Here is a 57,671-nt window from a genome sequence, read left to right as displayed (position 1 = left end):
GTAAGGAAGACGATAGGAATGAATGAATTTATCAATGCTTTTTCAGGATCTAATCCGGAAGATATTTCGACTAGTGTAAGATTGTTGCTGTTGTTGACCGTCTTCTCCCTTGCGCCCAGTATTTTAATATTGATGACATGCTTTACTAGGATAATAATCGTTTTGTCATTTGTACGAACATCGTTGGCAACTCAGCAAATGCCTCCTAATCAAGTTCTTATCGGCATTGCATTGTTTATGACATTTTTTATCATGGCACCAACATTCCAGGAAATTAATGAAGAAGCGTTATCCCCTTTGCTAAATGAAGAAATAGGGTTAGAAGAAGCCTATCAAAGTGCTAGCGAACCGATAAAGTCCTTTATGGCGGAGCATACAAGGCAAAAAGATCTTGCATTGTTTATGGATTATGCCCAAATGGAAGCACCTGAGTCAGTGCAGGATATCCCTTTGACGACATTGGTGCCTGCATTTGCCATAAGTGAATTGAAAACTGCATTCCAAATGGGGTTTATGATTTTCATTCCTTTTCTTGTTATCGATATGGCAGTCGCAAGTGTCCTCATGTCAATGGGAATGATGATGCTACCGCCAGTGATGATATCCTTACCATTTAAAATTTTGTTGTTTGTATTGGTTGATGGATGGTATTTAATAGCTCAGTCTTTGTTGAACGGTTTCTAATGGTGAAGGAGGTAATGTAACTTGAATGGTGAATTTGTAATAAGTCTTGCCCAGCAAGGTATATATACGGTCTTGATGATCACCGGTCCTTTGCTCTTGCTTGCATTGGTTGTAGGGCTTGTCGTCAGTATTTTCCAGGCTACTACTCAAATACAAGAACAAACGCTTGCTTTTATTCCGAAAATTGTAGCGGTTCTGGTCGGTTTGGTTTTTTTCGGACCATGGATGCTAACGAGAATGGTGGAATTCACGGCAAATATATTTCAAAATTTAAATCAGTTTGTGGGATAAGTGATGTTAGACTTAATTAATTTTTCAATTTTACCTGCTTTTTTATTGATTTTCGTAAGGATAACGTCTTTTTTCGTTACCCTGCCCATTTTTTCCTATCGAAACGTGCCCACCCATTTTAAAATCGGGTTCAGTTTCTTTCTGACTTGGATCATGGTTTATACCGTTGATATTCCTGAGTTGGCTTTTAATGAAATGTTTCCGCTATTGCTTATTAAAGAAGTGATTGTCGGACTTTCACTGGGTCTGATTGCATATATCATCCTGTCCGCTATTCAGATAGCGGGTGGTTTTATCGATTTTCAAATGGGTTTTGCTATAGCGAATGTCATCGATCCACAAACTGGTGCCCAAAGCCCTTTGATGGGGCAATATTTTTATACAATAGCCTTACTGTTTTTGTTGGCTGTGAACGGGCATCATCTAATGATAGACGGAATATTTTACAGTTATGAGACAATCCCCTTGGATAGATACTTGCCTTTTGAAGAAACGGCTATAGCAGATTTTGTTATTCATTCGTTTAACCGGATGTTTATCATCGCATTTCAAATTGCTGTTCCGGTTGTGGGATGTCTTTTTCTGGTCGACATCGCTCTTGGCATCATTGCCAGGACGGTACCTCAATTAAACGTCTTTGTAGTAGGCCTGCCATTGAAGATTTTAGTCAGTTTTATAGTGTTGTTTCCTTCTATGGCTATATATATGATACTGATACAGAACTTGTTTGAGGTCATGTTGGAGACAATGAGAAATTTGCTAGGATTACTCGGGGGTGCATAAATGGAGTTAAAACTGGATTTGCAATTTTTTTCCGGAGAGAAAACGGAAAAAGCGACCCCGAAAAAAAGGCTAGATTCCCGAAAAAAAGGGCAAGTAGCCAAAAGTCAGGACGTCAATACTGCCATTTTATTATTTTTTGTATTCATCCTATTCATAACTCTCGGCAGTTTCTTGAAAAACGTCATTACGGACTATTTCCACCATTCATTTACTGAATATATCAGCTGGGAAGTGACGGAATCTACAACGCACCGAGTGTTTCTGGAATCTACACTGGAAATTGCGAAAGTGGTAGCGCCGGTCATGCTAATTGCTGTGATTGCAGGTTTGGCTTCCAATTTTATGCAGATAGGTTTTTTGTTCACAGGGGAACCTTTAAAGATGAAGTTGAATAAAATTGATCCGATTCAAGGAGCAAAAAAAATATTTTCGGCAAGGGCATTAGTCGAATTAGTTAAGTCACTTCTAAAAATTGTCTTTATCGGTGCGATAACGTTTGCTGTTCTATGGATGCGGAAAGAAGATATGATGCTGCTTTCAAGTAAGAGTGTTCATGACTCTCTCGCTTTTTTTGGTGACACAACGGTAATGATGGGTATATCCGCATCGATAGCCCTATTGCTATTGTCAGTGATTGATTACGCTTATCAGAAATACGACTATGAGAAAAGCATAAAAATGTCAAAAAATGATATCAAAGATGAACATAAGAATATAGAAGGGGATCCATTGATCAAATCGAAGATCAAGGAGAAGCAGAGGCAGATGGCGATGAGGCGGATGATGAGTGAAATACCGCAGGCAGACGTGGTAATCACGAATCCGACTCATTTTGCGGTTGCTGTGAAATATGACGAGACTAAAGCTGCTGCTCCGTTTGTAGTGGCCAAGGGTGTCGATCATCTTGCGTTCAGGATCCGTGAAATCGCCAAGGCTAATCATGTCCCGATGGTGGAAAACAGACCGCTTGCCAGAGGGTTATATAATGATATCGAATTAGGTGAAGCGATAGGCGAGGAATTTTTTCAGGCAGTGGCAGAAGTCTTGGCATACGTTTATAAAATGGACAAGAAAACGGCGAAGAAGTAATTAAGGAGAGAAATACATGGCAATTAGAGATTTATCTGTGTTATTAGGAGTTATACTTATTATCGTTATGTTGGTCATTCCATTGCCGGGATGGTTATTAAGCATATTTATCCTTATAAATATTTCTTTGGCGTTAATTGTAATATTAGTTTCCATGAATACGACCGAGGCACTGCAATTTTCTATATTTCCGTCGTTATTGTTGTTAATGACACTGTTTCGGCTTGGTTTGAACGTTTCTACTACACGTTCAATCTTGTCTGAAGCAGACGCGGGCGGCGTAGTAGAGACATTCGGTACATTTGTTATTGGAGACAATCCATTAGTCGGATTTGTCGTATTCACAATATTGGTTATCATCCAATTTCTTGTTATTACAAAGGGAGCGGAACGGGTTTCGGAAGTTGCAGCCCGATTTACCCTTGATGCTATGCCGGGTAAACAAATGAGTATCGATGCAGATTTGAACGCTGGACTCATTTCCGAGCAACAGGCAAAAGAAAGAAGGGAAAAAACCGAACAGGAAGCAGACTTTTATGGAGCAATGGATGGTGCGAGTAAATTTGTAAAAGGAGATGCTATTGCCGGTATCATCATTGTATTGATCAACATCATTTTCGGTTTGATCATTGGAATGGTGCAAATGGGAATGACATTTCAAGAGGCTGTCAATACCTATATGCAACTGACGGTTGGTGATGGATTGGTAAGTCAGATTCCTGCATTGCTTATTGCCACAGCAACAGGTATTGTCGTAACAAGAGTTGCCTCCGAAGGGAACCTGGGCACAGATGTGACGACACAATTGTTAAGGTATCCAAAGCTTCTTTATATTGCAGCCGGAACCATTTTTTTCCTTGGTCTTACACCAATCAATTTTTTCCTGACCACGATGATTGCTCTGGTCCTTGGTGGCGGTGCATATTGGTTGTCAAGAACTGTGGAGCAAAAAGAAATACCAGAGGAAGTGGAAGAAGAGCAGGCAGAGAGTGAAAGCATGAAATCTCCTGAAAACGTCGTTAACCTGTTAAGTCTGGACCCAATCGAGTTCGAGTTTGGATATGCGCTGATTCCACTTGCCGACACAACTCAGGGCGGAGACTTGCTGGACAGGATTGTCATGATAAGAAGGCAACTTGCATTGGAGCTCGGTGTGGTGATCCCGGTAGTAAGGATCAGGGACAATATACAACTTAATCCGAACGAGTACCGACTCAAAATTAAAGGAAACGAAGTTGCATCTGGTGAAGTGTTGTTGGATCATTACCTGGCCATGAGTCCTGGAATGGACGAGGATGGAATCGATGGTATAGAGACAAAAGAGCCAGCATTTGGACTTCCGGCTAAGTGGATAAATGATGACTCGAAGGACGATGCAGAAATGAATGGATATACGGTGGTAGATCCGCCTTCCGTAGTATCCACACACATTACAGAAGTTATTAAACAACATGCCCATCGATTGTTGGGACGGCAAGAAACAAAGCAGTTGGTTGATCATTTAAGGGAAACATATCCTATCCTTGTCGAAGAGGTTACCCCAGAACCGTTGGCAGTTGGCGATATCCAAAAAGTGCTTGCAAAACTTCTCAGAGAAAATGTATCTATCCGGAATTTACCGCTGATTTTTGAGACACTGGCCGATTTTGGAAGAATGACATCGGATACCGACCTGCTTGCCGAATATTCCCGACAAGCCCTGGCTTCTCAATTAACTAAACAATATATGAATCAGGATGGGATGTTGAAAGTCATCACTATTTCCAGTGAAGTAGAACAAAAAATTGCCGAGAATATCCAACAAACAGAACATGGCAGCTATTTAACTCTGGATCCGGAGTCACAGCAGGCCATCGTCCGGTCCGTTTCTGAAAAAGTCGATCAATTGTCATTGCAGGAAGAAATACCTATTATTCTATGCGCACCTTCTATCAGGATGTATGTAAAACAACTTTTAGATCGTTTTTTGCCACAGGTTGTTGTCTTGTCATATAACGAATTAGAACCTAATCTTGAGGTGCAAAGTGTCGGGGTGGTGAACGTAGCATGAAGGTAAAAAAAATCGTAGCGCCAACAATGCCGGAAGTGATGAATAAGGTCCGGAAGGAATTAGGGACAGACGCTGTTATCTTAAACTCTAAAGTAGTCTACCTAGGAGGCTTCCTCGGTATGTTCAAAAAAAAGAATATTGAGGTAATAGCTGCTTTGGATCCACAGCCGGAATCCCAATTTAATAACAGAACAACCAAGAAGAAAGATACTGCTGTTTTGGAAGAATCGAAAAACTTGGGTCACCACGAAGAAACAAATAAAACAATTTTAGAAGAAATTAGAATGTTGAAATCGTGGATGGAAACGAACAGAGGCTCCCGACTCCCCTCTTATCCTATTCCGTTCCAACGATTCTATGAGCATTTACTCAACCAGCAGATAGCGGAAATGACGGCGAAACAAATTGTAGAGTCTATGTTGCTAAAGGAAATCGAAGGCGGTAATCAGATAAATAGTTCACAGTTGAAAAAAATGTTCTCTGATGAAGTTTCTACACGGATGGGCGATTTGGAATTCGGAGCTTCTCTTACCGATAAGAAATTCGTCCATTTAGTCGGGCCCACTGGGGTAGGTAAGACGACGACAATAGCAAAAATAGCTGCAGATGCTGTGTTAAAAGAAAACAAAAAAGTAGCATTGATCACTACGGATACATACCGGATAGCAGCAATTGATCAACTGAAGACATATGCAAAAATATTGAATCTTCCCATGGAAGTAGCATACAGCATGGAAGATTACAAGCAAGCTAGATTAAAGTTCGAGGAGTATGATTTGGTATTGATCGACACAGCAGGTAGAAATTACCGTGATGAACGTTATATTGATGAGCTGACGGAAATTATTTCTTTGGAAGGAAACACAGCCGTATATTTGGTTTTATCCCTGACTGCTAAATATCAAGACTTGGAAGAGATACTGGCCAGGTTCCAAAAACTTCCCATCCACCAGCTTATTTTCACTAAAAAGGATGAAACTTCCACATACGGTTCTATTCTGAATTTGTGTTTGCAAGGAAGGTTAGGCGTTGCTTATTTAACGAATGGGCAGGAAGTACCGGATGACATAGAAGCAGTTGATTTGGCTGATATATCCAGACTCATTGCAGGAGAATTCCGTGATGAATGAATATGAACGGGATCAAGCAGAAAAATTAAGACGCCGTTTGGCCGGCATAGCTGTCCGTCAAGCTAAAACAGTCGCTGTAGCAAGCGGGAAAGGCGGAGTCGGTAAATCTAATTTTGTTGTGAATTTTTCCCTTGCCCTTAGCAAGCAAAGGAAAAAAGTTTTAATTTTTGATCTCGATATTGGTATGGGGAATGTCGATGTCCTTCTTGGACAAACTTCTAAAAATTCTCTATTAGATATGTTTTATAAAAACAGAACGATAGATGATGTAATAGAAGACGGACCCGACTCTATTTCATATATTGCGGGTGGAACAGGACTATCTGATTTATTTGAAATGGATACCCATCAATTTGAATTCTTTTTGTCCCAATTGAATGATGTACTCTATAGATATGATTATATCCTTTTTGACATGGGGGCAGGAATTACAGAAGAAAGCAGCCGGTTCCTGTTTGCTGCTGATGAGTGCATAGTTATTGCCACCCCGGAACCTACTGCTTTGACTGATGCTTATTCGTTGATCAAGTATTTGGTAAGTCGCAAATATTCCATATCGATCAGAGTATTAGTCAATCGGGCTACCAGTCAGAAAATAGGCAGGCAAACATTGCAAAGGTTGGAAATGGTAGTTGAACGGTTCTTGAACAAAAAGGTGAAACCTTTTGGAATATTACCTGAAGACAAAGTTGTTTTCCAGTCCGTTATCGAACAATCACCTTATCTGATCCACAAGCCGAAATCATCCGTTTCCTCGGCACTTCAACAATTGGCTCAATCATATACGGTCGATAATATCTCAGAGGAGCCGGACGGCTCTGTATCGTTTATTTCAAAATTGAGAAAAATTTTCCGGGAGAGATAAAAAATGATGAAAAACATCCGTGTATTAATAGTAGATGATTCTGCTTTTATGAGGAAGGTGCTTAGTGATATCCTCCTTTCCCACGAAAATATAACGGCAGTGGATACAGCACGTAATGGAAAAGCGGCATTGGAAAAAGTGAAAGAATTTGATCCGGATGTTGTGACAATGGATATAGAAATGCCTGAAATGAATGGCCTGCAAGCCTTAAAAGAAATAATGAGTTTTTCTCCACGACCGGTGTTAATGCTCTCAAGCTTGACGAAAACAGGGGCGGAAAGCACCATCAAAGCGATGGAATTAGGTGCCGTGGACTTCATACCTAAACCCTCTGGGTCGATTTCGCTTGATATTCAAAAAATCAAGGATGAAATAATCGAAAAAGTGCTTGCGGCATCCCAAGTCCCTTTCAAAAATATGAAAAAGAAGAATAGTTTCGCGCCACCTACAACAACATCCTTTGAGGGCGGGAAAGAGAAATACATAGTAGCTATCGGAACTTCAACAGGTGGACCGAGGGCGCTGCAGATGGTTTTGAGGGGGTTGCCCAGGAACTTGCCGGCTCCCGTGGTGGTAGTACAGCATATGCCGCCTAATTTCACTAAATCATTGGCAAACCGTCTGGACATGATAGCTGAGATAAATGTCAAAGAAGCCGAAAATGGCGATATTCTACGTGACGGAACAGTTTATATTGCTCCAGGCGGATTCCACATGGAATTTGTCCAGAAAGGAAAAACTTTGGCAGTCAAATTGAGCCAGCGTGATCCGGTTAAAGGACATCGACCTTCTGTAGATGTAATGTTTGAATCCATAGCTGCTCAAACTACTTTTAAAACAATTGCAATTGTGATGACCGGGATGGGAAGTGATGGTGCAAAGGGAGTAATTAAACTGAAAGAGACAAGTATGGATACAATTGTAATGACAGAATCTGAGAACACGTCTGTTGTATACGGCATGCCGAAAGCTGTAAAGAGGACGGGATTAACTGATTACTCGGAAGATTTGGATGCAATCAGTTCGAAAATTATCGAACAACTGGAGAAATGATCAGAATGTTAGATTTCCATAGAGAGCGCGGGTCGATGTTATGTCTTTTTTAGAAAAACTCACAAATTACCAACTTGATACATTGAAAGAAATCGGTAATCTCGGGGCCGGACGGGCAGCCTCTGCCTTGTCGCAGATAGTTAATAAAAGGATATCGATGGAAGTACCTTCTGTACGCATCAGCAGTTTTGAGGAAGCCGCTGATATAATCGGTGGACCGGACAAGGTTATCGTGGCGGTTTACCTGAGAGTCGAGGGAGAAGCTCCCGGAAGTATGTTTTATCTCCTTACTCCTGAACAAGCAGTCAGATTTGTACAACATATAAACGGAAATAAAAAGTTGTCGGCTGAGAATCCTGTATTTTCCGATATGGAGTGGTCTCTTCTGCAAGAATTGGGGAACATTCTATCAGGTGCTTATTTGACTTCTTTGTCTGATTTTACAAATTTGCATATGTCGCAAACTGTTCCCTCTGTATCAGTAGACATGGCAGGGGCCATACTTCCGCAAGGATTGCTGGAGTTATCGAAAGAAAGCGACCATGCCATTATTGTCGATACGATCATACAAGAAGAAGGATTGGATAATGAGCATATCCAAGGGCATTTCTTTTTTCTACCCGACCCTTCTTCATTCGAAAAAATATTTGAAGCTTTAGGTATACAAGAATAATGAAGTTGATGAATGTAGTAAAAGTCGGGATAGCGGATATGAAGATTGCGAAAGCACCCGGGATTCTAAGGACTATCGGTCTCGGCTCGTGTGTTGGGGTCGTTATTTATGATGCAGGTCAGAAAGTGGCAGGATTGGCTCATATCATGCTGCCTGATTCGACGGTATCTAGAAACAAAGATTTCAATCCTTTCAAATATGCCGATACAGCAATAGATTTACTTGTCGAAGACTTAGTGACCTTGGGGGCAAGAAAATTTGCAATGAAAGCAAAAATAGCCGGTGGTGCTCAAATGTTTTCATTCCCTGGAACAGACGACATGCTCAGAATCGGAACCCGGAATGTAGAAGCAGTACTGGCTTCGTTGTCTTCTCACAGGATTCCGGTAACAGTAAAAGAAGTAGGCGGGAACAACGGCCGGACAATCGAATTTGATACCGAAACAACAATTTTGAAAATCAGAACAGTCAATGCCGGTGAATCCGAGATATAAATTCCATCAGATGGTAAGCGGTAAGGAGGATTATTTATGGCTGATCAATCTTTTCTTCAGGCGGAGCAATTATGGGACAAGTGGACAAAGGAGCAGGATGAAGATACTGCAGAAAGATTAATAAAAAAATATATGTATCTAGTAGATTTCCATGTCCATCGTATATCTGTCCATCTGCCGGGTAACGTCAACAAAGATGATATTAAAAGTCTGGGACTAATGGGTTTATATGATGCTTTGATAAAATTCGATCCGGACCGGAATTTGAAGTTTGATACATATGCTGCTTTTCGTATCCGCGGAGTGATTATAGACGGTCTCCGCAAAGAAGACTGGCTTCCAAGGTCGATTCGTGACAGGGCAAAAAAGTTGGAACAGGCATCACAGCTGTTGCAGCAAAAATATCAACGGCAGCCAAGCTCCGCTGAGTTGGCGGAGGAAGTTGGAATCTCAGTAGATGAAGTCGAAGAAGCAGTCAAAGATACATTGTTTGCTAACATGTTGTCCATGGAAGAGAAACCAAAGGATAGTTTGAATGAAGATAAAGAAGGGATCGGACATGTTATCCCGGATAATCCTGATTATTCTCCTGAATCGAACTTGCTGAGACAGGAAAGATATATGGAATTGGAACAGCGGATATTGCAATTGAATGAAAAAGAGCAATTGGTGATCAGTCTATTCTACAAAGAAGAGTTGACACTGACTGAAATAGGAGAAGTGCTTGGTTTGACAACTTCACGTATCTCTCAAATTCACAGAAAAGCAATCTTTAAACTAAAAGAAAGCTTATCAGCAATTATTTAAATCTTATAACAAGAGCCGGAAATTATTCGACGAGAAGGGGTCTTATGTTACTATTTTTAATTATGCTTAGCTTGTTGTTGCACCTGGTTACATTTAGTATAATCAGAAAGCTTCACACAAAGCTTGAGAACATGGCAAACGGAACAGATTCCAAAAGTGCTGCTGAGGAAACGGAACAGATGCTCAATCGTTTCCTGGACGATATCAAAGAAGAGAATAACAGATTGAAGAGCATGTTGGACGAGAGGGACAGTCGACATAGGAATGTCGAACCCGTACAAAAGGATATGGATGAATCTAAATCCGGAAAAGACGCCGAAAAGGGAGACATACCAGCCGGCTATTCCGCTCCATACACTCCACCGCTGCCATCACAATCGGGGGATAAGGTTGAACAATCGGAAGCTGGCATGGTCATTTCTTTATATGAGCAGGGCCATTCACTAGAAGAAATAGCCAGGAAAATTAACCGTGGAAAGACAGAAGTGGAACTTTTATTGAAATTTTATCGAAAAAACTAAGATTATTGCTTGATTGAAAAAAATTCATGTGGTATATTTACTTTTGGTGTTAATACACACGTTCCTGGATTTGGACGGAAGGTGCTGGCCACCAGGCTAGTTTCTGTTTGAAGATGACATGGACGGAGGAAAAAAACCATTATTAGGAGGAAAAAACTCATGGCAGTTATTTCAATGAAACAACTACTTGAAGCTGGTGTCCATTTTGGCCACCAAACACGCCGTTGGAACCCGAAAATGAAAAAATACATTTTCACTGAGCGTAACGGCATTTACATTATCGACCTGCAAAAGACTGTGAAAAAGGTCGACGAAGCATACCAATATGTGAAAGATATTGCTGCAGACGGCGGTACTATCCTTTTCGTTGGTACAAAAAAACAAGCACAGGAGTCTGTGCGTGACGAAGCGATCCGCTCTGGCATGTACTACGTGAACCAACGCTGGTTGGGTGGAACTTTAACAAACTTCCAGACTATCCGCAAACGTATCAATCGTTTGAAAGATATCGAGCGTATGGAAGAAGACGGTACTTTTGATGTCCTTCCGAAAAAAGAAGTAGTCGGACTTCTAAAAGAGAAAGAACGTCTTGTTAAATTCCTTGGCGGTATCAAAGAAATGAACAAGCTTCCTGATGCATTGTTCATCATCGATCCGCGTAAAGAGCGTATTGCAGTAGCAGAAGCTCATAAATTAAAAATCCCGATTGTGGGTATTGTTGATACAAACTGTGATCCAGATGAAATCGATTATGTAATTCCGGCGAATGATGACGCCATCCGAGCTGTTAAGCTTCTTACTTCAAAAATGGCTGATGCTGTTTTGGAAGCGAAACAAGGAGAAGTAACAGAAGAATCCGAGCAAGTCGAAGCTGATCAAGCAGAGACTGTAACAGAGTAAGAGAGTTGGAGGGTGATAAGGGGGGAACTCTTTATCACCTTTTTTTAAGAAAACATAACATTCATTGGCAAATGAATCATTATGCCTACCATAAGGAGGAATATATAATGGCAATTACTGCAAAAATGGTTAAAGAATTACGTGAAAAAACTGGTGCAGGTATGATGGACTGCAAAAAGGCACTTCAAGAAACTGATGGGGATATCGATCAAGCAGTCGACTTCCTTCGTGAAAAAGGCATTGCCAAGGCTGCCAAAAAAGCAGATCGTATTGCTGCAGAAGGATCTGCTCATATCGAAGTGCAAGGAAACAGTGCGGTACTATTGGAAGTCAACTGTGAAACAGACTTCGTAACCAAAAATGACCAGTTCAAAAATGTACTTTCCGAACTCGGAAAACACTTGATTGAGCAAAAACCTGAATCCGTAGAAGCAGCTCTAGAGCAAAAGTTGCATGGTGATGGAGAGACGGTTCAAGAATATATCAATTCCAACATTGCCAAAATCGGAGAAAAACTTTCTCTTCGCCGTTTCACTATCTTGGAAAAAACCGATAATGATGCTTTCGGTGCTTATATCCACATGGGTGGCAGTATCGGCGTATTGACCCTTTTGGCAGGTACTACTGATCAGGATGCAGCAAAGGATGTTGCGATGCATGCAGCCGCTGTAAACCCTCGTTACGTTTCACGTGATGAAGTATCTGAAGAAGAAGTCGAAAAAGAGCGTGAAGTACTAAAAACTCAAGCACTTAATGAAGGCAAGCCTGAACATATTGTAGAAAAAATGGTCGAAGGCCGTCTTGGCAAGTTCTTCGAAGAAATTTGCTTGTTGGAACAAAATTTCGTTAAAGATCCTGACCAAAAAGTCAAGAAATTTGTTGCCGACAAAGGTGCTGAAGTGAAAGGCTTCGTACGTTACGAAGTTGGCGAAGGCATGGAAAAAAGAGAAGACAATTTTGCTGAAGAAGTTATGAGTCAAGTGAAAAAATAATCACAGACCAGCTGAGGAGGGGGACACATAGTGTTCCCTTTTTCCGCATAAAACCAAAATACAGCCTGACAGGATTAATTAAGGTGAGGCTTGTGTTCCGTAATATTTCATTTTAAAATAACTACATATACTTTGGAGGTAATTATGACAACAGCTCGCTACCGTAGAATCGTTTTGAAATTAAGTGGGGAAGCCCTTAGCGGAGACCAGGGGTACGGAATAGAACCAAAAGTAATACAATCAGTTGCCCAACAGGTCAAGGAAGTAGCGGAACTTGGAGTGGAAGTAGCCGTAGTTGTTGGAGGCGGCAACATTTGGCGGGGCAAGGTCGGCAGTGAAATGGGAATGGACCGGGCCAATGCTGATTATATGGGAATGCTCGCTACAGTAATGAACTCGCTGGCGCTGCAGGACAGCCTTGAAAATTATGGTATCCCGACCAGGGTTCAGACATCCATTGAAATGCGTCAAGTTGCCGAACCATATATCAGAAGAAAAGCAATACGGCATTTAGAGAAGAAGCGGGTCGTCATTTTTGCGGCTGGCACCGGTAACCCGTATTTTTCTACTGATACTACAGCTGCACTTCGTGCTGCTGAAGTAGAAGCTGATGTCATCTTGATGGCTAAAAATAATGTCGATGGAGTCTATACAGATGATCCAAAGACTAACAAGGATGCCAAAAAGTACGAGCAGTTGTCTTATCTTGATATCCTGAACGAAGGCTTGGGAGTAATGGATTCCACCGCATCGACTTTGTGTATGGATAATGATATACCTTTACTGGTTTTCTCTATCATGGAAGAGGGTAACATCAAAAAAGCCGTGTTAGGCGAGCAAATCGGAACTATAATAAGGGGGAAGTAACAATGTCACAAGAAATAATTAATAACTCACAACAAAAAATGGCCAAAGCAGTCCAAGCTTTTTCAAGAAATCTTGCAACAGTAAGAGCAGGAAGAGCCAATCCTTCATTGCTTGACTCTGTTTTTGTGGATTATTACGGCGCATCTACACCACTTAATCAGTTAGCGACAGTCTCTGCTCCTGAAGCAAGATTGTTGGTGATTACTCCATTTGACAAATCGGCTACCGGAAATATTGAAAAAGCTATTCAAAAAGCGGATTTAGGGTTGTCGCCTTCAAGTGATGGCAATGTAATCCGTATCAATATTCCTGCCCTGACAGAAGAACGACGCAAAGAATTGGTGAAAGTTGTCGGGAAATATTCCGAGGAAGCTAAAGTCCAGATTCGCAATATTCGTCGTGACTCTAATGACAGCCTGAAAAAAGCTGAAAAGAATGGCGACCTCACAGAAGATGAATTAAAAGGTTATCAGGGTGATGTCCAAGCGGAAACAGATAAATATATTGCCGAAATCGATACGCTTGCAAAAGAAAAAGAAAAAGAAATCATGGAAGTTTGACCCATTTACATGTAAAATACAATTAATACCAGACCCTCTTGAATAAGGGGGTTTTTGTACGTAGAAGAGTATCAGTACTTTTCTGGATTCCAGAAAAGTACTATACTGTTTCTAGGGCAGAAATTCAGATAACCCCGATGCCGTTATGGAGGATCAAAATGCAAATTAAGCTTCCTTTTTTGAAAACGAATAAAAAAGCGACAAAAGAAAATATTACTCTGCACAGAGAAAACATTCCAGGCCATGTCGCCATCATCATGGATGGAAATGGCCGCTGGGCCAACAAACGTGGTCTCCCAAGGGTTGCCGGCCATAAAGAAGGTATGAGCAATGTGAAGAAAATAGTTTCAGCCGCGTCCAATCTCGGGGTCAAAGTGTTGACCTTATATGCTTTCTCTACAGAGAACTGGAGACGGCCTAAAACGGAAGTAGATTACCTGATGAAACTTCCGATGGAGTTTCTCAATACATATTTACCGGAGTTAATCGAAAAGAATGTCAAAGTACAAACTATTGGTGACTTTCTTGCCTTGCCTGAACACACCCGCAAAGCGGTTCAGCATGCGAAAGATAAAACGGCAGAAAACTCAGGTCTTGTGCTAAATATCGCTTTGAATTATGGTAGTAGGGACGAGATTATCCGGGCGATGAAGGCCATGACAGGTGAAATCGTGAACGGCCAATTGGAAGCAGACGATATTGACGAGGATCTTTTCTCGCGGTACTTGTTCACTGACGATATCGGCGACCCGGATTTGTTGATACGGACAAGCGGGGAACAGAGGCTGAGTAACTTCCTGCTTTGGCAGTCAGCATATACGGAATTTTGGTTTACAGATGTCCTCTGGCCTGATTTCAGTGAACAATTATTCGAAAAAGCACTAAGCGATTATCAACAGCGAAAACGTCGCTATGGTGGAATATAAGGTGTTGAACTTTTATGAAAACAAGAATTATTACAGCTGTAATTGCCATATTATTATTTTTTCCGATAGTTTTTTATGGTGAATGGCCTTTTCAATTATTAATTTATTTAATCGCGACAATTGGCTTGCTGGAGCTTATCAAAATGAGAATGAGGACCAATTATCCTATCCCATTCGCAATTACCATTGTTTTGTTATGGGGATTGCTTCTTCCATTTTCCGAGCAGGTAACGCTTCTTGATATCGGAATGACCAAGATAGAAATCACTCTGTCAGCAGTGCTGTTTCTCTTGTCGTACACAGTTTTGGTCAAAAATAAATTCACTTTTGAAGATGCGGGTTTTCTCGTTTTGTCGGCTGTTTACATCGGGCTTGGCTTTTATTATTTCATCGAAGCCAGAGAAGCAGGTTTGGAATATATCTTCTATGGGATATTGGTGATACTTGCAACAGATACCGGGGCTTATTTTTGCGGTCGGGCATTCGGGCGGAACAAGCTTTGGCCTGAAATCAGTCCGAATAAAACAATTGAAGGTGCTGTAGGCGGTATTGTTCTTTCCTGTATAATAGCAGTTATCTTTCAATTGTTATCTCCTGAACCGGTTCCTCATTCCATGACACTGGTGATTGTCGTAACAATCCTGGCTTCCGTTGTCGGACAAATTGGTGATTTGGTAGAATCCGCTTTTAAAAGGCATTATGATGTGAAAGATTCCGGCAAAATTCTACCCGGTCATGGAGGAATATTGGATCGTTTCGACAGTTGGCTGTTTATTTTTCCGGTATTGCATTTTATTCAGTTTATTTCATAGGATGAAATAGAAATAGGAGAGTGTCATATGAAAAAGATTTCCCTTTTGGGGGCAACCGGTTCTATAGGTTTGCAGACGCTGGATGTCATCAGGGAGCACCCTGATGAATTTTCTCTGCATGCCATGGCCTTCGGGAAAAATATGGACCGAGCTATTCCGATTATTAAAGAGTTTGGTCCGAAGAGAGTTGTCACCCAGGATGAAGCAACAAAAAAGATAGTAAAAGCCGAATTTCAAGATATAGAGGTTATCGCAGGAAAAGAAGGGCTTGAAGAAATAAGCGTTGATGCCGATACCGATTTAGTATTGAACGCTGTAATGGGGAGTGTAGGATTACAAGCTACTTTAAAAGCGATTGAATCTGAGAAGCAGGTTGCCATTGCCAATAAAGAGACTTTGGTAACCGCAGGCCATCTCGTCATGGAGAAAGCAGCAAAGCATAATGTCAACTTGCTTCCAGTCGATAGTGAGCATTCTGCTATCTATCAATGCCTTAATGGAGAAAATCAAACACAAATAAACAATCTCATTCTGACTGCATCTGGAGGAAGTTTCCGTGATTACACAAGGGCGGAATTAGCTGAAGTGACAGTGGAAGATGCGTTGAATCATCCCAACTGGAGCATGGGAGCAAAGATAACCATAGATTCCGCTACAATGATGAATAAAGGGTTGGAAGTTATCGAGGCACACTGGCTGTTCGGAGTGCCTTATGACCAAATCAAAGTTATCCAGCATAAAGAAAGTGTTATTCATTCTATGGTTGAGTTCATGGATAATAGTGTCATTGCCCAATTAGGTACTCCGGATATGAAAGTACCCATTCAATATGCATTGACATATCCTTCCCGACTTGAACTTCCTATGTCAAAAAGGTTAGACTTAGTTGAAATAGGAAAGTTACATTTCCAACAAATGGATATGGGCCGTTTTCCAACTTTGAAAATGGCTTTTGATGCCGGAAAAGAAGGCGGGACGATGACTACGGTTTTAAATGCTGCCAATGAGACAGCGGTAGAGTTGTTCCTGCAAAGGAAGATTTCTTTCCTTGCTATTGAAGATATGATCAAAAAGGCATTGAATGAGCATGTATCCATTAAAAAACCTGATTTGGAGACCATTTTGGAAGTGGATCAAGATACCCGCCGCCAGGTGTTATCCTATCTAGATTAAAAGGAAGGTGCATTATTTGAATACTGTCATAGCTTTCATTCTAATGTTTGGCCTGCTTGTATTCGTACACGAATTCGGCCATTTCATTTTCGCTAAACGTGCAGGAATGTTGGTCAGGGAGTTTGCAATAGGATTTGGGCCGAAAGTTTTTTCCCATAAAAAAAGTGAAACATTGTACACAATCAGACTGTTGCCGCTTGGAGGATATGTCCGTGTAGCAGGTGAAGATCCGGAAATTATAGAGTTGAAACCTGGACAACATATCGGGCTTGAATTCAATGAAACAGGATCTGTCAGTAAAATAATTGTCAACAACAAATCCAAACATCCAAAAGCAAGGGTTATCGAAGTGGAGCATGTGGACCTTGACCATAAGTTGGTGATAGAGGGATATGAAATCGATGAACAAGAAAAGCTGATCTTTAAAGTCGATCCGAAAGCTGATTTTGTGATGGATGAAACGGAAACACAGATCGCTCCATATGACAGACAGTTCGCATCCAAAACATTGCCCCAGCGAGCTATGCAATTATTTGCAGGGCCAATGATGAACTTTATCCTGGCTATTGTCATATTTCTGCTCTTGGGATTGCTCCAGGGAGTTCCGGCAGACCAGGCTATAATTGGAGACATCCAATCAGAAAGCCCGGCTTCCCAAGCAGGACTTCAAGAAGGCGACAAAGTAATTCAAATCGAGGATTCATCGATATCCACCTGGGAAGAGCTTAAGAGAATCGTGCAAGAACATCCTGAAGAGGAAATATCGATGATTGTTGAACGTGACAATCAGGAGATAGAAATGGATGTCACACCGAGAAGCCATATTGCACAGGATACAGAAATAGGCCAGATCGGCGCTGCTGTGAAACTGGAAAAGTCCATTATGAAGGCAGTTCCCTATAGTATTTCCGAAACATATGAATGGACGAAAGCTATTCTCGTAAACCTCAGTAAATTGGTCACAGGACAATTCTCAATCGACATGCTTTCCGGTCCGGTCGGTATTTACGATGCAACTGACCAAGTAGTACAAACCGGCATGATGAACTTGCTGATGTGGACATCTTTGCTTAGCATCAATCTAGGCATAATCAACTTGCTTCCATTGCCTGCTTTAGACGGAGGAAGATTGTTGTTTGTAGCTATTGAAGCTGTCAGAGGCAAACCTATAGACCCGCAAAAGGAAGGGATTGTCCATTTTGTCGGCTTCGCGCTTTTAATGTTATTGATGTTAGTTGTAACATGGAATGACATCCAACGGTTATTTTTATAAAAAGGCTAAGTCCTGCATGATGACGACATGTATCGTTCTTTTGCAGGACTGATTATTTTGAGTGAATAAAGAGGTGAAGGAAGAGTGAGACAAAGTCAAATGCTGTTACCTACTTTAAGAGAGGTACCGGCGGATGCAGAAATAAAAAGTCATCAATTGCTGGTCAGAGCAGGTTTTATCAGGCAGACAGCATCAGGTGTTTATAGTTTCCTGCCCTTGGGCAAGCGAGTTTTAAAAAAGGTTGAAGAAATAGTCAGGCAAGAGATGGACAAGATAGGTGCCAATGAAATGCTTATGCCGGCAATGCAGCCTGCTGAGTTGTGGAAGGAAACAGGGAGATGGGACAACTTCGGGCCGGAATTGATGAGATTCAATGACAGACACGACAGGGAATTCGCATTGGGAGCGACACATGAGGAAGTGATTACCAGCCTGGTCAAAGATGAAGTGAAAAGTTACAAGAAGCTTCCATTGACCTTGTACCAAATCCAAACGAAGTACCGAGATGAAAAAAGACCGAGGTTCGGATTGCTAAGAGGCAGAGAATTTGTCATGAAGGATGCCTATTCTTTCCATGATTCATTTGAAAGCCTTGATGAATCTTATAAAAAAATGTATCAGGCATATTCAAATATATTCAGAAGATGCGGATTGAATTTCAGAGCTGTCATCGCAGATTCAGGTTCCATGGGAGGCAAGGATACGCATGAATTCATGGTCTTATCTGAAGTCGGAGAAGATACAATTGCTTATTCAGATACTTCCGAGTATGCGGCCAATATTGAAATGGCACCGGCAGTTGATACGTATGAAAAGTCCGAAGAGTCTGCGAGAGAGTTGGAAGAAGTAGAAACTCCTGATAAAAAAACAATGCAGGAAGTTGCTGATTATCTTCGCCATCCTTTGGAAAAAGGTCTTAAAACCTTAATGTTCAAAATCGACGGTAAACTGGTTTTAGTAGTATGCCGGGGTGATCATGAAATCAACGACATCAAATTGAAAAATTTATATGATGCCGATGTGGTAGAATTAGCAACTGAGCAGGAAACCAGGGCGACGATCGGTGCAGGATTCGGATCGTTAGGACCGGTTGGCGTAACAGAGGATATTGAAGTTGTTGCCGACAATGCCGTCAAATACGCCGTGAATGTTTCTTGCGGGGCAAACAAGGATGGCGTACATTTGGTGAATGTGAATCCTGATCGGGATTTCAAAGTAAAAACCTATGCAGATCTTCGTTTTATTCAAGAAGGAGACGTGTCGCCGGATGGTGAAGGTATCATCAAATTCGCCAGGGGTATAGAAGTGGGACATGTATTCAAATTGGGGAGTTTCTACGCAGAGAAGTTGGGTGCTTCGTTCTTGAATGATCAAGGGAAGGCTCAGACGATGGTGATGGGTTGTTATGGAATAGGCGTATCCAGAACGCTTGCCGCCGTCGTTGAACAATATCATGATGAAAATGGTATTTCCTGGCCGTCAAACCTGGCTCCATATCAAGTGCATCTACTAGCACTGAACATGAAGAAAGAGGAGCAGAAAAGCCTTGCCGAATCCATTTATGACCGCCTTTTGAAGGCAGGAATTGAAGTGTTGTTCGATGACAGGAAAGAACGGGCCGGTGTGAAGTTTTCTGATAGTGACTTGATCGGGATTCCAGTCAGAATAACGGTTGGAAAACAAGCGGGCGAAGGAATAGTAGAAGTTAAACAGCGTGCAAATGGAGAACAGCAAGAATTGCATGAAGATGATTTGCTTCAAAAAATCAATAACATGATTTAATATATCATAATGGAAAGAAAACCCTTGTCTGATTTACTAATGACAAGGGTTTTAATAAGTAGTAAACTAAATAGATACATGTTTTAGGTGAAAATTGGACTAAAGGTCAATTTTGTTGCCTTCGGTAAATATCGTAAATTGGATTGTTTTAAAGGTACAGGGAGGAAGAATAATGGACATATCAGGCAAGGAAAAGATGGATTTGCTGCTAAAGCAGATAGATATGCCCGACGAAATAGTAGAACAACATTTTAACAATAGCTATATATCAAAATTGGAAGTGTACACACAGGATAAACTTTGGCATTTCCACGTCAATCTGCCGGGTGTATTGCCGCCTTCCGTATATAGGGTTTTCAGCCTGAAAATGAAGGAAGCATTTGCACAAATTGCAACGGTTAAATGGACATTACATACCGACAACAAACATCTTGAAAACGAAGATGTGTGCTTGTATTGGAGAGATTTTGTCCATTCCATGCCAAATCTTTCTCCGGCATATCGTGATTTAGTTTATGAGCAAAAGCCTACAGTTGACGGAAATAAGATTATGTTAACAGCCAGGAACGGAGCAGAAGCCAATGCACTCAAGAAGAGACTGGAACCGGGTTTTAAGTCCTTTTGCCAAGAGATAGGAGCTCTTGCCTTCACACTGACTGTTGATGTGAAAAATGAAATGGAAGAGATTGCGAAATTCCGTGAACAGAAAGCAATGGAAGATCAAAAGCTGGTCCAAAAAGCAGTGAAAGATAAAGAAGAACGAGAAAAGCAAAAAAATGAATCAGACCAACAGCAAGGCCCAGTCATGATCGGATACAAAATCCAGGATGATATCGTACTAATGGAGAACATTCTTGAAGAAGAACGAAGGATGGCTATCCAAGGATATGTATTTGATGTAGACGTCAGAGAACTCCGATCTGGAAGACATTTATTAATTGTAAAAGTGACGGATTATACGGATTCGTTTTCGGTTAAGATGTTCTCCAAAGGTGACGAAGACGCAGAAAAATTCAAGCTTTTGAAAAAAGGAATGTGGATTGTAGCCCGGGGCAGCATACAGACGGACAACTTTACCAACGAATTGACAATGATGGCCCAGGACATCAATGAAATCAAACCCGAGTTGCGGCAAGACGAGGCACCTGAAGGGGAAAAACGTGTGGAACTTCATGCACACACAACTATGAGTCAAATGGATGCTGTCATGTCGGCTGGTATGCTGGTTGAACAGGCTGCCAAGTGGGGACACCCTGCTGTAGCAATAACTGACCATGCTGTGGCTCAATCCTATCCAGAAGCATATGCGGCCGGACAGAAACACGGTATCAAGGTTTTATATGGACTTGAAGCGAATGTCGTGGATGATGGAGTGCCTATAGCCTATAACGAAAAAGATATTGATTTGGAATCTGGTACTTATGTAGTCTTTGACGTAGAAACAACCGGCCTATCAGCTGTATATGATACAATTATCGAACTGGCGGCGGTGAAAGTGGTAGACGGTGATATTACCGACCGTTTTGAATCATTCGCCAATCCACACCATGCATTGTCGCAAACCACCATAGATTTGACCGGGATAACGGATGACATGGTCAAAGATGCGCCGGAAATAGACCAGGTGTTAAAGGATTTCCATGCATGGATGGGTGATGCCGTTTTAGTTGCTCACAATGCCAGCTTTGATATGGGATTCCTGAATGAAGGTTTAAAGAAAATAGGGTATGACAAAGCGGAAAATGCAGTAATCGATACCCTTGAGCTTGCCAGATACCTATACCCTTCTTTAAAGAATCACCGTCTTAATACTTTGTGTAAGCATCTGGATATTGAGTTGACTCAACATCACCGTGCTATCTACGATGCGGAAGCAACAGGATATTTATTATGGAAGCTTGTAAAAGAAGCTATTAAGAACGATATCACTAACCATAAACAGTTAAATGAACACATGGGAGAAGGGAATGCCTATCAACGCTCGAGGCCGTTTCATTGCACTCTGCTGGCAGTGAATGAAGTAGGGCTTAAGAATATTTATAAACTTGTGTCGATGGCTCATGTCGATTATTTTTACAGAGTTCCTAGAATCCCAAGGTCTAAATTGCAAAAGATGAGGGAAGGTATCCTGATCGGTTCCGGTTGTGATAAAGGCGAAGTATTTGAAACAATGATGCAAAAGTCAAAAGAGGAAGCCGAAAAAGCCGCCGAATTTTATGACTTCATCGAAGTACAGCCGCCTTCTAACTACTACCATTTAATTGAAAAAGAGTTAGTGGGAAATGAAGCGCAAATTTATGACATTTTGAAAAATATAGTCGAAATGGCCGGTAGAATCGGAAAGAAAGCAGTTGCTACGGGCAATGCCCATTATCTGGAACCTCATGATAAATTGTACAGGCAAATATTGATATCTTCTCAAAATGGAAATCCACTAAGCAGGCAGACACTGCCCGATGTCTATTTCAGAACCACGGAAGAAATGAAACAATGTTTCCACTTCTTAGGGGAAGAAAAAGCGAAAGAAATTGTAGTCGACAACACGCAATTTATCGCTGACTCAATTGAAGATGTCAAACCTGTAAAAGAAGATCTATATACACCGAATATCGATGGTGCTGAAGAGGAAATTAGAGAAATGAGTTACAACCGCGCGAGAAGCATTTATGGCGAAGAGCTGCCAGAGCTTGTCGAGAAGCGGATAGAAAAAGAATTAGCCAGTATTATCGGCCACGGTTTCGCGGTTATTTACCTTATTTCCCACAAACTCGTGAAGAAATCGCTTGATGATGGTTATTTGGTCGGTTCGAGGGGTTCCGTCGGTTCTTCCTTGATAGCAACACTGACAGAAATCACAGAAGTGAATCCATTACCACCGCACTATGTTTGCACATCTTGTCAGTATAATGAATTTTTCAATGATGGTTCTGTCGGAAGCGGGTTTGACCTTCCGGAAAAAGATTGCCCGGAATGCGGCCAAAAGCTGAAAAAAGACGGCCAGGATATTCCGTTTGAAACATTCTTGGGATTCAAAGGAGATAAAGTACCGGATATTGATTTGAATTTCTCCGGTGAATACCAGCCACAAGCCCATAATTATACGAAAGTGTTGTTTGGTGAAGACAATGTTTACCGGGCAGGTACAATAGGTACCGTGGCTGAAAAAACGGCATATGGATATGTCAAAGGCTATGCAAGCGATCACCAGCTTCAATACAAAAATGCCGAAGTCGACCGTCTCGTCCAAGGATGCACAGGTGTGAAAAGGACTACCGGTCAGCATCCGGGTGGTATTATTGTTGTACCGGACGATAAGGAAATATATGATTTTACGCCTATCCAGTTCCCGGCCGATGACCGGAAATCTGAATGGAAAACGACCCATTTCGATTTCCATTCAATCCATGATAACCTGCTGAAACTGGATATTCTGGGACACGATGATCCCACGGTCATAAGGATGCTTCAGGATTTAAGCGGAATCGACCCTAAAACCATCCCTACTGATGATCCGGAAGTTATGAAAATATTTTCCGGACCAGAAGCATTGGGAGTCACTGCAGATCAAATAATGTGTAAAACTGGTACACTCGGTGTACCGGAATTCGGTACGAGATTTGTAAGACAAATGCTGGAGGATACGACACCGAAAACATTTGCAGAGTTGGTCATCATATCTGGCCTTTCCCACGGTACGGATGTATGGCTCGGCAATGCACAGGAACTGATCAATGACGGGATCTGTAAATTGCCTGAAGTAATCGGTTGTCGTGACGATATCATGGTTTATTTGATGCACAAAGGTTTGGATGCTTCACTAGCGTTTAAGATTATGGAATTCGTCCGCAAAGGGAAAGGGTTGCAGGACGAATGGATAGACGAAATGAAAAAACACAATGTGCCCGATTGGTATATAGATTCTTGTAAGAAAATTAAATATATGTTTCCAAAAGCCCACGCTGCGGCATATGTATTGATGGCTGTACGTATAGCCTATTTTAAAGTCCACTATCCAATCTATTTTTATTCTGCCTATTTTTCGGTCAGGGCTGGAGATTTTGATTTGGATACCATGATTAAAGGATCCGCTGCCATCAGGAAAAGAATCGAAGAAATATTGGCAAAAGGAAACGATGCTTCTCCCAAAGAGAAAAACTTGTTGACTGTACTTGAACTTGCATTGGAAATGAATGAGCGTGGATTTAGTTTCCAAAAGGTCGATTTGTATAAGTCCAGCGCCACCGATTTTATCGTCGAGGGAGATACACTAATTCCTCCATTCAATGCGGTAGATGGCTTGGGGACAAATGCTGCCCTTAACATAGTCAAAGCAAGGGAAGAGGGAGAATTCCTTTCCAAAGAGGATTTGAGAGAAAGAAGCAGGATCTCCAAGACGGTTCTTGAATATCTTGACAATCACGGTTGTTTGGAAGGTATGGCGGATGCCAACCAACTTTCTCTCTTTTAAGCCAATGCAGCAAAATTCAGTGCACCACTGGTAAAACGAAGGTATTCTTGCATTAATTTGCTAGTTATGATATATTTTTTATTGGTAAGCATTGATACGTACTTTAGAAAGAGTGGGTGAACCCCACTCTTTCTTCATACTTATTTTCGATTGTGGCTTGAAAAATACTTTCAAGCGTAATTTTCTGCACGAATTTGCAGCCAGGTGATCAATGAGCTTCTTACTCGGCAATAACATGGTAGCTGAAAAGTTCCCTTGTCAAATTATTATGGCAAGGGTTTTGTAATGAACCGCTCCCTAAGTATTGATCTACTTTAAATGAAAGAAAGACAATTGAGTATACTAAGTATTATTTCAACGTATCTTCATTTCATTTATTAAAGGAGGGAAAAGATTGAGCTCAAAAGTAACGGAAATCACAGAAGAATTAGTACAGCCAATATTGGCAGAAATGAATTTGGAATTAGTCGATGTAGAATTTGAAAAAGAAGGCAAGAATTGGTTTTTACGTGTCTTCGTCGATAAAGAAGGCGGAGTGGACATAGAAGAATGTGGACAGGTGTCAGAAAAATTAAGCGAGCAGTTGGACGAACAAGACCCAGTGACAGTTCCATACTTTTTAGAGGTCTCTTCTCCTGGAGCAGAAAGACCATTGAAAAAGCCGCAAGACTTTATTGATCATTTGAATAGTTCTATATATGTTAAATTATACGAACCAATTGAAGGCGATAAAGAGCATGAAGGTGTGTTGAAGGCATTTGAAAATAATGTTGTTACTATTGAAATAACAATAAAGACAAGAAAGAAAGAGATAGAAATACCATACGAAAAAATTGCAAAAGCTCGTTTGGCGGTAACATTCAATTAAAGGGGGATAAAAAAGTGAGCAGTGAGCTTTTTGATGCGATAGACTATTTAGAGAAAGAAAAAGGGATTGACAAAGATGTTTTAATGGAAGCATTAGAGGCCGCTTTAATCTCCGCATATAAAAAGAATTTCAAATCTGCCACTAATGTCAGGGTGGATATTAATGAAGAATTCGGCAGTATGCATGTTTTTGCCCGAAAGGATATTGTGGAAGAAGTCGAAGATCCTCAACAGCAGGTTTCCATAGAGGAAGCTAAGCAGAGAGATCCCAATTATGAACTCGGTGATGTAATCGAAGTTGAAGTGACTCCGAAAGACTTTGGAAGGATAGCGGCACAGGCAGCCAAACAGGTTGTTACACAACGCGTCCGCGAGGCGGAGCGCGGAGTGATTTTCAGTGAATATATCGATAGAGAAGAAGATGTTATGACTGGAATCATCCAAAGGAAAGATCCGCGGTTCATTTATGTTAACCTTGGAAAGATCGAAGCCCGGTTACCGGAAGGCGAGCAAATGCCTACAGAAAGCTATCAAGTACATGATCGACTGAAAGTGTTTGTTACCAAAGTGGAAAACACAAATAAAGGACCTCAAATTTTCGTTTCAAGGACCCATCCGGGATTATTGAAACGATTGTTTGAAATGGAAGTGCCGGAAATTTATGATGGAACTGTGGAAATACGATCTGTTGCAAGGGAAGCGGGAGATCGTTCCAAAATTTCTGTATATGCCCAGGATCCTGAAATAGATCCGGTCGGTTCTTGTGTCGGTCAAAGAGGGCAAAGGGTGCAGACAATCGTCAATGAATTGAAAGGTGAAAAGATCGATATCGTGGAATGGTCTGAAGATCCAGTAGTTTATGTATCGAACGCTCTTAGTCCTTCCAAAGTGGTGGAAGTATTAGTCAATGAGGAAGAAAAGGCCACTACTGTGATAGTTCCTGATTACCAGTTGTCGCTTGCAATTGGAAAAAGAGGTCAAAATGCTCGTTTGGCAGCAAAACTAACAGGTTGGAAGATCGATATCAAAAGCGAGAGCGAAGCCCGGGAAGAAGGCCTGCTGACTGAGAAATCCACAGAAGATTCATACGAAGAAACCTATTCGGAATTAGATGAAGATACGTTTGAATAAGGAAGGGGATAAAGATGGCTACTACCAGAAAAACTCCTCTTAGAAAATGTGTCGTTACACAGGAAATGAAACCGAAGAAAGAATTGATTCGAATAGTCAGGAACAAAGAAGGCGATGTATTCGTTGACGAGACCGGTAAAAAGAATGGCCGAGGAGCTTACGTTTCAAGAAGTCTTGACGTAATTGAATCAGCACAAAAAAGTGGTGTTTTGAAACGGCACTTGAATACGGAAATAGAACAAGATGTATATGAACAATTAAAAAGGATAATAGAGGGTAATAAAATTGAGTAAAGATTATCTGAATTTGTTAGGGCTTGCTTTTCGAGCAGGCAAATTGTCACTTGGAGAGGAAGCCATAATAAAAGATATTCAGAAGAAGAGGGCGAAATTAGTTCTTTTGGCAAGTGATATCGGGCCCCAAACAAGAAAGAAACTTATCGATAAGTGTACTTTCTATAATATACCTTTTCTTTTGGCAGACGACAGAGATACCATCTCACAAGCCATCGGAAAGTCAGGGAGGGTCGCTATCGCAGTTTTGGATGCGGGTTTTGCCGATAAACTTGCATCGTTACTCGATGAATCTATTCGGGGGTGAACATATGAGTAAAACACGAGTTTATGAATATGCAAAGACAAAAAATCTATCCAGTAAAGTGGTCATAGATAAGTTGAAGGAATTGAATATAGAAGTGACGAACCATATGTCAACAATTACTGAGGAGACTAAACAACAATTGGATCGTTCATTGGGAAATAACAACAAGAAAGAAGCAAAGCCTGTCAGCGGCGATAATTCCGGAAGCAGAGCAGGTTCTGGGAAACCTAAAGCAGACCATAATAAAAATGCTTCTAATAATTCAAATAAAAAAGGCAGAAACAACCCAAATAACAATAAAAACAAAAACAAAAAGAACAGAAACAACCGAAATGATAGAAACCAACAAAACAACAGTGGAAGAAAGCCTGAGCCAAAGGCTACCCCTGACACAATTAAATATACTGGCAGTTTAACGGTGAGTGAACTTGCAGTTAAATTGAACAAAGATACTTCTGAAATCATTAAAAAGTTGATGTTCCTCGGTGTTATGGCTACTAAAAACCAGGACCTTGATGAGGACACCATCGAGTTGATTTGCGAAGAGTATGGAGTGACAGCAGAACAGGAAGTAGAAATAGATGAAACTGATTTGGATATCTACAAAGAGGAAACCAATGACGAGGATTTGATCGAAAGACCTGCTGTAGTGACAATCATGGGACACGTTGACCATGGTAAAACGACCCTTCTCGACTCAATCAGGGACACAAAAGTTACAGAAGGTGAAGCTGGCGGTATTACCCAGCATATCGGTGCATATCAAGTTGAAGAAAATGGGAAGAAGGTAACTTTCCTGGACACCCCTGGTCACGCTGCCTTTACTAGTATGCGTTCCCGTGGAGCACAGGTAACAGATATCGCCATCCTGGTTGTTGCAGCAGACGATGGAGTTATGCCGCAAACTGTAGAAGCTATCAACCACGCGAAAGCAGCTGAGGTTCCAATTATCGTGGCAGTGAACAAAATGGATAAAGAGGGTGCCAATCCTGACCGTGTCATGCAGGAACTTACCGAACACCAGTTGATACCGGAAGATTGGGGCGGAGATACCATTTTCGTTCAACTTTCTGCTATCAAGCGTGAAGGCATTGACGATTTGCTGGAAATGATCTTGCTTGTTTCAGAAGTGGAAGAGTTAAAAGCAAATCCTGACAGCAATGCCAGTGGTACGGTGATTGAAGCCCAACTTGACAAAGGCCGTGGATCTGTCGCGACTCTGCTTGTCCAAAACGGAACTTTGAAAGTCGGTGATCCGATTGTTGTCGGGAACACGTTTGGAAGGGTACGTGCCATGGTGAACGACCTGGGAAGACGTGTTAAAACTGCTGGTCCGTCCACTCCTGTCGAAATAACTGGCCTGAACGATGTGCCGCAAGCCGGGGATCAATTTGTTGTATTCTCGGACGAGAAAAAAGCCCGTCAAGTCGGTGAAGCCAGACAGCAAAAGCAAATCGAGGAAAAACGGAGCGATAAAGCCAAAGTAAGTCTGGATGACTTGTTTGAACAAATCAAACAAGGGGAAGTGAAAGACATCAATCTTATTCTAAAGGCAGATGTCCAGGGTTCTGTTGAAGCATTGGCATCTTCTTTGGAGAAAATTGACGTGGAAGGCGTTAAAGTCAACATCATTCATACAGGTGTCGGGGCTATCGCTGAATCGGACATAATCCTTGCTTCAGCATCCAATGCCATTGTGATCGGTTTTAACGTGCGACCTGATAATAATGCGAAAAAAGCAGCTGAAACCGAGAATGTCGATGTTAGATTACACAGGATCATTTATAAGGTCATAGAAGAAATCGAATCGGCGATGAAAGGCATGCTTGACCCTGAATTCGAAGAAAAAGTCATCGGTCAGGCAGAAGTTCGTGAAATTTTCAAAGTATCCCGTATTGGTACAATTGCAGGAAGTTATGTTACAGAAGGAAAACTCACCCGTGATGCAGGTGTGCGTGTCATTCGGGATGGTGTTGTACTTTACGAAGGCGAAATCGATACTTTGAAACGGTTCAAAGATGATGTGAAAGAGGTTGCCCAAAATTACGAATGTGGAATTACCGTTAAAAATTTCAACGACATTAAAGAAGGCGACGTCTTTGAAGCCTTTGTAATGGAAGAAATTAAACGAGTATGATCCTATTCGCTGAAGTAGATTGTTTTATTTATGATGCCCATTCGTTAAAACAAAAACGCTCAGTGATAAAAAGAATAATAACCAGGATTAAAAATGATTATAATATCTCTATAAGTGAGATTGGTCATCAGGATTTATGGCAAAGAGCCAAGTTTGGACTTGTTACTGTTTCCAATGACAACGTGCAGGCTGAGAAAGTGATCAATCAAGCTTTGAAGTTTATCGATTCTTTTCCGGAAATCGAACGGGCGACGACGAACTTCGAATGGTTATGAGATAAGGATTCATACTTTCCCTCCACAATTATAAGAGGTGATAGAGAATGAGTGATTTGCGAGCAAATCGTGTAGGGGAACAAATGAAAAAAGAATTAGGCGATATAATCGGCCGAAAGATAAAAGACCCGCGTGTAGGATTTGTTACGGTTACGGATGTGGAAGTAACAGGTGATCTTCAGCAGGCAAAGGTCTTTATATCTGTCCTCGGGGAAGATAAACAAAAACAGGACACGCTTGTCGGCTTGGCCAAAGCGAAAGGCTTCATACGTTCTGAAATCGGCAAACGAATCCGTTTAAGAAAAACACCTGAACTCATCTTTGAATTCGATGAAGCGATCGAACAAGGAAACAGGATAGAACACATTCTTCGCGAATTGAACGAAGGCGATCAGTGATTTTTCCCTTAACGGAAATGATAGATGTTTCAAAGACAAAACCCTTGTATCCTTGACACAAGGGTTTTATCTTTGTATATCCTGCAAGCTGCTTTTCTACATAAAAGAATGTTTCAAACCTGATTGTAAATTGGATTTTTGTAATCGGAGGTGAAAGGAATGAATGGGATATTGCCGTTATGGAAACCCAGAGGGCTTACTTCGCATGATTGTGTTATCAAGGTGAGACGCCTATATAAAACAAAAAAAGTTGGCCACACCGGAACCTTGGATCCTGAGGTGGAAGGAGTGCTCCCGATTTGTATCGGACAAGCTACCAAAATTGTTCCTTATTTAACAGAAACAAAAAAGACATATATAGCCGAAATGACCTTGGGAGCTGCAACGGAAACAGAGGACAGCCACGGAAGTGTGGTGGAAACAAAGCAGGTCATCAGGCAAGTATCCGAACAGGATATCAAGAAAGTATTCAAAGAATTCACAGGTCGAATAGAACAGATTCCACCCATGTTTTCAGCCGTTAAGGTGAATGGCAGAAAATTATATGAATATGCCCGGGCAGGCGAAACGGTTGAACGTCCTTCGCGGTACGTGACTATACATGACATTGAATTGCTTGGCATAAAAGGGATCGAACAAAACTGCCAAAAAATCAAATTCAAGGTGGAGTGTTCGAAAGGAACCTATATCCGTACCCTATGTGTGGATTTAGGCAAGGCAATGGGCTATCCTGCTCACATGTCAGATTTGACAAGGATAAAAACCGGCTCATTTGATCAGTCGACCACATATACATTTGACCAACTAGAATCCATGAATGAGGACGAACTGTACCGGTCCGTCTTATTGCCAATTGATAAAGGATTGGAGCATCTGGACATCGTTCATGTTGATCAATCGACTGCTGAAAAGGTTTTTAATGGTCAAAAGCTTCCTGGCCCTGCAGTAAAACCGAATACAGACCCCTTTCAAGTGCAATATGAAAATCGACTGTTGGCATTATACCAGTATCATAAAACCGAACAGGATGTAATAAAACCAATAAGGGTATTTCATTACGATTGAAGAAGGTGAGACTAGTGAAAACGATACATTTGACTTATCCGATTCCCGACAAAAATGATGATTTTCCAGAAACAGTCGCAGCAATCGGTTTCTTTGACGGCATTCATCAAGGACATCAAAAAGTGATTAATACTGCATTGGACTTAGCAAGTAAACAAAATCGCGAATCTGCAGTGATCACGTTTCACCCCCATCCAAGTGTGGTGTTAAGAAGGGGACAACAACAGGTCAATTATTTAACTCCTTTGTCAGAAAAACAAGAAATTCTTAAGGGAATGGGCATCGAAAGAATGTATGTCATTACATTCAATGAAGAATTGTCCAGGCTTGAACCGCAAGACTTCGCCGATCATTTTTTGATTGGATTGAATATTAAACATCTTGTCTCAGGTTTCGATTTTAGTTATGGATATAAAGGAAAGGGTTCTGTCGATACGATTGAAGAGCACTCAAGAGGTTCGTTCTCCTTCACAGCGGTGGAAAAAGTGGAAATGGATCACCACAAGGTAAGCTCGACATTGATTAGAGACTGTTTAAGAAACGGTGATATCGAAAAGGCGAATGAATTGCTCGGACGGCCTTTTGCTGCTCATGGAGTTGTAATCGAAGGGGAAAAAAGAGGAAGAACAATTGGATTTCCGACCGCCAATCTCGAGCTTCCAGAAGAATTGCTAATGCCAAAAATCGGGGTTTATGCTGTGACAATCAGATATGAGGGCCAAACATTAAAGGGAATGGCCAACATTGGATACAAACCGACTTTTCACGAGGATGTTTCCAAACCTTCTGTGGAAGTACATATTTTCGATTATAAAAAACAACTTTATGGTCAAGAATTAGTTATGGAGTGGCATGCATTTGTAAGAGAAGAAAAAAAATTCAACGGTATCGAGGAACTAATCGCACAACTTCAGGAAGATGAACAGGAAATAAGATCAATTCTGAAGGAGATTTAGTCCAATCCCTTGCAATTTTCCATAAAAAGAGTTAATCTAAAATACGGAAACCATCGCTTGGCAATGCGAATCTCCGGCGCTTGCTAGGGGAATGGGGATTTTTAAATTATTTAGGAGGAATAAAAATGGCTATTACACAAGAACGCAAAAATGAAATCATCAATGATTTCAAAACACACGAAAATGACACAGGTTCACCAGAGGTGCAAATTGCTGTACTTACTGAGGAAATCACAAACTTGAACGAGCATCTTCGTGTCCATAAAAAAGACCATCATTCACGTCGCGGTCTGTTAAAAATGGTAGGTAAACGCCGTAATCTTTTGAATTACTTACGTGCAAAAGACGTAACTCGCTATCGCGAACTAATTCAAAGACTTGGTTTACGTCGTTAATTTTGTTTAAAAAAGCGGGAGTATTCCCGCTTTTTCTGTACGTAAAAAGAGTACATAGAGGTATCTTTATAGAGGACCATGCATAATTCTGGAGATTTATCGGAATAGAATAACCATAATATTTTTTGTGCATTGGAACAACCTCATATACAAGGGCACTCTTTCTTATACTAAACACAGAGAGGAGCACTACTTACAATGGCAGAGAAGAAAGTATTTACTACAGAAGTCTCCGGTCATCCTTTTACAGTGGAAGTCGGAGAACTCGCCAAACAAGCTAATGGTGCCTGTATGATTCAATACGGAGATACATCCGTTTTAACTGCTGCAACAGCATCAAAAGAACCGAAGGATTTACCTTTTTTCCCATTGACTGTCAACTATGAAGAACGACTATACGCCGTGGGGAAAATTCCTGGAGGGTTCATCAAACGGGAAGGACGTCCGAGTGAAAAAGCAGTGCTGACTTCACGGCTAATCGACCGCCCGATCCGTCCGTTGTTTCCAGATGGATTCCGGAACGAAGTCCAAGTTATCAGCACAGTAATGAGTGTTGATCAAAACTGCTCGAGTGAAGTTGCAGCGATGATCGGCTCTTCATTGGCACTTGGTATTTCAGATATTCCTTTTGACGGTCCTATTGCCGGTGCTATCGTTGGGCGCGTTGATGGAGAGTTTGTCATTAATCCATCAATTGAACAACAGGAAAAAAGCGAATTGAACCTTACTGTTGCCGGTACAAAGGATGCGATCAACATGGTGGAAGCAGGCGCTAACGAAGTACCTGAAGAAGTGATGTTGGAAGCAATCATGTTCGGCCATGAGGAAATCAAGCGATTAGTGGCATTTCAAGAGGAAATCATCGCTGAAGTCGGCAAAGAAAAAGCAGAGGTAACACTCTTTCAATTGGATCCTTCGCTCACAGAACAAGTGGAAGCAAAAGCCAACCCTGATTTAATCGAAGCTATTCAAGTACAGGAAAAACATGCCCGCGAATTAGCTATTGATGAGGTTAAGAAACGGATCATTGCTTCTTATGAAGAGGAAGAAGCTGAAGAAGAAACAATCAAAAATGTTAAAGGAATCCTTGATAAACTGGTGAAAGAAGAGGTACGACGTTTGATCACCAAGGAAAAAGTGAGACCTGATGGACGTAAGATTGATGAGATCCGTCCGCTGTCTTCACGTATCGGTGTTTTACCTCGTACTCATGGATCTGGATTATTTACACGTGGACAAACCCAAGCATTAAGCGTGTGTACACTCGGTGCTTTGGGCGATGTGCAAATTTTGGATGGCTTGGATCTAGAAGAATCGAAACGATTTATGCATCATTATAATTTCCCTCAATACAGTGTGGGAGAAACAGGTCCAATCAGAGGTCCAGGACGCCGGGAAATCGGTCATGGTGCGCTAGGTGAAAGAGCATTGGAGGTAGTGGTGCCTTCTGAAAAGGAATTTCCATACACCATTCGTCTTGTATCAGAGGTACTCGAGTCCAATGGTTCGACTTCCCAGGCAAGCATTTGCGCCAGTACTTTAGCAATGATGGATGCAGGTGTACCAATTAAAGCACCTGTTGCCGGTATAGCGATGGGACTTGTAAAACAGGGAGAAGATTACACAATCCTTACTGACATTCAAGGAATGGAAGACTTCCTGGGCGATATGGACTTTAAAGTGGCCGGAACTGCAAAAGGTGTAACAGCATTGCAAATGGATATCAAAATAGAAGGATTGTCACGAGAAATCCTTGAAGAAGCTCTTACACAGGCTAAAAAAGGCAGAATGGACATTCTTGGCCATATGCTTGAAACCATCGGGGAACCGAAGGAGCAACTTTCCCAATATGCGCCTAAGATCCTTACAATGCAAATAAACCCTGACAAGATTAGGGATGTAATCGGTCCAAGCGGGAAACAAATCAATAAAATTATTGAAGAAACCGGTGTGAAAATCGATATTGAACAAGACGGCAGAGTGTTTATTTCTTCAACAGAAGCGGATATGAACCAAAAGGCCAAGAAAATTATCGAGGACCTTGTCCGTGAAGTGGAAGTTGGAGAGATTTATCTAGGGACAGTTCGCCGTATTGAAAAATTCGGTGCTTTCGTTGAATTATTCAAAGGAAAAGATGGCCTTGTCCATATTTCTGAATTGGCCGAAGAACGGATCGGCAAGGTTGAGGATGTAGTAGCCATTGGTGATGAGATAATGGTCAAAGTTAAAGAAATTGATAACCAAGGTAGGGTCAACCTTTCACGAAAAGCAGTGTTAATCGAACAAAAAAAACAGGAAAACAGCTAGATATTCCAAATCGCTGAAATCTTTTTTAAAAAACAAGAAGCTGGATTGCCAGTTTCTTTTTTTATGGAAAAAGTCCTGAAGATTGTTGCAAGTGGGTTGATCGAATAACTACTTGACCAGGAATGTTCTACCTTGTCCCCCTTTAACATAACTTGTTAGAAAAGGGGGGATCAAGGTGGTCAGATGGGTCATTCATTTGCTCAGTTTTTTAATAATTGTCCGATTAGCGATGCCATTTTCTATTAATCCTTTCGAGTACGATTATCTTGAAAAGACCAACCCTTTATCGATGGAAGTTGCTTCCAGTAATGAAAGTCTCCGATCTAAAATACAAGCAGCAGCATCAGAATTCGAGATTGCTCCGCAAAATGCGAAAATAGATAGGGTATGGAAGAAAATGCCTGGCAGAAACGGACTTACTATCAACATGGAGAAGTCATTGGAAAAAATGGAGCAAAACGGCAAGTTTGATAAAAAGCTATTAGTATTCGATCAAAAGAAGCCTGAAATTACATTGAAAGACTTACCTCCCGCTCCCATTTATCGCGGTCATCCGGAAAAAAACATGGTTTCCTTATTAATCAATGTAGCGTGGGGAACTGAAAATATACCACCCATGTTGAAGGTCCTTAAACAGCACAATGTGAAAGCAAATTTTTTCATCGAAGGTAAATGGGCAAGCCAAAATAGGGATATAGTAGTAATGATTCAAGAAGAAGGACATTTGATCGGGAACCATGCATATAACCACCCTGATATGCGACGTTTATCTGAACAGGAAAACAGGGAACAAATAGTACAAACGAATGATATTTTGAAGGCTATCACAGGAGAGACTCCAATCTGGTTCGCTCCTCCGAGCGGGAGTTATAATGACACTGTCGTCCGACTGGCATCCGACTTGAATATGCAGACAGTACTCTGGTCTGTCGATACAATTGATTGGAGGAAACCGACTGTTGATGTCATGTTGAACAGGGTCTCGGAAAAATTACATCCGGGGGCAATGATTTTGATGCACCCTACAGATGTCATAAGGGATGGATTAGACGACCTGGTAAAAGACATAAAAGGTAAGAATTATAAAATAGGGACAGTAGAGAAACTTCTTAGTGAAGAAAGATAGCCATTAAAACCGTATCTTGCGCAACAACCAGAAATTCATTAGTCAATTAGGAGGAACGGCTTTGTTAAGAAAACATACCTGCACAAACGGACTTAGAATTGTAATGGAAGATATACCAGCTGTCAGATCCGTGACAATCGGAATCTGGATAAGAACAGGATCAAGAAATGAGACACATTCAAACAATGGAATTTCTCATTTCTTGGAGCATATGTTATTCAAAGGCACAGCCAATAGAACTGCTAAGGACATTGCCGAAGCATTTGATGCAATCGGTGGTCAGGTCAACGCCTTTACTTCAAAAGAATATACATGTTTTTATGCGAAAGTCTTAGACAGTCATAAGGAGCTTGCTTTGGAAATATTGGCTGATATGTTTTTCCATTCCGCTTTCGATGAAGAGGAGATGGAAAAAGAAAAAAAAGTAGTATTAGAAGAAATAAAAATGGCTGAAGACACGCCTGACGATATCGTGCATGATTTGTTATCACATGCTTCTTACGGAAAACATCCGTTAGGATTTCCGATATTGGGAACCGAAAAAACGCTTGCTTCTTTTACGAAAGAAACATTGCAAAATTATATGGATAAGCAATATACACCAAAAAATGTGGTGGTATCGATTGCCGGAAACGTACAAGAAGACTTCTTCAACGAGGTGGAAAAACACTTTGGAAGCTATCAAGCTTCGGACAGCAATGACAAATTTGAAAAACCGGACTTTTTAGCTGAGCATATCGAGAGGCGCAAAGAAACAGAACAAGCCCATCTTTGTCTCGGATACAACGGCCTGTCAGTAGAAGACGACGACATCTACAGTTTAATTGTAATGAATAATATTTTCGGGGGAAGCATGAGTTCACGCTTATTCCAGGAAGTAAGGGAGGAAAGAGGGCTTGCTTATTCGGTGTTTTCCTATCACAGCTCTTTTTTGGATAATGGTTTGTTGACCATTTATGCAGGCACAGGTAAAGACCAGCTGCCTCTTTTAAGGGAAACCATAGATAAAACCATTAACGAACTGATTGAAAACGGTCTTACTGATAAAGAATTGAAAAATAGCAAAGAACAACTTAAAGGTAACTTAATGTTAAGCTTGGAAAGTACAAACAGCAGGATGAGCAGAAACGGTAAAAATGAACTGATATTAAACAGGCATCGGACTTTGGATGAAATGATAAAAGAGATAGATGCGGTAACCCATGACTCCACCGATCGCATTATCCAATCTTTATTCAATGATAGGTATGCAAGTGCTTTGATCTCTCCTTAATGTTTGTAACAGATGGGAATATCCTAGCATGTTACCTCTTCCCACAGAATATATTTCTATTAATCCATAATAGGAGGGGACTTCTGTGGTAAGGTACAAAGATTTGAGCGGAAAAGAAATAGTCGACGTAAGCACTGGGTCCAGATTGGGGATACTGGGTCACACTGATTTAGAATTCAATGAAAAAACAGGTCAAATCGAGTCATTCATCGTGCCGAACTATAAGTGGTTTGGTATGAAGAAGGAAGGCGAAAGCATCCGTATCAATTGGAAAGATATTAAGAAAATCGGGGAAGACATGATTATCATCAATTCCTGAACCAAAAGCCTCTGCGAAAGTGCAGAGGCTTTTTTCTGTTTTTTTAAGCCTTTATCGGCGATTACTCGCCTCATCTATCACCTGCGCTGTTCCTGAAGGAGTTATTATGAACGAAACTAGCCCCTTAATCGTAACAACGTAGGTTAATTTGGTCATAGTGGGTATAGTAAAGCAAGCCCAAAACCCATAGCCAAATCAGAGCTATAATTACGAAAGGAGCTAGTACTATGGATGATACCACAAAATACGTTGGTCTAGACGTATCAAAGGACAAAATTGCAGTCGCAGTTGCTGATGAGGGACGTTCCAAGCCAAGATATGTTGGTATGATTGACTATACGGTAGAAGCGATTAGAAAATTAATGAAAAAACTAGGTGAACCAGAACTTCTGCAAGTGTGTTATGAAGCAGGCCCAACCGGTTACGGGCTCTATCGCCTTCTGAAGAGTATGGATATTGAATGTGAGGTAATCGCACCGTCGTTAATCCCACAAAAACCAGGTGAGCGCGTAAAAACAGATAAACGGGATGCAATAAAATTGGCAACCCTTTATCGTGCCGGGGAACTGACGCCAATCTACGTCCCGACAGAAAATGATGAAGCACTCCGTGATTTAGTTAGAGCACGTGAGGATGTAAAGGAAGATGAATTAAGGGCTAAACATAGACTAACCAAATTTCTTCTCAGAAATGAAATCCATCCTCCTAAGGGTACCAGGACATGGACGGCTAAATATTGGGATTGGCTGGACAGTCTAAAATTTGAACGTTCCGCTTCCCGTGTAACCTTCCAAGAATATTTACAACAATTGAAGGAGTATCAGCAGCGACTGAAGATACTGGAAAGTGAAATGGAGGAACAAGCCAAAGAAAGCGTCCATGCACCCATGATTCAGACGCTTATGACCTTAAGAGGCATTGCCCTAATTACAGCTACCAGTCTGGTAGCTGAGGTAGGATCGTTCAGTCGATTTCAAACCCCTAAGCAATTCATGGCATACACCGGGCTTGTGCCAAGCGAAAGTTCCAGTGGGTTGACACGCAATTTAGGAGAAATCACCAAAACAGGGAATCGCCATGTTCGGAGGCTTTTAATCGAAGCAGCATGGAGTTATAGATACCAGCCTGCAGTCAAAGGGGAACTGAAGAAAAGACAAAAAGGACACCCGACTAATGTCCTGGGGGTCTCGTGGAAAGCTCAGAACCGCTTGCATAAAAAGTATTTCCGGCTACTGGGCCGAGGAAAAGAGAGTGGAAAAGCCATTGCGGCAGTCGCCAGAGAATTAGCAGGGTTTATTTGGGCGATATCGCGTGAAGCCGATGGTGACGTTCAGACGACTTAGTTGGAATTAAAATATGCATCCTTTGAGGCAAGGGTTAATCCAAAGGAAATAAGTATAGGGCTCGAAGGCAAAGAAGAAAACCGTATAGGATAACGCACGACGTAGACTTGTGCTAGCCTTAAGAGGTGAACGCACGCCAGGAGTTCGTGACAGATCCTTTAACGGAAAGATAAAATGTGAAAACCCACGGATATCAGTATGCTTATCGAAGCAGAGATTTTTGCCTTCGTGCCGTGTAATTATCTCCTTCGTGTAAAAAAAGGAGGTACATAATTCCATCATTCTTAGCTTTTAGCAGGGTTTCAGTCATCTGAAAAGTAGTTGGCAAGCTAAGAAGAAGGAATAGCGCTAGCAAGAATATGGATGGAAACGTAAGAATCAAAAGATCAAAAGAGCCTAAAAAGACTCTTTATTTGAAGCTGGCCAAAAGTATATTTATCTGAACGGGGCTTGACAGTTTCGTTCATATCAGTCTACTTGTTTTGCCTACGCTGGTAGAAGTTTTGATTGGAAATATCATATTAAACATATTTTATTCCAAAATGCGGCACTCCTTGAAAATAGCTTTTTTATTTTCAAGGAACCTGAGGAGCTGCTCCCGGAAAGGGAGTGTTTTTCCGCAGTGTCGGGTTAGCATTCAACTAAAATCAGAACAAGGAGAAGCCACGCAAAATGAATTTTCACTAGTTCGCAATTTCCCTCTATAGTGAACCTTTAATGGCTTTAAATGTACATAAGAAGAGCGATGCCATCAATGTGAAATAGGTATTAGCCATGGGCGGATATCCATTAATTTCAGTCACTAACAATGTAGTTTTTCATACTATAACAAAGAGATGCAATAACCCCAATGCGAGGTGAAATAATGGATCCAAAAGTGAACGTTGCCGTAATTGGCGGTGATGCAAGATATTTAGAAATGATACGACAGTTAACAAGAAACCCAGATGTAGAACTTTTACTAACAGGCTTCGAACAGTTAAACCAAGGATTTACAGGCGCAAAACAGGTTGAATTCGAAGATCTAAAATTAAATGAACTCCATGCTATCATTCTTCCTGTCCCCGGGATGGACAGTGAAGGGTATATCGAGACAGTTTTTTCAAACAAAAAGATCCAGTTGAAGGAGAAGTGGTTTCAACAACTGCCTGAAAACTGTTTAGTCTTCAGCGGAATAGCCACGCCTGCTTTGACCTCATATACAGATAAAGCAGGTATAAAGTTGATTCCATTATTCAATAGGGATGATGTAGCTATCTATAACTCCATACCAACCGTCGAAGGAACGATAATGATGGCCATCCAGCACACCGATTTCACCATCCACTCTTCCAAGGTAATCGTTCTCGGTTTCGGAAGAGTCGGTATGACTCTGGCCAGCAAATTTGCTGCAATAGGGGCAGATGTTTGGGTCGGTACCAGATATAAAGAAGAAATGGCGCGCATCACTGAAATGGGGTTGACACCTTTTCATATTGATGAACTAAGTGAAATCTCTCCTGAATGCGATATACTTCTAAACACTGTTCCAGCACTAGTAGTTACCAAAGAAGTTATCAGGCCGATGAAATCCCACTCCGTCATTATCGACTTGGCATCGAAGCCGGGTGGTACAGATTTCAAGTTTGCCGAACAGCGAGGTATCAAAGCACTTCCTGCTCCAGGCCTTCCAGGCATAGTCGCACCCAAAACGGCAGGAGAAATTCTGGGGAATGTTGTTTCGCAAATCTTGAAAGAGCATCAACAAGAAGGGAGTAAATAAAATGTCTCTTAAAGGTAAAAGAATTGGCTTTGGCTTAACTGGTTCGCATTGTACCTATGACGCTGTTTTTCCACAAATGGAAAAGCTGGTAGATGCAGGAGCGGATGTGGTGCCGGTAGTTTCTTATACAGTACAGAAGACAGATACACACTTTGGCGAAGCCGCGGAACATTTGGAGAGAATCAAAAAAATAACCGGCAAAGAGTTAATATCAACCATTCCAGAAGCTGAACCATTGGGTCCGAAAAAACCGTTGGACTGCATGGTTATCGCTCCGCTCACAGGGAACTCAATGAGCAAGCTGGCTAATGCTTTGACGGATTCTCCAGTATTAATGGCTGCTAAAGCCACCATAAGGAATGGCAATCCGGTAGTACTAGGAATATCCACTAACGACGCACTAGGTCTCAATGGAGTCAATTTGATGAGGCTTATGGCGACGAAATTAATGTATTTTATTCCATATGGTCAGGATGATCCAGTTAAGAAACCGAATTCGATGGTAGCGGATATGGATCAGCTTCTCCCAACAGTAGAAAATGCCCTGCAATATAAACAAATACAGCCAGTGATCATCCAGCGAAAATGATGTGAATCACCCTGTTACAGTACATTCTGCTGTTTTAGTATGTTAAAATATAAACTATTATGAAAAAAACTTATTTCAACTAGGATAAAAACAGGGAGGAATGACTTAGATGGAGAATCAACAAGGATATAAAGTAGCAGTAGTGGGGGCAACAGGGGCCGTCGGTGAAAAAATGCTGGAAACCCTGGAGAAGAAACAATTTCCGATTGACAGCTTGAGGTTACTATCTTCTAAGAGATCGGCGGGGAAGAAGATTTACTTCAGTGGGGAAGAACATACTGTAGAAGAGGCGACGCCGGAAAGCTTTGAAGGAATCCAAATCGCCCTGTTTTCAGCAGGAGGTTCCGTATCTAAAAATCTGGCCCATGAAGCTGTAAAGCGTGGAGCTGTTGTTGTCGACAATACAAGCGCGTTCCGAATGGATAAAGATGTACCATTGGTCGTACCGGAAGTAAATGAGGCCGATTTGGCAAATCATAACGGAATTATAGCAAATCCTAACTGTTCAACTATTCAAATGGTAGCAGCATTGAAACCGATAGCTGACTCATTTGGATTATCAAGGGTAATCGTTTCGACATATCAAGCAGTTTCAGGAGCAGGGACATCTGCAGCAGAAGAATTGCGTGAGCAGTCTAAACAATTTTTAAATGGAGAGGAACTGCAGGCAGAACTTCTTCCAGTAAAAGGTGATGAAAAGCATTATCCGATTGCTTTTAACGCCCTTCCTCAAATTGATGTATTCCAAGAGAATGGCTATACGTTTGAAGAAATGAAAATGATCAATGAAACAAAAAAGATACTGCATTCTCCCGATTTACACGTTGCAGCAACTTGTGTGAGACTACCTTTCTTCACATCTCATGCCGAAAGTGTATATATTGAATTAGAAAAAGAAGGATTGGAAGTGTCAGATATCCATCGCGTTTTAGAAAAAGCTGAAGGAATCGCACTTGAAGACGATCCGGCAAGCCAATCCTATCCAACTCCGTTAAGTGCGGCAGGAAAGAGTGAAGTTTTTGTCGGCCGTGTACGGAAGGACCCGGATAATCCGAAAGGTTTCCACATATGGGTAGTTTCCGATAATTTGTTAAAAGGTGCAGCGTGGAATTCTGTGCAGATTGCAGAGAGTCTGGTTAAAAATAACTTGCTGTAACTTAGAGGTGGATTTATGTGAAAATCATAGTACAGAAATTTGGCGGTACCTCTGTACGAGATAAAGAATCAAGGGAATGTGCTGCCGGGCATATCAAAGATGCAATGAGTCAAGGGTATAAAGTGGTGGTGGTTATCTCTGCCATGGGCAGGAAACCTGATCCATATTCCACAGATTCGTTGTTGAATTTGGTTGGTCATCCTAATTCGAAAATATCTAGACGAGAAACCGATCTGTTGTTGTCATGCGGCGAAACGATATCATCGGTCGTTTTTTCGAATGAATTAAGGCTTAATGGAATCAACTCCATTTCTTTGACTGGAGCCCAGGCAGGATTTGAAACAAACAGCGAATTTACAGAAGCAAAGATAAAATTCGTCAACACGGAACGAGTGATAAGAGAACTGGAGACTCATGATGTGGTAGTGGTTGCCGGTTTTCAAGGTAAGACGGCTGATGGAGAGATAACGACAATCGGAAGAGGTGGCAGCGATACTTCGGCAGCTGCTTTGGGAGCTGCGCTCAACGCAGAATTTGTAGATGTTTTCACTGATGTAGAGGGGATAATGACCGCTGATCCCCGTGTCGTTAAATCGGCAAGAATCCTCGATGTTATCACTTATACCGAAACATGTAACCTTGCTTATCAGGGAGCAAAAGTCATCCACCCGCGCGCGGTGGAAATTGCCATGCAGGCAAAAGTCCCGATAAGAGTACGATCTACAAAATCAAGAAATACTGGGACTTTGGTAACTTTGGCAAAAGATAAAACAAAAGGGCGGGATATTACTGAAAGGGTTGTAACTGGTATCGCCCATATGTCCGAGATAACCCAAGTGAGAGTTACCGATACCGAAGAACCATACCGGCTTCATTCACAAGTATTCAAAGCTATGGCTGCCGCCGGTATTTCGGTTGATTTCATCAACATTTCTCCTACAGGTGTGGTATATACGATTCCTGATCAATATACCGAAAAAGCAGCCGGAATCTTGGAGGAATTGAATTATGAACCGATCATAACCAGAAACTGTGCCAAAGTTTCCCTCGTGGGAGCTGGGATGACCGGCGTTCCCGGAGTGACAGCCAAAGTAGTCGAAACCCTGACCGATGCAGATGTTAATATCCTGCAATCAGCAGACAGCCACACAACAATATGGGTACTGATAAAACAGAAAGACCTTGAATCGGCAGTAAATGCCCTCCACAAGTCTTTTGAACTGGATATATCAGCAAGCAAAGCCAGTATTTCCGCCACTGTTTAACACCGTTTTGTTTCTCCTGCATAAACAAGGAAGACTTTTGGCAACTATATAGTGAAGTGAAAGGAGAACATGTGATCCATGGATTTTGGCAGAGTCTTGACAGCGATGGTCACTCCCTTTGATCAAAATGGGGAAATCGACTTGGAAAAAACAACTGAATTGGTGGATTATTTGATTGAAAATGGCTCTGACGGTTTAGTGGTGGCCGGGACTACAGGTGAATCACCTACTCTTAGTACGGAGGAAAAACTGCTTTTGTTTAACCATGTAGTGAAAGTGGTGAATAAAAGGGTTCCCGTCATAGCAGGAACAGGCAGTAATAATACGTTGGCATCTGCTGAGTTTACCAAAAAAGCCGAAAAAACAGGAATAGATGCAGTTCTTTTGGTCACACCTTACTATAACAAACCGGATCAAGCCGGCTTGGTTGAACATTTTAAGTCAATTGCCTCGTGTACGGATTTACCAGTAATGCTCTATAACATTCCTGGCAGATCAGTTATTAACATGGAACCGGAGACAATCATAGAACTGTCCAAACTGCCGAATATTGTTTCCGTCAAGGAATCTTCCGGCAACTTGGAAAACATATCCAGAATACTTGAAAATACAAATTCATTTTCCGTATATAGCGGCGACGACAGTCTGACACTGCCCATCAAAGCAATCGGAGGGACCGGTGTTGTATCGGTAGCCTCTCATATCATCGGAAACGATATACAAAAAATGCTGGCTGCTTACGAAAAAGGCGATGTGAGATCTTCTGCAGCAATGCATCGAAAATTACTGCCTGTGATGGAGGCTTTGTTCATGGCCCCGTCGCCGGTTCCAGTTAAAACTGCTCTGCGACATATCGGTTTAGAGGTAGGGAGCGTACGGTTGCCTTTGGTGGAGTTGACGGAAAACCAAAAGGAAAAATTAATAGAGCGATTACAAATAGGATAGTGTCAATATAGAAAAAGACGTTGGAAATAGAACTTCCAACGTCTTTTTTTATTCATCGATATTACCATTCCTTTTCTTGTATGTATATGAAACAGCCGTTCATACTACTAACATGCGTAAAGAAAAGGAGCGTGCTTTATAGATGAACAAAGATAAAAATGACCAAGACCAAAATAATAATCAACAATCCTCTTTGGTACAAAAGATTCAACAGTTGGGCCAATCAACAGTGCCCCAGGCGCCAGACTCTAATATTCATGTGCTGCCGATCATCGGTCAAATTGAAGGGCATGTTCAACTGCCACCACAAAATAAGACAACTAAGTATGAGCATTTAATCCCCCAAATAATAGCTATAGAACAAAATCCGAAAATCGAGGGTATGATCGTGATGCTTAATACTGTGGGCGGGGATGTAGAAGCAGGGCTGGCTCTTTCCGAAATGATCGCTTCATTATCTAAACCGACTGTTTCTATTGTCTTAGGTGGAGGCCATTCGATCGGGGTACCAATAGCAGTATCGACGAATTATTCCTTTATAGCTCCGACCGCCACCATGACAATCCATCCAATCAGGCTGACTGGCCTGGTGATAGGAGTTCCCCAAACATTCGAATATTTAGATAAGATGCAGGAAAGAGTAATAAAATTTGTGACAAACCATTCTAATATAGATGAGGATACTTTTAAGGATTTGATGTTTGCAAAAGGCAATCTAACCAGGGACATCGGCACGAATGTCGTCGGTACCGACGCAGTGGATTCTGGATTGATCGACGATATAGGCGGGGTGAAAGAAGCTATGAAGAAATTGAATGAATTAATCGATGAAAATAAAAAAGATGGGAAGATGGTTCAATGATTTTATATACTCCACTTCGAATCGAGGATATTTTCACACCTAATCCATCCGACTATACAAATCGCCAGTTAATCTCGGTAAATGGAAAAATGGTTGAAGCGGAGAAGGCAGAAGATGGATCTTACCGGATCATTCAATTGCTATCTACCGATCCTCAAGATTTTCTGAATAGCTCACTAATGCCTGGTACTATTATTTCCCGTTAGTTCCCCGCGCAAAAGTGGAAGGCGATATGATATAATAAGAAGTGCAAAGCTTGTGGGTTTTTTTGCTAAATAGACCAACACTTATAACCCTTGTCAGTTGCTGGCAAGGGTTTGCCTATCTTAGACATATCATATGGTAGAAAGCCAGAGGTGAATAAAACAATGGCAAAAAGAAAAAAACGTAAACAACAATCAAAATTGAAAAACCAATTGAAATATGAATTGATAGGATTGCTATTCATATTTCTTGCAGTTTTGGGCAGCGGAGCGAGTGCTATCAGTGATGGGGCAGTCCCCTCAGGTCTTGAAAACATATTCCGTTTTTTTCTGGGATTGTGGTATTTTGCTGCTTCAATCTTGCTGCTTGTGGTCGGGATTTATTTAATGGTCAAAAGAAAGCCGCCATATTTTATAAATAAACGCCTTGTCGGATTATATATTATTTTTAGCGGAATTCTATTAATCACACATATCCAGACGTTCGAAAGCATCTTGTCCAACTCTGCCGAACCATCGATCATCAAGACAACATGGAATAATATATTTGCCTATATTAGTGGCGATGTTCCTTCTACTAATTTGGGTGGAGGAATGTTTGGCGCATTTTTATTTGCTTTCAGTTATTATTTATTTTCTGCTGCTGGTGCCAAAATAGTAGCTGTATTTGCCATTTTAATCGGAGCAGTGTTTTTAACCGAAATATCGTTGGGAAGTATGCTCGAAAAAACCTGGAACTCGATTAAAGGATTTTGTATTGATCAGATTTCTGCTCTCAAACAGCAAAAACCGATGTCTGCTCCTGAAAAAAAATCGAAACGTAGAAAAAAACAGAGTGAAAAACCGGAAGAGGAGGAACCGTCATCTACCCTGCAGCACAATGAAGAGGAACCCGTGATCGAAGATTTTGCAGACATAGCCTATTCGCTTGACAAGTCTTCTGCTGGTAATAAAACTTCCAATTCAGATGCCAAAACGACAACAGAGGAACCCGTACAAACAGATTCCGAATCAGAAGATGCAGCATTAACTGCCTCACTGCCGATGGCGGAAACAGAAAATTTCGATTATCGATTGCCTGCTATGGACCTTTTAATTGAACCGGAATATAACACCCAACAACAGGAAAGATCGCATATCCAGGCAATTGTCAGAAAGCTCGAAAAAACCTTTCAAAGCTTCGGAGTGAAAGCGAAAGTGACTAAAGTGCATGTCGGTCCAGCTGTGACTAAGTATGAAGTATACCCGGATGTAGGGGTGAAAGTGAGTAAAATTGTAAATCTTCATGATGACCTTGCTTTGGCACTGGCGGCAAAAGATATACGTATCGAAGCACCGATCCCTGGCAAATCGGCCGTCGGAATCGAAGTGCCTAACACAGAAATATCTACCGTTTCGTTACGTGAAGTGCTCGAAACCAACCAAGCACAACAAGGGTCCAAATTATCTTTTGTGCTTGGGAGAGATATTTCAGGCGATGCAGTTATGGCTGAACTTAACAAAATGCCCCATTTATTAGTGGCTGGAGCTACCGGTAGCGGAAAAAGTGTTTGTATCAACGGCATTATTACAAGTATCCTTATGAGAGCAAAGCCTCATGAAGTGAAAATGATGATGATTGATCCTAAAAAAGTGGAATTGAACGTTTATAACGGCATTCCTCACTTGCTGGCTCCCGTTGTGACGGATCCTAAAAAGGCTTCCAGGGCTCTAAAGAAAGTAGTATCGGAAATGGAACGTCGTTATGAACTGTTTTCGGATACAGGAACGAGGAATATCGAAGGATATAATGAATATATAAAAAAACAAAACCAGTTAGCAGAAGATAATCAGCCACAACTTCCATATATCGTCGTATTGGTTGATGAACTTGCCGATCTCATGATGGTCGCTTCCAATGATGTAGAGGATGCCATAACAAGGCTCGCCCAAATGGCCCGTGCCGCCGGAATCCACCTGATCATCGCCACACAACGTCCATCTGTCGACGTAATTACAGGTGTGATCAAGGCGAACATACCTTCGAGGATTGCTTTCAGTGTGTCGTCTGCGACCGACTCAAGAACAATCCTGGACTCTGGTGGTGCGGAAAAACTACTGGGTAGAGGAGACATGCTGTTTATTCCAGTTGGTTCTTCCAAACCAACCAGGATCCAAGGAGCCTTTTTGTCGGATGAAGAAGTTGAAAGGATTGTCGACCACTGTATCGAACAACAAAAAGCCCAGTATCAGGATGAGATGATTCCAGAAGAAGAGACCGAAGTCAAAGAGGAAGTGGATGACGAATTGTTCGATGAAGCAGTGCAGATGATATTGGAAATGCAAAGTGCCAGTGTCTCCATGCTGCAGAGACGGTTTAGGATCGGTTATACACGAGCCGCCCGCCTCATTGATGCCATGGAGGCAAGGGGGATTGTAGGTCCTTACGAAGGAAGTAAGCCGAGAACTGTCCTTATTTCAGAACCGCAAGAGGAAAAATCATCTTAAACAAATAAAGATTGTTGATTTAGACTCGAAGTAGAAAAGGGAAAGATTTTGAAGTAGAGGGGGTTTTCTTTAAGAGACCTCCTCTTTTTATGTGAAAATGAATATCTCAAACTCAAAGTAATTTATTCGTTTTATTAGAATTCTATTTATTAAATGTAACAAAAGTGTTATATTTACTCTATTAATCATGGATATTTAAAACTCATTCACTTCTCTTGAACATCGCTAGTACCGGAGGGAATTTCATGACAATTAGATCAGATACACGTCAATTGTATTTACAAGTCATCGATCGATTAAAAAAAGATATAGAAAATGGTCTGTATAAAGAAAAGGAAAAGCTTCCGTCTGAATTTGAACTATCGAAGCGACTCGGTGTCTCGAGGACCACTTTAAGGGAGGCATTGCGGCTCCTGGAAGAAGAAAATGTGCTGACAAGAAGGCATGGAGTCGGTACTTTTGTTAATACCAAGCCGCTCTTTTCTTCTGGAATAGAAAATTTGAACAGTGTTACGGATATGATCATTTCTTCAGGTAAGACTCCTGGTGCGCAGTATATCTCTACTGAAATCATCGAAGCAAGTATAGAAGATAAAAATAGGTTTATGCCAAAAGAAATTGATTCTTTGGCGAAAATCGAAAGGGTTAGAACGGCAGATGGAGAACCAGTAGTATATTGTGTCGATAAAATCGTTAAAGAGCTTATTCCAATTGAGAAAGTTCACAACCAGGACAGCATTTTCCACGTTTTGGAGGACTATGGCAGCAAACATGTCAGTTATGCCGTGACACATATTGAGCCCGTCGGGTTTCATGCGGATATTTCTCCTTTGTTAAATTCCCAACCAGATCAATCCCTTTTATTGTTGAAACAAATGCACTACACAGATACTGATGAGCCGGTACTCTATTCTGCCAACTACTTCCGATCTGATGTCTTCAGTTTTTACGTTGTAAGAAAAAGAATTTAACGTGTATCAAACTGTTTGGTTTTTCATGCATGGAAGTAACCATAAACATAAAGACGAGTATTTGTATAATTTTTCAAGACCCGGTATTTGTTACCGGGTCTGTTTTTCGTTAAAATTGAATGTAGCGATAAAAAGGTTGTTGACAGGATATATTAAAAGAAATTTCAAATGCTATACATATAATGAACAAATGGGAGGAAATGTTATGAAATCCGTGGATGAAACGAAAATAAGTGGAAATGGGTACAATCTGCATGTCATACAGACAAAAAAATATAAAACAGTGAACTTAATTGTGAAGTTGAAGGCCCCTCTAATTAGAAATACTATTACAAAAAGGGCCCTTCTGCCGTATGTCCTGCAGCAGGGGACGAATAATCTGCCTAATGCAAGACAATTGAGAACCAGGCTGGATGATTTGTATGGGGCTGTTTTAGGCATAGATGGTGCCAAAAAAGGGGAGAACCACATCATCACCCTGCGGATTGAGACTGCCAACGAAGCTTATCTTTCAACAGAGGAAGAAATTCTGGAAAAAGCCATGCAGCTGTTAAGTGAGATTTTATATGACCCAAAATCTGATCAGGGCAGTTTCGATGCTGATATCATAAATCGGGAAAAGCAAACACTTAAACAGAAAATGGATACGATTATCGATGACAAAATGAGTTATGCCAACATGAGGCTGATGGATGAAATGTGTAAAGATGAAGCGTACCGATTGCACGTTCATGGATATGAAGAAGATTTGGAAGAAATCACACCTGCGTCACTATATGAGTATTATCAGCAAATGTTATCAGAAGATGATATAGATATTTACGTATTGGGTGACATGGATGGCAGGAATGTAGAACAACTTATCGCGAAATATTTTTCGAAAAATCGCGAGGCTGTTGAGAGCGAACATAAAACAATCGTGGAACATCCGGTCGATAAGGTGAAGACGGTTATAGACGAGCAGGATGTCCAGCAAGGGAAATTGCATCTTGGATACAGAACGAATATTACATTCAATGATTCCGAGTATTATGCACTGCAAGTATTTAACGGTATTTTCGGAGGTTTCCCAAGTTCCAAATTGTTCATGAATGTCAGGGAGAAACACAGTCTTGCGTATTACGCAGCTTCCAGATTTGAGAGCCATAAAGGTTTGTTGTTGGTTTTCAGCGGAATAGCCCCGAAAGATTATGAAAAAGCAAAAGAAATCATTGATGAACAAATGAATCTGATGAAACAAGGCGACTTTACCGATGAGCAATTGAATGAAACCAAAGATCTGGTCGTAAATCAATTGCTGGAAACAATGGATCATCCTCAAGGATTAGTCGAATTGTTGTATCACCAGGTTATTTCCAGAAGAGAGATTACAACAAGCGAGATGATTGAAAGTGTTAAAAACGTGACAAGGGATGATCTGATGAAAGTAGGAGCGAACATTACACTTGATACTGTCTATTTTCTAACGCAGAGGGGGCAAAAATAATGGATAAAACTACTTATGGTCAGTTAAAAGAGACTTTATATACAGAACAGTTGGATAATGGGTTGAAAGTTTTCCTGTTACCAAAACCTGAAATGGCCAAGACATTCGGTATTTTTTCAACAGATTATGGTTCCATTGATCAGACTTTCGTACCGATCGGGAAAGAAGAATTTGTTACAGTACCTGACGGAATAGCCCATTTCCTGGAACACAAACTCTTTGAAAAAGAAGATAGGGACGTCTTTCAGGATTTTACCAAACAGGGAGCATCTGCGAATGCTTTTACTTCCTTCACGAAAACAGCTTATCTTTTCTCCGCAACAAGCAATCTGAAAGAGAATGTTCGGACTTTGCTTGATTTTGTGCAAGATCCGTTCTTTTCTGAACAATCAGTAGAAAAAGAAAAAGGCATCATTGGACAGGAAATCCAAATGTACAACGACCAGCCTGACTGGAGATCGTTCTTCGGGACTATTCAAAGTTTATACGAAAACCATCCTGTCCAAATAGACATAGCAGGAACCGTGGAATCCATCCAAGAAATATCGAAGGAAGATTTATACACTTGTTACCACACATTTTATCATCCATCGAATATGACTTTCTTTCTTGCTGGCAACTTTGATGCTGAAGAGATGATGAAACTGATAAAAGACAATCAGGATTCAAAGGAATTTGCTCAGTTATCGGAAATAAAGAGGCAATTTCCTGAAGAGCCTGTGCAAGTTGCCAAGAAAAAGCATGTCTTGGAAATGCCTGTGTCGATATCCCGGTGCATGATCGGGATTAAAGAAAAAGTACAGAATCAATCAAAAGAAAGCTTTCTGAAAACGGAACTGCTTACGGAAATGATGCTCGATTATTATTTTTCCAAGAGCGGGGAATTTTACGAAGAATTATATCAACAAGATTTAATCGACAACAGTTTTCAATTTGAAACAAATATCGAGAAAGATTTTGGTTTTTCTATTATCGGGGGGAATTCAGGCAAGCCGGATGAATTAGAAGAGAAAGTGAAAGCAATGCTTTTATCCCTGCGTGACAAGCGGCTTGCAAAAGAAGAATTCGAAACAATAAAACGGAAGAAAATCGGCCAGTTTTTGCGCGCGATGAACTCACTGGAGTTTGTAGCGAACCAATTCACTCATTATCATCTTCTCGGCATCGACTTATTCGACATTTTACCGCAAATTGAGTCATTAACTGAAGAGGATGCAAATGACTTTTTGAGCAATTGGATAGAAGAAGATCGAATCTCCGTCTGTCAAGTCGTCCCGGCTAAAGGGTAGTCACCATGAACAAAACATGCCTTGTAATGGGGGCCAGCGGGGATATTGGAAAAGCAGTGGCCATAGAGCTTGTCAATGAAGGGTACAGCTTGTATCTTCACTACAATAACAACCGTGAGGCTATAGAGGATATTGCGGACAAAGAATCAATTCTGGGAATTATCAGGGGTGACTTGAGCAACAACGAGGGAATAAAGGGATTCTTGGAGAAAGTGCAGAGCCCGGTTGATGCGGTCGTATTTGCGAATGGCAAAAGTCATTTCGGTCTTTTTCAGGATGTTACCGATACTAATATGGATGAAATGTGGTCGATCCATGTCAAAGCGTTATGGATGGTTACTAGACACTGTCTGCCTTCCATGATTTCACGACGCCGTGGAAAAATTGTTGTTGTTTCTTCGATATGGGGAGATATCGGAGCAAGCTGTGAGGTTGTTTATTCATCTGTGAAAGGTGCTCAAAACAGTTTCGTTAAAGCATTGGCAAAAGAGCTGGCACCGAGTGGGGTTAGTGTCAATGGAGTCAGTCCTGGGTTCATTGATACAAAAATGAATGCACATTTTTCACAGGAAGATAGAGAATCCATTATCGAACAAATTCCCGCAAACAGAGCGGGACGTCCTGAGGAAGTCGCCCATATTGTTTCGTTCCTTCTGGACGACAGGTCGGAGTATATTCAAGGCCAGTTGCTTAATATAAATGGAGCCTGGTAAATTATGTTTTCTTCCTTTTATCATGAATAAAGTTGATGGAAAATCAAATCCTATTTATGAAAGACGTTAGAATGAAGGAGGATTTAATATGTCAGTACTCGAAAACTTCGAATCCTGGAAAGACTTCCTTGGTGACCGTTTACACCAGGCTCAAGGACAGGGTATGAGCCAAAACGCCATAAACGATCTTGCATTTGAGATTGGCGGTTACTTATCAAAACAGGTGAATGCTCAAAACGATCAAGAGGCTGTATTGCGGGATATGTGGAATGCAGCGTCAAAAGAAGAACAGCATGCCATTGCGAACATTATGGTGAAGCTGGTACAAAATGAAGGAACAGCTAAATAAGTTCCTTGGGAGCCCTTGCTTATGTGAAGCAAGGGTTTTTATTTTGGAAATTTGTGGTATCAATTGGTAAAATGAATTTATATGTGGAATTTCTTCTACCGAAAAAGAACAATGTCCTTTTCTAATAGATTAAAATCATTTATGATAAGAGTATCGTGAAAAAATTGAAGAATAAACAGTTTTTTAATGCCAAAGGGGCTTTTTATGATGGATAAAATGGAATGGTATCTGGAATATGAAATACAACATAACAGACCCGGCCTCCTAGGTGATATTTCATCTTTGCTAGGGATGCTGTCGATTAATATTATAACGATAAATGGTGTGGAAAATTCCAGGAGAGGAATGCTCCTCCTTGCTGAAAAACAAGAACAGATAAGCCGGCTGAAATCTATCCTGGATACAATGGAAACCATAAATGTTACCAAGATGAGAAAACCTAAACTTAGAGACAGACTGGCAGTCCGCCATGGCAGGTATATACATAGTGACATAGACGACAAAAAAACCTTCCGTTTTGTGAGGAATGAACTTGGACTTCTTGTTGATTTCATGGCTGAATTGTTCAAAAAAGATGGACATAAACTCATTGGAATAAGAGGAATGCCAAGGGTGGGTAAGACGGAATCCATCGTCGCTTCTAGTGTTTGCGCAAACAAAAGGTGGTTGTTTGTATCCAGTACATTATTAAAGCAGACAATTAGAAGCCAGTTGATTGAGGATGAATATAACGTAGACAATTTATATATAATAGATGGAATTGTATCTACCAGACGTGCAAGTGAGAAACATTGGGAACTTGTTCGTGAAATAATGAGACTGCCTGCAACAAAAGTGGTGGAACATCCGGACATTTTTGTGCAGCAGACGGAATATAAGTTGGATGACTTCGATTACATTATCGAACTGCGGAATGATGAAAATGAAGAAATAAAATATGATCCAGTAGAAAAGCAAAAGTTCAATCAGGAGGATGGCTTTTCTATGTTTGATTTTTAAAATGGATGGTGTATAGGATGGAAATAGGAGCGAGACTAAAGGAAGCACGTGAGCAGAAAAATCTGTCTCTTAATGATATACAACAAGTCACGAAAATCCAGACGAGGTATTTACAAGCAATCGAAAAAGGGAATTATAATGTCATGCCTGGCAATTTTTACGTGCGGGCATTTATTAAAGAATATGCTGCAGCTGTAGGACTGGACGCTGAACAATTAATAGAAGAGCATAAAAACGAATTACCTGCCACTTCCGATGAAAGTTCTGCACAATATACCAGTGTTCAGCGAAGTAGAAAGGAATCACATGCTCCATCTAAGAGTCCTGCTATTTTTTCTTTTTTGCCAACGTTGGTCGTCGTACTTTTGATCATAGGGATAGTTTTTTTGGTTTGGTATTTTTACCAGAGTTCGCTAGGTGGAGATGGAAATGGCGCCAACCAGCCTGAAGATAGTGTCGATGAATATCTTGTAAACCAGGATAAAGGCGAGACCGGCCAAAACGGGGATAATGAAGAGGGTAATAACACAGACGACACAAGCGATGAAGCGACAGATACTTCAGGAGAAGATAGTAATGAAGAAGAACCAGCTCAAGAACAGGAGCCGGAATTAAATCTAGTCGAACAAGGCACTCAGGGCAATGACCAGGTTTCAACTTTTGAATTGGTCAATCCGGGGGAAGAAATCATTGTCGAAGTGAATACGGATGCCACTCACTGGCTCCAAATTGCCAATGGGGAAAACGAAGTGTATGGCGGTATGTTCGATGCCAGTCAGGCACCGTTGACCGAAGATTTGTCAGATGCTGAACAGATTATGATACGTTTCGGCAACCCGGCGCAAATAGATATAACAGTCGGTGGAGTACCGCTTGAAATGCCTGAAGATATGAATCCGAGCCAAGTGCAGAGAGTTTGGATAAATATCGGCGGGGATGCTGCCGCAGAAGAAAATTAAACTGGAGTTATCACGGTCTGGCACCTTTTATCACTTTCATCCATGCAAGTGAAAAAGGTCCGGGCCCTTCGTTTTTTAGAGAGATTTCCCTTTATTCAATATTTTTTTGGAGGATGTATACATGAACATACCTAATCGTATTACATTATCAAGGATTTTTTTAATCCCTATCTTTATTATTCTATTAAGTGTCCCATTTGACTGGGGTAGTCTTCAAATTGGAGGAAGGGAGTTGCCGGTCTCCCAATTCGCAGCCGGCCTTCTGTTTATTATTGCATCTACAACCGATTGGATCGATGGTTACTATGCTAGAAAATATAATCTTGTAACCAATTTAGGAAAATTCATGGATCCATTGGCGGATAAATTATTAGTTGCTTCTGCATTGATTTTACTGGTTGAAATGGGGATGGCTCCCGCCTGGGTTGTCATATTGATTATTAGCAGGGAATTTGCTGTTACCGGGCTTCGGTTAGTAGCAGCAGGTGAAGGAACTGTACTAGCAGCAGGACAAATGGGGAAATTGAAAACTGTTTTGCAAATTGTTTCCGTCTCTGCTCTTCTTCTTGAGGACTTTCCTTTCTCTTATTTCGGGTTTCCTTTTGGAACCATAACTCTTTACTTGGCTTTAATTATTACCGTGGTGTCAGGTTATGATTATTTCAAAAAAAATTGGCATGTAATGAGGGATTCTAAATAATGAAACATTTAAAAGCAGAAATAGTCGCAGTGGGTACTGAATTGCTTCTTGGCCAGATTTCCAATACCAATGCTCAGTGGCTCTCGCAAAAATTATCGCAGCACGGCATCAGTGTTTTCTTTCATAGTGTCGTGGGAGATAACCTGGAAAGAGTGAAGCAGACTTTCAAACAAGCTGGAAGTCGTTCGGATATTGTGTTTGTCACAGGTGGACTGGGACCGACCGATGACGATATGACAAGAGAAGCATTTCAGTCATTAACAGGCAGGCAGTTGAAAGAAGATCAGGAAGCAATGGATAAAATCTCCGCTTATTTTCGTAATGCAAAGCGGACCATGACTCCTAACAATAGGAAACAAGCCAGAGTATTTGAAGGAGCAAAAGTGTTGAAAAACACAGCAGGTATGGCTCCGGGAATGATTGTGGAAGAAGAAGAGGTGACCTGGATTTTCATGCCCGGTGTGCCTCGCGAAATGAAACAGCTTTCTATAGAGCAGGTTTTTCCTTATTTAGTCGAAACCTATCAATTGAATACAGTAATTCATTCACGGATGCTCCGATTTACGGGAATAGGTGAGTCCCAATTGGAGCACCAATTGAAAAATCTGATTGACGGACAAACAAATCCGACGATTGCTCCTCTTGCTTATGAGGGGGAAGTTGCCATTCGGCTCACTGCCAGTGCTACAACAAAACAGGAAGCTGATAAATTGATAGATGAAACCGAGAAGAAAATATTGGAATCAGCAGGCCCTTATTTTTTCGGATATGATGAAGAGACCATCGAACAGAAAGTTATTGAACGGTTGAATGTCTCCAATCAAACAATTGCTGCTGCAGAAAGCCTGACAGGAGGAAGGTTCACAGACCTTCTTGTCTCCGTTCCTGGCGCTTCACAGGTAATAAATGGCGGGATTGTCAGTTATGCGACCAAGGTCAAAATCAATCATCTTGGCATTTCCGAGCAACTGATAAATAAATATGGCACTGTCAGCAGTCAATGTGCAGAGGCGATGGCTGAAAATGTAAGAGATGCCTTGAAAGCCGATATAGGGATTAGCTTTACAGGGGTAGCAGGCCCCGATCAAACTGAAGGAAAAGAGCCGGGTACCGTATTTATCGGGATTGCTGAGCAAGGTAAAACAGTAGCTCAAGCGTATCATTTCTCCGGTGATCGAAACAGTGTCAGGAAAAGGGCCGTAAAAAAAGGGTTGGAAATACTTCATCGACATTTAGCGAGTAAATAAGTAAGTTTTGTTTTTTGCTGGCTCATTCGCTTTAAATGTTGAACTTTCACAAGGAGAAACCTGCACTATCCATTAATGAGAAATAAATAAAAAAAGGGAACAAATATTCGCTTTTCACTTGTTAAATCTCATAAAACAAGTTATGATAGATATAGTTAATATTAAGGGGGCACTAAATTGAGTGATCGTAAACAAGCCTTAGATATGGCATTGAAACAAATAGAAAAGCAATTCGGTAAAGGATCTATCATGAAACTGGGTGAACAAGCAGAACAGAAGGTTGCCACGGTTCCAAGCGGATCTCTTGCACTTGATGTAGCTTTAGGCGTTGGCGGCTATCCAAGAGGAAGGGTAGTAGAAATATACGGACCGGAATCCTCCGGTAAGACGACTGTTTCCCTCCATGCAATCGCAGAAGCACAGCGTCAAGGTGGACAGGCAGCATTTATTGATGCAGAACATGCCCTGGATCCCGTATATGCAAGAAAACTTGGTGTCAATGTGGATGAACTTCTTTTATCCCAACCAGACACAGGTGAACAAGCGCTTGAAATTGCTGAAGCGTTAGTACGAAGCGGTGCAGTAGATATGATTGTTATTGATTCAGTGGCTGCTTTAGTTCCTAAAGCCGAGATCGAAGGGGAAATGGGTGACTCTCACGTCGGCCTGCAGGCAAGGTTGATGTCCCAGGCATTAAGAAAGCTTTCAGGGGCTATCAATAAATCAAAAACAACTGCAATCTTTATTAACCAAATACGTGAAAAAGTCGGTGTTATGTTTGGTAATCCGGAAACGACTCCCGGCGGCCGTGCTTTGAAATTCTATTCTTCTGTAAGATTGGAAGTCCGCAGGGCAGAGACCTTGAAGCAAGGGAATGACATGGTCGGGAACAAAACGAAAATAAAGGTTGTCAAAAATAAAGTGGCACCTCCATTCAAACAAGCTGAGGTTGATATCATGTATGGAGAAGGCATCTCTAGAGAAGGAGAGTTGCTCGATATCGGGTCGGATTTGGATATTGTGCAAAAAAGTGGTGCCTGGTACTCCTATAATGAAGAACGTCTTGGGCAGGGACGGGAAAATGCCAAGCAGTTCTTGAAAGAAAATGAAGATTTCAAAGATGAGATTTACCATGCAATCCGCAGTCATTACAACTTGGATACCGGTGGAAGCGGGACTCCGGAAGAACAGGAAAACCAGGAAGCATTAGATATAGAGGTATAAAAGTAAACGACCCCCGCCGAGTGGCAGGGGTCGTTATTTTTTCCATACAGCTTATTAGTATATGAGTCAAGAAAAAGATT

Annotated in this window: 56 protein-coding genes (1 of these 56 running past the window's edge); all 56 read left to right on the top strand. The window is 41.2% G+C overall.

Features of this window, described 5'->3' with window-relative positions:
* Nucleotides 1-26, top strand: the 3' portion of a protein-coding gene (locus CZ434_RS04200; protein ID WP_179107166.1) for a flagellar biosynthetic protein FliO. It extends 616 nt beyond the left edge of the window; the window shows 26 of its 642 coding nt (coding positions 617-642); the start codon falls outside the window, past its left edge; its stop codon occupies nt 24-26.
* On the top strand, nt 19-684 hold the full coding sequence (gene fliP, locus CZ434_RS04195; RefSeq protein ID WP_077621952.1) for a flagellar type III secretion system pore protein FliP: 666 nt from the start codon (nt 19-21) through the stop codon (nt 682-684). Before CZ434_RS04200 ends, fliP begins: the two co-directional genes overlap by 8 nt.
* A gap of 21 nt (nt 685-705) precedes the next feature.
* Nucleotides 706-975, top strand: coding sequence for a flagellar biosynthesis protein FliQ (gene fliQ / locus CZ434_RS04190; RefSeq protein ID WP_077621951.1), 270 nt, complete (start codon nt 706-708; stop codon nt 973-975).
* Between the two features lie 3 nt (nt 976-978).
* On the top strand, nt 979-1,758 hold the full coding sequence (fliR, locus tag CZ434_RS04185) for a flagellar biosynthetic protein FliR (protein ID WP_077621950.1): 780 nt from the start codon (nt 979-981) through the stop codon (nt 1,756-1,758).
* On the top strand, nt 1,759-2,847 hold the full coding sequence (flhB, locus tag CZ434_RS04180) for a flagellar biosynthesis protein FlhB (RefSeq protein ID WP_077621949.1): 1,089 nt from the start codon (nt 1,759-1,761) through the stop codon (nt 2,845-2,847).
* Nucleotides 2,848-2,863: 16 nt separating this feature from the next.
* The gene (gene flhA / locus CZ434_RS04175; RefSeq protein ID WP_077621948.1) at nt 2,864-4,897 is read left to right on the top strand and encodes a flagellar biosynthesis protein FlhA; all 2,034 of its coding nucleotides are present in this window, start codon (nt 2,864-2,866) and stop codon (nt 4,895-4,897) included.
* Complete coding sequence (gene flhF, locus CZ434_RS04170) at nt 4,894-6,027, top strand: flagellar biosynthesis GTPase FlhF (RefSeq protein ID WP_077621947.1); 1,134 nt, start codon at nt 4,894-4,896, stop codon at nt 6,025-6,027. The genes flhA and flhF overlap by 4 nt, the downstream gene beginning before the upstream one ends.
* Nucleotides 6,020-6,892, top strand: coding sequence for a MinD/ParA family protein (locus CZ434_RS04165; RefSeq protein ID WP_077621946.1), 873 nt, complete (start codon nt 6,020-6,022; stop codon nt 6,890-6,892). Before flhF ends, CZ434_RS04165 begins: the two co-directional genes overlap by 8 nt.
* Before the next feature lie 3 nt (nt 6,893-6,895).
* On the top strand, nt 6,896-7,945 hold the full coding sequence (locus CZ434_RS04160; protein ID WP_342745656.1) for a protein-glutamate methylesterase/protein-glutamine glutaminase: 1,050 nt from the start codon (nt 6,896-6,898) through the stop codon (nt 7,943-7,945).
* Between the two features lie 40 nt (nt 7,946-7,985).
* On the top strand, nt 7,986-8,618 hold the full coding sequence (locus tag CZ434_RS04155; RefSeq protein WP_077621945.1) for a chemotaxis protein CheC: 633 nt from the start codon (nt 7,986-7,988) through the stop codon (nt 8,616-8,618).
* Nucleotides 8,618-9,112 carry a chemotaxis protein CheD gene (locus CZ434_RS04150; RefSeq protein WP_095742891.1) on the top strand — a complete coding sequence of 165 codons (495 nt, stop codon included), beginning with the start codon at nt 8,618-8,620 and terminating at the stop codon, nt 9,110-9,112. The genes CZ434_RS04155 and CZ434_RS04150 overlap by 1 nt, the downstream gene beginning before the upstream one ends.
* Nucleotides 9,113-9,148: 36 nt before the next feature.
* Entirely contained in the window at nt 9,149-9,919 is a 771-nt protein-coding gene (locus CZ434_RS04145) for a FliA/WhiG family RNA polymerase sigma factor (RefSeq protein ID WP_077621944.1), read from the top strand.
* Nucleotides 9,920-9,963: 44 nt separating this feature from the next.
* Complete coding sequence (locus tag CZ434_RS04140; protein ID WP_077621943.1) at nt 9,964-10,440, top strand: DUF6115 domain-containing protein; 477 nt, start codon at nt 9,964-9,966, stop codon at nt 10,438-10,440.
* A gap of 159 nt (nt 10,441-10,599) precedes the next feature.
* Nucleotides 10,600-11,340 (top strand): 30S ribosomal protein S2, encoded by a 741-nt coding sequence (gene rpsB, locus CZ434_RS04135; RefSeq protein WP_077621942.1) that lies wholly within the window; start codon nt 10,600-10,602, stop codon nt 11,338-11,340.
* A gap of 107 nt (nt 11,341-11,447) precedes the next feature.
* Nucleotides 11,448-12,332, top strand: a complete 885-nt coding sequence (gene tsf, locus CZ434_RS04130; protein WP_077621941.1) for a translation elongation factor Ts — start codon at nt 11,448-11,450, stop codon at nt 12,330-12,332.
* A 144-nt stretch (nt 12,333-12,476) separates the two neighbouring features.
* Nucleotides 12,477-13,199, top strand: coding sequence for a UMP kinase (gene pyrH / locus CZ434_RS04125; protein WP_077621940.1), 723 nt, complete (start codon nt 12,477-12,479; stop codon nt 13,197-13,199).
* 2 nt (nt 13,200-13,201) lie between these two features.
* On the top strand, nt 13,202-13,759 hold the full coding sequence (frr, locus tag CZ434_RS04120; protein ID WP_077621939.1) for a ribosome recycling factor: 558 nt from the start codon (nt 13,202-13,204) through the stop codon (nt 13,757-13,759).
* 158 nt (nt 13,760-13,917) lie between these two features.
* Nucleotides 13,918-14,685 (top strand): undecaprenyl pyrophosphate synthase, encoded by a 768-nt coding sequence (locus CZ434_RS04115; RefSeq protein WP_077621938.1) that lies wholly within the window; start codon nt 13,918-13,920, stop codon nt 14,683-14,685.
* A 14-nt stretch (nt 14,686-14,699) separates the two neighbouring features.
* Nucleotides 14,700-15,497, top strand: coding sequence for a phosphatidate cytidylyltransferase (locus tag CZ434_RS04110; RefSeq protein ID WP_077621937.1), 798 nt, complete (start codon nt 14,700-14,702; stop codon nt 15,495-15,497).
* 27 nt (nt 15,498-15,524) lie between these two features.
* The gene (dxr, locus tag CZ434_RS04105; RefSeq protein ID WP_077621936.1) at nt 15,525-16,670 is read left to right on the top strand and encodes a 1-deoxy-D-xylulose-5-phosphate reductoisomerase; all 1,146 of its coding nucleotides are present in this window, start codon (nt 15,525-15,527) and stop codon (nt 16,668-16,670) included.
* A gap of 16 nt (nt 16,671-16,686) precedes the next feature.
* On the top strand, nt 16,687-17,943 hold the full coding sequence (gene rseP, locus CZ434_RS04100) for an RIP metalloprotease RseP (RefSeq protein ID WP_077621935.1): 1,257 nt from the start codon (nt 16,687-16,689) through the stop codon (nt 17,941-17,943).
* A gap of 84 nt (nt 17,944-18,027) precedes the next feature.
* On the top strand, nt 18,028-19,725 hold the full coding sequence (locus tag CZ434_RS04095) for a proline--tRNA ligase (RefSeq protein WP_077621934.1): 1,698 nt from the start codon (nt 18,028-18,030) through the stop codon (nt 19,723-19,725).
* 172 nt (nt 19,726-19,897) lie between these two features.
* On the top strand, nt 19,898-24,193 hold the full coding sequence (locus tag CZ434_RS04090) for a PolC-type DNA polymerase III (protein ID WP_077621933.1): 4,296 nt from the start codon (nt 19,898-19,900) through the stop codon (nt 24,191-24,193).
* A 394-nt stretch (nt 24,194-24,587) separates the two neighbouring features.
* The gene (gene rimP, locus CZ434_RS04085; RefSeq protein WP_077621932.1) at nt 24,588-25,061 is read left to right on the top strand and encodes a ribosome maturation factor RimP; all 474 of its coding nucleotides are present in this window, start codon (nt 24,588-24,590) and stop codon (nt 25,059-25,061) included.
* A gap of 14 nt (nt 25,062-25,075) precedes the next feature.
* Nucleotides 25,076-26,191 carry a transcription termination factor NusA gene (gene nusA, locus CZ434_RS04080; protein WP_077621931.1) on the top strand — a complete coding sequence of 372 codons (1,116 nt, stop codon included), beginning with the start codon at nt 25,076-25,078 and terminating at the stop codon, nt 26,189-26,191.
* Nucleotides 26,192-26,205: 14 nt separating this feature from the next.
* Nucleotides 26,206-26,484 (top strand): RNase P modulator RnpM, encoded by a 279-nt coding sequence (gene rnpM, locus CZ434_RS04075; RefSeq protein ID WP_077621930.1) that lies wholly within the window; start codon nt 26,206-26,208, stop codon nt 26,482-26,484.
* A complete protein-coding gene (locus CZ434_RS04070) occupies nt 26,477-26,791 on the top strand; it encodes a L7Ae/L30e/S12e/Gadd45 family ribosomal protein (RefSeq protein ID WP_077621929.1) in 315 nt (104 codons plus the stop codon). The genes rnpM and CZ434_RS04070 overlap by 8 nt, the downstream gene beginning before the upstream one ends.
* Nucleotides 26,792-26,795: 4 nt before the next feature.
* Nucleotides 26,796-28,928, top strand: a complete 2,133-nt coding sequence (gene infB, locus CZ434_RS04065; RefSeq protein WP_077621928.1) for a translation initiation factor IF-2 — start codon at nt 26,796-26,798, stop codon at nt 28,926-28,928.
* Nucleotides 28,925-29,203 carry a DUF503 domain-containing protein gene (locus CZ434_RS04060; protein ID WP_077621927.1) on the top strand — a complete coding sequence of 93 codons (279 nt, stop codon included), beginning with the start codon at nt 28,925-28,927 and terminating at the stop codon, nt 29,201-29,203. The genes infB and CZ434_RS04060 overlap by 4 nt, the downstream gene beginning before the upstream one ends.
* A 47-nt stretch (nt 29,204-29,250) precedes the next feature.
* Nucleotides 29,251-29,601 (top strand): 30S ribosome-binding factor RbfA, encoded by a 351-nt coding sequence (rbfA, locus tag CZ434_RS04055; protein ID WP_077621926.1) that lies wholly within the window; start codon nt 29,251-29,253, stop codon nt 29,599-29,601.
* A gap of 159 nt (nt 29,602-29,760) precedes the next feature.
* Complete coding sequence (gene truB / locus CZ434_RS04050; protein ID WP_077621925.1) at nt 29,761-30,666, top strand: tRNA pseudouridine(55) synthase TruB; 906 nt, start codon at nt 29,761-29,763, stop codon at nt 30,664-30,666.
* Nucleotides 30,667-30,680: 14 nt separating this feature from the next.
* A complete protein-coding gene (locus CZ434_RS04045) occupies nt 30,681-31,622 on the top strand; it encodes a bifunctional riboflavin kinase/FAD synthetase (protein WP_077621924.1) in 942 nt (313 codons plus the stop codon).
* Between the two features lie 125 nt (nt 31,623-31,747).
* Nucleotides 31,748-32,017, top strand: a complete 270-nt coding sequence (gene rpsO / locus CZ434_RS04040; RefSeq protein ID WP_077621923.1) for a 30S ribosomal protein S15 — start codon at nt 31,748-31,750, stop codon at nt 32,015-32,017.
* Between the two features lie 198 nt (nt 32,018-32,215).
* Nucleotides 32,216-34,324 (top strand): polyribonucleotide nucleotidyltransferase, encoded by a 2,109-nt coding sequence (gene pnp, locus CZ434_RS04035; protein WP_077621922.1) that lies wholly within the window; start codon nt 32,216-32,218, stop codon nt 34,322-34,324.
* Nucleotides 34,325-34,499: 175 nt separating this feature from the next.
* Nucleotides 34,500-35,450: a polysaccharide deacetylase family protein gene (locus CZ434_RS04030; protein WP_245830920.1), complete on the top strand. Its 951-nt coding sequence runs from the start codon at nt 34,500-34,502 to the stop codon at nt 35,448-35,450.
* A 61-nt stretch (nt 35,451-35,511) separates the two neighbouring features.
* Nucleotides 35,512-36,723 (top strand): M16 family metallopeptidase, encoded by a 1,212-nt coding sequence (locus CZ434_RS04025; protein ID WP_077621920.1) that lies wholly within the window; start codon nt 35,512-35,514, stop codon nt 36,721-36,723.
* Nucleotides 36,724-36,808: 85 nt separating this feature from the next.
* On the top strand, nt 36,809-37,042 hold the full coding sequence (locus CZ434_RS04020; RefSeq protein WP_077621919.1) for a YlmC/YmxH family sporulation protein: 234 nt from the start codon (nt 36,809-36,811) through the stop codon (nt 37,040-37,042).
* Between the two features lie 227 nt (nt 37,043-37,269).
* Nucleotides 37,270-38,385, top strand: a complete 1,116-nt coding sequence (locus CZ434_RS04015; protein ID WP_077621189.1) for an IS110 family RNA-guided transposase — start codon at nt 37,270-37,272, stop codon at nt 38,383-38,385.
* An 865-nt stretch (nt 38,386-39,250) separates the two neighbouring features.
* Nucleotides 39,251-40,147 carry a dipicolinic acid synthetase subunit A gene (gene dpaA, locus CZ434_RS04010; protein ID WP_179107165.1) on the top strand — a complete coding sequence of 299 codons (897 nt, stop codon included), beginning with the start codon at nt 39,251-39,253 and terminating at the stop codon, nt 40,145-40,147.
* A 1-nt stretch (nt 40,148) separates the two neighbouring features.
* Complete coding sequence (dpaB, locus tag CZ434_RS04005) at nt 40,149-40,736, top strand: dipicolinate synthase subunit B (RefSeq protein WP_077621918.1); 588 nt, start codon at nt 40,149-40,151, stop codon at nt 40,734-40,736.
* Between the two features lie 109 nt (nt 40,737-40,845).
* Nucleotides 40,846-41,892: an aspartate-semialdehyde dehydrogenase gene (locus CZ434_RS04000; protein WP_077621917.1), complete on the top strand. Its 1,047-nt coding sequence runs from the start codon at nt 40,846-40,848 to the stop codon at nt 41,890-41,892.
* Between the two features lie 17 nt (nt 41,893-41,909).
* Nucleotides 41,910-43,157 (top strand): aspartate kinase, encoded by a 1,248-nt coding sequence (gene dapG / locus CZ434_RS03995; RefSeq protein WP_077621916.1) that lies wholly within the window; start codon nt 41,910-41,912, stop codon nt 43,155-43,157.
* A 78-nt stretch (nt 43,158-43,235) separates the two neighbouring features.
* Nucleotides 43,236-44,102: a 4-hydroxy-tetrahydrodipicolinate synthase gene (gene dapA / locus CZ434_RS03990; protein ID WP_077621915.1), complete on the top strand. Its 867-nt coding sequence runs from the start codon at nt 43,236-43,238 to the stop codon at nt 44,100-44,102.
* Nucleotides 44,103-44,244: 142 nt separating this feature from the next.
* Nucleotides 44,245-44,964: a ClpP family protease gene (locus CZ434_RS03985; RefSeq protein ID WP_077621914.1), complete on the top strand. Its 720-nt coding sequence runs from the start codon at nt 44,245-44,247 to the stop codon at nt 44,962-44,964.
* The gene (locus CZ434_RS03980) at nt 44,961-45,170 is read left to right on the top strand and encodes a YlzJ-like family protein (RefSeq protein WP_077621913.1); all 210 of its coding nucleotides are present in this window, start codon (nt 44,961-44,963) and stop codon (nt 45,168-45,170) included. Before CZ434_RS03985 ends, CZ434_RS03980 begins: the two co-directional genes overlap by 4 nt.
* 162 nt (nt 45,171-45,332) lie before the next feature.
* Nucleotides 45,333-47,654, top strand: coding sequence for an FtsK/SpoIIIE family DNA translocase (locus CZ434_RS03975; RefSeq protein ID WP_077621912.1), 2,322 nt, complete (start codon nt 45,333-45,335; stop codon nt 47,652-47,654).
* A gap of 245 nt (nt 47,655-47,899) precedes the next feature.
* Nucleotides 47,900-48,625 carry a GntR family transcriptional regulator gene (locus CZ434_RS03970; protein ID WP_077621911.1) on the top strand — a complete coding sequence of 242 codons (726 nt, stop codon included), beginning with the start codon at nt 47,900-47,902 and terminating at the stop codon, nt 48,623-48,625.
* Between the two features lie 205 nt (nt 48,626-48,830).
* Nucleotides 48,831-50,111, top strand: coding sequence for an EF-P 5-aminopentanol modification-associated protein YfmF (yfmF, locus tag CZ434_RS03965; protein ID WP_077621910.1), 1,281 nt, complete (start codon nt 48,831-48,833; stop codon nt 50,109-50,111).
* Nucleotides 50,111-51,400: an EF-P 5-aminopentanol modification-associated protein YfmH gene (gene yfmH / locus CZ434_RS03960; protein ID WP_077621909.1), complete on the top strand. Its 1,290-nt coding sequence runs from the start codon at nt 50,111-50,113 to the stop codon at nt 51,398-51,400. The genes yfmF and yfmH overlap by 1 nt, the downstream gene beginning before the upstream one ends.
* Nucleotides 51,401-51,405: 5 nt before the next feature.
* Complete coding sequence (gene ymfI, locus CZ434_RS03955; protein ID WP_077621908.1) at nt 51,406-52,113, top strand: elongation factor P 5-aminopentanone reductase; 708 nt, start codon at nt 51,406-51,408, stop codon at nt 52,111-52,113.
* A gap of 88 nt (nt 52,114-52,201) precedes the next feature.
* Nucleotides 52,202-52,462 (top strand): DUF3243 domain-containing protein, encoded by a 261-nt coding sequence (locus tag CZ434_RS03950; protein ID WP_077621907.1) that lies wholly within the window; start codon nt 52,202-52,204, stop codon nt 52,460-52,462.
* Between the two features lie 207 nt (nt 52,463-52,669).
* Nucleotides 52,670-53,461 (top strand): DUF3388 domain-containing protein, encoded by a 792-nt coding sequence (locus tag CZ434_RS03945; protein WP_077621906.1) that lies wholly within the window; start codon nt 52,670-52,672, stop codon nt 53,459-53,461.
* Between the two features lie 17 nt (nt 53,462-53,478).
* Nucleotides 53,479-54,420, top strand: coding sequence for a helix-turn-helix domain-containing protein (locus CZ434_RS03940; RefSeq protein WP_179107164.1), 942 nt, complete (start codon nt 53,479-53,481; stop codon nt 54,418-54,420).
* 121 nt (nt 54,421-54,541) lie between these two features.
* Nucleotides 54,542-55,120, top strand: coding sequence for a CDP-diacylglycerol--glycerol-3-phosphate 3-phosphatidyltransferase (gene pgsA, locus CZ434_RS03935; RefSeq protein WP_077621904.1), 579 nt, complete (start codon nt 54,542-54,544; stop codon nt 55,118-55,120).
* On the top strand, nt 55,120-56,367 hold the full coding sequence (locus CZ434_RS03930; RefSeq protein ID WP_077621903.1) for a competence/damage-inducible protein A: 1,248 nt from the start codon (nt 55,120-55,122) through the stop codon (nt 56,365-56,367). The genes pgsA and CZ434_RS03930 overlap by 1 nt, the downstream gene beginning before the upstream one ends.
* Nucleotides 56,368-56,544: 177 nt before the next feature.
* Nucleotides 56,545-57,591, top strand: coding sequence for a recombinase RecA (gene recA, locus CZ434_RS03925; protein ID WP_077621902.1), 1,047 nt, complete (start codon nt 56,545-56,547; stop codon nt 57,589-57,591).
* The last annotated feature ends 80 nt before the right edge of the window (nt 57,592-57,671 follow it).

It is taken from the genome of Sediminibacillus massiliensis (assembly GCF_900156915.1).
In the GTDB taxonomy this organism is placed as follows: Bacteria; Bacillota; Bacilli; order Bacillales; family Amphibacillaceae; genus Sediminibacillus_A; species Sediminibacillus_A massiliensis.
This window is presented reverse-complemented; position numbering and strand designations above follow the sequence as displayed.

Bases quoted from the DNA above. Each gene is read 5' to 3' on its own strand.
- fliP (WP_077621952.1), top strand. From the start codon at position 19: ATGAATGAATTTATCAATGCTTTTTCAGGATCTAATCCGGAAGATATT.
- fliR (WP_077621950.1), top strand. From the start codon at position 979: ATGTTAGACTTAATTAATTTTTCAATTTTACCTGCTTTTTTATTGATT.
- flhB (WP_077621949.1), top strand. From the start codon at position 1,759: ATGGAGTTAAAACTGGATTTGCAATTTTTTTCCGGAGAGAAAACGGAA.
- flhA (WP_077621948.1), top strand. From the start codon at position 2,864: ATGGCAATTAGAGATTTATCTGTGTTATTAGGAGTTATACTTATTATC.
- flhF (WP_077621947.1), top strand. From the start codon at position 4,894: ATGAAGGTAAAAAAAATCGTAGCGCCAACAATGCCGGAAGTGATGAAT.
- CZ434_RS04165 (WP_077621946.1), top strand. From the start codon at position 6,020: ATGAATGAATATGAACGGGATCAAGCAGAAAAATTAAGACGCCGTTTG.
- CZ434_RS04160 (WP_342745656.1), top strand. From the start codon at position 6,896: ATGATGAAAAACATCCGTGTATTAATAGTAGATGATTCTGCTTTTATG.
- CZ434_RS04155 (WP_077621945.1), top strand. From the start codon at position 7,986: ATGTCTTTTTTAGAAAAACTCACAAATTACCAACTTGATACATTGAAA.
- CZ434_RS04150 (WP_095742891.1), top strand. From the start codon at position 8,618: ATGAAGTTGATGAATGTAGTAAAAGTCGGGATAGCGGATATGAAGATT.
- CZ434_RS04145 (WP_077621944.1), top strand. From the start codon at position 9,149: ATGGCTGATCAATCTTTTCTTCAGGCGGAGCAATTATGGGACAAGTGG.
- CZ434_RS04140 (WP_077621943.1), top strand. From the start codon at position 9,964: ATGTTACTATTTTTAATTATGCTTAGCTTGTTGTTGCACCTGGTTACA.
- rpsB (WP_077621942.1), top strand. From the start codon at position 10,600: ATGGCAGTTATTTCAATGAAACAACTACTTGAAGCTGGTGTCCATTTT.
- tsf (WP_077621941.1), top strand. From the start codon at position 11,448: ATGGCAATTACTGCAAAAATGGTTAAAGAATTACGTGAAAAAACTGGT.
- pyrH (WP_077621940.1), top strand. From the start codon at position 12,477: ATGACAACAGCTCGCTACCGTAGAATCGTTTTGAAATTAAGTGGGGAA.
- frr (WP_077621939.1), top strand. From the start codon at position 13,202: ATGTCACAAGAAATAATTAATAACTCACAACAAAAAATGGCCAAAGCA.
- CZ434_RS04115 (WP_077621938.1), top strand. From the start codon at position 13,918: ATGCAAATTAAGCTTCCTTTTTTGAAAACGAATAAAAAAGCGACAAAA.
- CZ434_RS04110 (WP_077621937.1), top strand. From the start codon at position 14,700: ATGAAAACAAGAATTATTACAGCTGTAATTGCCATATTATTATTTTTT.
- dxr (WP_077621936.1), top strand. From the start codon at position 15,525: ATGAAAAAGATTTCCCTTTTGGGGGCAACCGGTTCTATAGGTTTGCAG.
- CZ434_RS04090 (WP_077621933.1), top strand. From the start codon at position 19,898: ATGGACATATCAGGCAAGGAAAAGATGGATTTGCTGCTAAAGCAGATA.
- rnpM (WP_077621930.1), top strand. From the start codon at position 26,206: ATGGCTACTACCAGAAAAACTCCTCTTAGAAAATGTGTCGTTACACAG.
- infB (WP_077621928.1), top strand. From the start codon at position 26,796: ATGAGTAAAACACGAGTTTATGAATATGCAAAGACAAAAAATCTATCC.
- CZ434_RS04060 (WP_077621927.1), top strand. From the start codon at position 28,925: ATGATCCTATTCGCTGAAGTAGATTGTTTTATTTATGATGCCCATTCG.
- rbfA (WP_077621926.1), top strand. From the start codon at position 29,251: ATGAGTGATTTGCGAGCAAATCGTGTAGGGGAACAAATGAAAAAAGAA.
- truB (WP_077621925.1), top strand. From the start codon at position 29,761: ATGAATGGGATATTGCCGTTATGGAAACCCAGAGGGCTTACTTCGCAT.
- rpsO (WP_077621923.1), top strand. From the start codon at position 31,748: ATGGCTATTACACAAGAACGCAAAAATGAAATCATCAATGATTTCAAA.
- pnp (WP_077621922.1), top strand. From the start codon at position 32,216: ATGGCAGAGAAGAAAGTATTTACTACAGAAGTCTCCGGTCATCCTTTT.
- CZ434_RS04015 (WP_077621189.1), top strand. From the start codon at position 37,270: ATGGATGATACCACAAAATACGTTGGTCTAGACGTATCAAAGGACAAA.
- dpaA (WP_179107165.1), top strand. From the start codon at position 39,251: ATGGATCCAAAAGTGAACGTTGCCGTAATTGGCGGTGATGCAAGATAT.
- dpaB (WP_077621918.1), top strand. From the start codon at position 40,149: ATGTCTCTTAAAGGTAAAAGAATTGGCTTTGGCTTAACTGGTTCGCAT.
- CZ434_RS04000 (WP_077621917.1), top strand. From the start codon at position 40,846: ATGGAGAATCAACAAGGATATAAAGTAGCAGTAGTGGGGGCAACAGGG.
- dapA (WP_077621915.1), top strand. From the start codon at position 43,236: ATGGATTTTGGCAGAGTCTTGACAGCGATGGTCACTCCCTTTGATCAA.
- CZ434_RS03985 (WP_077621914.1), top strand. From the start codon at position 44,245: ATGAACAAAGATAAAAATGACCAAGACCAAAATAATAATCAACAATCC.
- CZ434_RS03980 (WP_077621913.1), top strand. From the start codon at position 44,961: ATGATTTTATATACTCCACTTCGAATCGAGGATATTTTCACACCTAAT.
- CZ434_RS03975 (WP_077621912.1), top strand. From the start codon at position 45,333: ATGGCAAAAAGAAAAAAACGTAAACAACAATCAAAATTGAAAAACCAA.
- CZ434_RS03970 (WP_077621911.1), top strand. From the start codon at position 47,900: ATGACAATTAGATCAGATACACGTCAATTGTATTTACAAGTCATCGAT.
- yfmF (WP_077621910.1), top strand. From the start codon at position 48,831: ATGAAATCCGTGGATGAAACGAAAATAAGTGGAAATGGGTACAATCTG.
- yfmH (WP_077621909.1), top strand. From the start codon at position 50,111: ATGGATAAAACTACTTATGGTCAGTTAAAAGAGACTTTATATACAGAA.
- ymfI (WP_077621908.1), top strand. From the start codon at position 51,406: ATGAACAAAACATGCCTTGTAATGGGGGCCAGCGGGGATATTGGAAAA.
- CZ434_RS03950 (WP_077621907.1), top strand. From the start codon at position 52,202: ATGTCAGTACTCGAAAACTTCGAATCCTGGAAAGACTTCCTTGGTGAC.
- CZ434_RS03945 (WP_077621906.1), top strand. From the start codon at position 52,670: ATGGATAAAATGGAATGGTATCTGGAATATGAAATACAACATAACAGA.
- CZ434_RS03940 (WP_179107164.1), top strand. From the start codon at position 53,479: ATGGAAATAGGAGCGAGACTAAAGGAAGCACGTGAGCAGAAAAATCTG.
- pgsA (WP_077621904.1), top strand. From the start codon at position 54,542: ATGAACATACCTAATCGTATTACATTATCAAGGATTTTTTTAATCCCT.
- CZ434_RS03930 (WP_077621903.1), top strand. From the start codon at position 55,120: ATGAAACATTTAAAAGCAGAAATAGTCGCAGTGGGTACTGAATTGCTT.